This is a genomic window from Flavobacterium luteolum (assembly GCF_027111275.1).
In the GTDB taxonomy this organism is placed as follows: Bacteria; Bacteroidota; Bacteroidia; order Flavobacteriales; family Flavobacteriaceae; genus Flavobacterium; species Flavobacterium luteolum.
Window position 1 is genome coordinate 2,941,245 of sequence record NZ_CP114286.1, and the last position, 57,671, is coordinate 2,998,915.

Annotated in this window: 55 protein-coding genes and 2 tRNA genes (2 of these 57 cut by a window edge); 22 read left to right on the forward strand and 35 right to left on the reverse strand. The window is 33.4% G+C overall.

From position 1 onward, the window contains the following. The 6 genes from OZP10_RS12625 to OZP10_RS12650 all read right to left on the reverse strand — a co-directional run. Positions 1-146, reverse strand: the 5' end (the start) of a protein-coding gene (locus OZP10_RS12625; protein WP_281631215.1) for a YceI family protein. The gene continues 388 nt to the left of window position 1, outside the view; only the first 146 of its 534 coding nucleotides appear in the window; it begins with the start codon at positions 144-146; the stop codon falls past the left edge of the window. A gap of 300 nt (positions 147-446) precedes the next feature. Then, positions 447-677 carry a (4Fe-4S)-binding protein gene (locus OZP10_RS12630; protein WP_281631216.1) on the reverse strand — a complete coding sequence of 77 codons (231 nt, stop codon included), beginning with the start codon at positions 675-677 and terminating at the stop codon, positions 447-449. Between the two features lie 165 nt (positions 678-842). Next, on the reverse strand, positions 843-1,559 hold the full coding sequence (locus OZP10_RS12635) for a pirin family protein (protein WP_149208427.1): 717 nt from the start codon (positions 1,557-1,559) through the stop codon (positions 843-845). A gap of 231 nt (positions 1,560-1,790) precedes the next feature. Then, a complete protein-coding gene (locus OZP10_RS12640; RefSeq protein ID WP_281631217.1) occupies positions 1,791-2,201 on the reverse strand; it encodes a DMP19 family protein in 411 nt (136 codons plus the stop codon). A 127-nt stretch (positions 2,202-2,328) separates the two neighbouring features. Next, the gene (locus OZP10_RS12645) at positions 2,329-2,688 is read right to left on the reverse strand and encodes a hypothetical protein (protein WP_281631218.1); all 360 of its coding nucleotides are present in this window, start codon (positions 2,686-2,688) and stop codon (positions 2,329-2,331) included. A gap of 6 nt (positions 2,689-2,694) precedes the next feature. Next, positions 2,695-4,176 (reverse strand): helix-turn-helix domain-containing protein, encoded by a 1,482-nt coding sequence (locus tag OZP10_RS12650; protein ID WP_281631219.1) that lies wholly within the window; start codon positions 4,174-4,176, stop codon positions 2,695-2,697. Between the two features lie 196 nt (positions 4,177-4,372). Between OZP10_RS12650 and aceB the strand changes: the two genes are divergently transcribed. Together aceB and aceA are read left to right on the forward strand one after the other, a co-directional pair. Continuing rightward, entirely contained in the window at positions 4,373-5,974 is a 1,602-nt protein-coding gene (gene aceB / locus OZP10_RS12655; protein ID WP_281631220.1) for a malate synthase A, read from the forward strand. A gap of 157 nt (positions 5,975-6,131) precedes the next feature. Next, on the forward strand, positions 6,132-7,412 hold the full coding sequence (gene aceA / locus OZP10_RS12660) for an isocitrate lyase (RefSeq protein ID WP_281631221.1): 1,281 nt from the start codon (positions 6,132-6,134) through the stop codon (positions 7,410-7,412). Positions 7,413-7,604: 192 nt separating this feature from the next. Here aceA and OZP10_RS12665 read toward each other — a convergent pair whose 3' ends face one another. The 8 genes from OZP10_RS12665 to OZP10_RS12700 all read right to left on the reverse strand — a co-directional run bounded on the left by OZP10_RS12665 (position 7,605) and on the right by OZP10_RS12700 (position 15,955). Next, positions 7,605-8,180 carry a Crp/Fnr family transcriptional regulator gene (locus OZP10_RS12665; protein ID WP_281631222.1) on the reverse strand — a complete coding sequence of 192 codons (576 nt, stop codon included), beginning with the start codon at positions 8,178-8,180 and terminating at the stop codon, positions 7,605-7,607. Further along, positions 8,180-8,500 carry a DUF6370 family protein gene (locus OZP10_RS12670; protein ID WP_281631223.1) on the reverse strand — a complete coding sequence of 107 codons (321 nt, stop codon included), beginning with the start codon at positions 8,498-8,500 and terminating at the stop codon, positions 8,180-8,182. Before OZP10_RS12670 ends, OZP10_RS12665 begins: the two co-directional genes overlap by 1 nt. Before the next feature lie 2 nt (positions 8,501-8,502). Next, the gene (purT, locus tag OZP10_RS12675) at positions 8,503-9,663 is read right to left on the reverse strand and encodes a formate-dependent phosphoribosylglycinamide formyltransferase (protein WP_281631224.1); all 1,161 of its coding nucleotides are present in this window, start codon (positions 9,661-9,663) and stop codon (positions 8,503-8,505) included. 471 nt (positions 9,664-10,134) lie between these two features. Continuing rightward, complete coding sequence (locus tag OZP10_RS12680; protein WP_281631225.1) at positions 10,135-12,003, reverse strand: peptidase U32 family protein; 1,869 nt, start codon at positions 12,001-12,003, stop codon at positions 10,135-10,137. 141 nt (positions 12,004-12,144) lie between these two features. Continuing rightward, positions 12,145-12,612 carry a hypothetical protein gene (locus tag OZP10_RS12685; protein WP_281631226.1) on the reverse strand — a complete coding sequence of 156 codons (468 nt, stop codon included), beginning with the start codon at positions 12,610-12,612 and terminating at the stop codon, positions 12,145-12,147. Between the two features lie 149 nt (positions 12,613-12,761). Continuing rightward, entirely contained in the window at positions 12,762-13,217 is a 456-nt protein-coding gene (locus tag OZP10_RS12690) for a ferritin-like domain-containing protein (protein ID WP_281631227.1), read from the reverse strand. Positions 13,218-13,587: 370 nt separating this feature from the next. After that, the gene (locus tag OZP10_RS12695; protein ID WP_177210852.1) at positions 13,588-14,778 is read right to left on the reverse strand and encodes a pyridoxal phosphate-dependent aminotransferase; all 1,191 of its coding nucleotides are present in this window, start codon (positions 14,776-14,778) and stop codon (positions 13,588-13,590) included. Positions 14,779-14,857: 79 nt separating this feature from the next. Then, a complete protein-coding gene (locus OZP10_RS12700) occupies positions 14,858-15,955 on the reverse strand; it encodes a fatty acid desaturase family protein (protein WP_281631228.1) in 1,098 nt (365 codons plus the stop codon). A 107-nt stretch (positions 15,956-16,062) separates the two neighbouring features. Between OZP10_RS12700 and rsmG the strand changes: the two genes are divergently transcribed. Then, positions 16,063-16,692 (forward strand): 16S rRNA (guanine(527)-N(7))-methyltransferase RsmG, encoded by a 630-nt coding sequence (gene rsmG, locus OZP10_RS12705; RefSeq protein ID WP_177210850.1) that lies wholly within the window; start codon positions 16,063-16,065, stop codon positions 16,690-16,692. A gap of 56 nt (positions 16,693-16,748) precedes the next feature. On the opposite strand, the gene OZP10_RS12710 is transcribed toward rsmG, so the two are convergent. The 7 genes from OZP10_RS12710 to map all read right to left on the reverse strand — a co-directional run bounded on the left by OZP10_RS12710 (position 16,749) and on the right by map (position 25,999). Continuing rightward, positions 16,749-17,480, reverse strand: a complete 732-nt coding sequence (locus OZP10_RS12710) for a hypothetical protein (RefSeq protein ID WP_281631229.1) — start codon at positions 17,478-17,480, stop codon at positions 16,749-16,751. Between the two features lie 315 nt (positions 17,481-17,795). Then, positions 17,796-19,421: an L-glutamate gamma-semialdehyde dehydrogenase gene (pruA, locus tag OZP10_RS12715; protein ID WP_177210848.1), complete on the reverse strand. Its 1,626-nt coding sequence runs from the start codon at positions 19,419-19,421 to the stop codon at positions 17,796-17,798. Positions 19,422-19,575: 154 nt separating this feature from the next. Then, positions 19,576-19,962: a Co2+/Mg2+ efflux protein ApaG gene (apaG, locus tag OZP10_RS12720; protein WP_008467225.1), complete on the reverse strand. Its 387-nt coding sequence runs from the start codon at positions 19,960-19,962 to the stop codon at positions 19,576-19,578. A gap of 79 nt (positions 19,963-20,041) precedes the next feature. After that, complete coding sequence (locus tag OZP10_RS12725; RefSeq protein ID WP_281631230.1) at positions 20,042-21,295, reverse strand: type IX secretion system plug protein; 1,254 nt, start codon at positions 21,293-21,295, stop codon at positions 20,042-20,044. Positions 21,296-21,369: 74 nt separating this feature from the next. Then, a complete protein-coding gene (locus tag OZP10_RS12730) occupies positions 21,370-24,276 on the reverse strand; it encodes a DEAD/DEAH box helicase (protein WP_281631231.1) in 2,907 nt (968 codons plus the stop codon). Between the two features lie 111 nt (positions 24,277-24,387). Continuing rightward, positions 24,388-25,161, reverse strand: coding sequence for a class I SAM-dependent methyltransferase (locus tag OZP10_RS12735; RefSeq protein ID WP_111376726.1), 774 nt, complete (start codon positions 25,159-25,161; stop codon positions 24,388-24,390). A gap of 19 nt (positions 25,162-25,180) precedes the next feature. Continuing rightward, positions 25,181-25,999, reverse strand: a complete 819-nt coding sequence (gene map, locus OZP10_RS12740; protein WP_177210844.1) for a type I methionyl aminopeptidase — start codon at positions 25,997-25,999, stop codon at positions 25,181-25,183. Between the two features lie 219 nt (positions 26,000-26,218). Between map and OZP10_RS12745 the strand changes: the two genes are divergently transcribed. Next, positions 26,219-27,469 (forward strand): DUF445 domain-containing protein, encoded by a 1,251-nt coding sequence (locus tag OZP10_RS12745; RefSeq protein WP_281631232.1) that lies wholly within the window; start codon positions 26,219-26,221, stop codon positions 27,467-27,469. A 238-nt stretch (positions 27,470-27,707) separates the two neighbouring features. Here the strand turns inward: OZP10_RS12745 and gpmI are convergent, their stop codons facing one another. Then, positions 27,708-29,225: a 2,3-bisphosphoglycerate-independent phosphoglycerate mutase gene (gene gpmI / locus OZP10_RS12750; RefSeq protein WP_177210842.1), complete on the reverse strand. Its 1,518-nt coding sequence runs from the start codon at positions 29,223-29,225 to the stop codon at positions 27,708-27,710. A 523-nt stretch (positions 29,226-29,748) separates the two neighbouring features. Between gpmI and OZP10_RS12755 the strand changes: the two genes are divergently transcribed. Next, positions 29,749-30,474, forward strand: coding sequence for a murein L,D-transpeptidase catalytic domain family protein (locus tag OZP10_RS12755; protein WP_281631233.1), 726 nt, complete (start codon positions 29,749-29,751; stop codon positions 30,472-30,474). Here OZP10_RS12755 and OZP10_RS12760 read toward each other — a convergent pair. Together OZP10_RS12760 and OZP10_RS12765 are read right to left on the reverse strand one after the other, a co-directional pair. Then, entirely contained in the window at positions 30,463-32,046 is a 1,584-nt protein-coding gene (locus tag OZP10_RS12760) for a L,D-transpeptidase family protein (protein WP_281631234.1), read from the reverse strand. The two genes, OZP10_RS12755 and OZP10_RS12760, sit on opposite strands and share 12 nt — an antisense overlap. 1 nt (position 32,047) lies before the next feature. Continuing rightward, entirely contained in the window at positions 32,048-32,485 is a 438-nt protein-coding gene (locus OZP10_RS12765) for a GNAT family N-acetyltransferase (protein ID WP_281631235.1), read from the reverse strand. Between the two features lie 135 nt (positions 32,486-32,620). On the opposite strand from OZP10_RS12765, the gene OZP10_RS12770 reads away from it, so the two are divergent. After that, positions 32,621-32,693: transfer RNA gene (locus tag OZP10_RS12770), tRNA-Gly, on the forward strand. 94 nt (positions 32,694-32,787) lie between these two features. Beyond that, positions 32,788-32,860, forward strand: a tRNA-Gly gene (locus OZP10_RS12775). A gap of 133 nt (positions 32,861-32,993) precedes the next feature. Here the strand turns inward: OZP10_RS12775 and pepE are convergent. Then, complete coding sequence (gene pepE, locus OZP10_RS12780) at positions 32,994-33,701, reverse strand: dipeptidase PepE (RefSeq protein WP_281631236.1); 708 nt, start codon at positions 33,699-33,701, stop codon at positions 32,994-32,996. Between the two features lie 163 nt (positions 33,702-33,864). On the opposite strand from pepE, the gene OZP10_RS12785 reads away from it, so the two are divergent. From OZP10_RS12785 to OZP10_RS12815, 7 genes are all read left to right on the forward strand, one after another. Beyond that, positions 33,865-34,650: a carboxypeptidase-like regulatory domain-containing protein gene (locus tag OZP10_RS12785; protein WP_281631237.1), complete on the forward strand. Its 786-nt coding sequence runs from the start codon at positions 33,865-33,867 to the stop codon at positions 34,648-34,650. Next, complete coding sequence (locus OZP10_RS12790; protein WP_281631238.1) at positions 34,637-35,365, forward strand: carboxypeptidase-like regulatory domain-containing protein; 729 nt, start codon at positions 34,637-34,639, stop codon at positions 35,363-35,365. The genes OZP10_RS12785 and OZP10_RS12790 overlap by 14 nt, the downstream gene beginning before the upstream one ends. Further along, positions 35,355-36,110, forward strand: a complete 756-nt coding sequence (bamP, locus tag OZP10_RS12795; RefSeq protein WP_281631239.1) for a BamP family beta-barrel-assembly machinery protein — start codon at positions 35,355-35,357, stop codon at positions 36,108-36,110. Before OZP10_RS12790 ends, bamP begins: the two co-directional genes overlap by 11 nt. Then, on the forward strand, positions 36,107-36,613 hold the full coding sequence (locus OZP10_RS12800; protein ID WP_177210834.1) for a DUF6702 family protein: 507 nt from the start codon (positions 36,107-36,109) through the stop codon (positions 36,611-36,613). Before bamP ends, OZP10_RS12800 begins: the two co-directional genes overlap by 4 nt. Before the next feature lie 66 nt (positions 36,614-36,679). Then, the gene (locus OZP10_RS12805) at positions 36,680-38,923 is read left to right on the forward strand and encodes a M1 family metallopeptidase (protein WP_281631240.1); all 2,244 of its coding nucleotides are present in this window, start codon (positions 36,680-36,682) and stop codon (positions 38,921-38,923) included. A gap of 154 nt (positions 38,924-39,077) precedes the next feature. Further along, positions 39,078-39,425: a Sec-independent protein translocase subunit TatA/TatB gene (locus OZP10_RS12810; RefSeq protein ID WP_281631241.1), complete on the forward strand. Its 348-nt coding sequence runs from the start codon at positions 39,078-39,080 to the stop codon at positions 39,423-39,425. Then, complete coding sequence (locus tag OZP10_RS12815; protein ID WP_281631242.1) at positions 39,425-39,988, forward strand: phosphatase PAP2 family protein; 564 nt, start codon at positions 39,425-39,427, stop codon at positions 39,986-39,988. Before OZP10_RS12810 ends, OZP10_RS12815 begins: the two co-directional genes overlap by 1 nt. Positions 39,989-40,288: 300 nt before the next feature. Here OZP10_RS12815 and OZP10_RS12820 read toward each other — a convergent pair whose 3' ends face one another. From OZP10_RS12820 to OZP10_RS12845, 6 genes are all read right to left on the reverse strand, one after another. After that, positions 40,289-40,930 carry an O-methyltransferase gene (locus OZP10_RS12820; RefSeq protein ID WP_281631243.1) on the reverse strand — a complete coding sequence of 214 codons (642 nt, stop codon included), beginning with the start codon at positions 40,928-40,930 and terminating at the stop codon, positions 40,289-40,291. Positions 40,931-41,040: 110 nt separating this feature from the next. Then, positions 41,041-41,406, reverse strand: a complete 366-nt coding sequence (locus OZP10_RS12825; RefSeq protein ID WP_281631244.1) for a hypothetical protein — start codon at positions 41,404-41,406, stop codon at positions 41,041-41,043. A gap of 177 nt (positions 41,407-41,583) precedes the next feature. Next, positions 41,584-42,135: a hypothetical protein gene (locus OZP10_RS12830; protein ID WP_281631245.1), complete on the reverse strand. Its 552-nt coding sequence runs from the start codon at positions 42,133-42,135 to the stop codon at positions 41,584-41,586. A 10-nt stretch (positions 42,136-42,145) separates the two neighbouring features. Then, positions 42,146-43,597 carry a hypothetical protein gene (locus OZP10_RS12835; RefSeq protein WP_281631246.1) on the reverse strand — a complete coding sequence of 484 codons (1,452 nt, stop codon included), beginning with the start codon at positions 43,595-43,597 and terminating at the stop codon, positions 42,146-42,148. 5 nt (positions 43,598-43,602) lie between these two features. Next, entirely contained in the window at positions 43,603-44,172 is a 570-nt protein-coding gene (locus OZP10_RS12840) for a YceI family protein (RefSeq protein ID WP_281631247.1), read from the reverse strand. Positions 44,173-44,472: 300 nt separating this feature from the next. Next, positions 44,473-45,033: a YceI family protein gene (locus OZP10_RS12845; RefSeq protein ID WP_281631248.1), complete on the reverse strand. Its 561-nt coding sequence runs from the start codon at positions 45,031-45,033 to the stop codon at positions 44,473-44,475. A 446-nt stretch (positions 45,034-45,479) separates the two neighbouring features. Here OZP10_RS12845 and rlmN point away from each other — a divergent pair, with 446 nt between their 5' ends. Then, entirely contained in the window at positions 45,480-46,526 is a 1,047-nt protein-coding gene (gene rlmN, locus OZP10_RS12850; protein ID WP_177210825.1) for a dual-specificity RNA methyltransferase RlmN, read from the forward strand. A gap of 155 nt (positions 46,527-46,681) precedes the next feature. On the opposite strand, the gene OZP10_RS12855 is transcribed toward rlmN, so the two are convergent. Continuing rightward, entirely contained in the window at positions 46,682-47,545 is an 864-nt protein-coding gene (locus OZP10_RS12855; protein ID WP_281631249.1) for a hypothetical protein, read from the reverse strand. Between the two features lie 160 nt (positions 47,546-47,705). Here OZP10_RS12855 and OZP10_RS12860 point away from each other — a divergent pair, with 160 nt between their 5' ends. Then, the gene (locus OZP10_RS12860; RefSeq protein ID WP_281631250.1) at positions 47,706-48,683 is read left to right on the forward strand and encodes a polyprenyl synthetase family protein; all 978 of its coding nucleotides are present in this window, start codon (positions 47,706-47,708) and stop codon (positions 48,681-48,683) included. Positions 48,684-48,776: 93 nt separating this feature from the next. Here OZP10_RS12860 and OZP10_RS12865 read toward each other — a convergent pair whose 3' ends face one another. Next, positions 48,777-49,280, reverse strand: a complete 504-nt coding sequence (locus OZP10_RS12865) for a hypothetical protein (RefSeq protein ID WP_281631251.1) — start codon at positions 49,278-49,280, stop codon at positions 48,777-48,779. Positions 49,281-49,598: 318 nt separating this feature from the next. Between OZP10_RS12865 and OZP10_RS12870 the strand changes: the two genes are divergently transcribed. From OZP10_RS12870 to dnaG, 4 genes are all read left to right on the forward strand, one after another. After that, positions 49,599-50,159: an RNA polymerase sigma factor gene (locus OZP10_RS12870; RefSeq protein ID WP_111422758.1), complete on the forward strand. Its 561-nt coding sequence runs from the start codon at positions 49,599-49,601 to the stop codon at positions 50,157-50,159. Then, positions 50,146-50,877, forward strand: coding sequence for a hypothetical protein (locus OZP10_RS12875; RefSeq protein ID WP_281631252.1), 732 nt, complete (start codon positions 50,146-50,148; stop codon positions 50,875-50,877). Before OZP10_RS12870 ends, OZP10_RS12875 begins: the two co-directional genes overlap by 14 nt. 38 nt (positions 50,878-50,915) lie before the next feature. Beyond that, positions 50,916-52,511 (forward strand): hypothetical protein, encoded by a 1,596-nt coding sequence (locus OZP10_RS12880; protein ID WP_281631253.1) that lies wholly within the window; start codon positions 50,916-50,918, stop codon positions 52,509-52,511. Between the two features lie 128 nt (positions 52,512-52,639). Next, a complete protein-coding gene (gene dnaG, locus OZP10_RS12885) occupies positions 52,640-54,712 on the forward strand; it encodes a DNA primase (RefSeq protein ID WP_281631254.1) in 2,073 nt (690 codons plus the stop codon). 93 nt (positions 54,713-54,805) lie between these two features. Here the strand turns inward: dnaG and OZP10_RS12890 are convergent, their stop codons facing one another. Both OZP10_RS12890 and nadE read right to left on the reverse strand, forming a co-directional pair. Beyond that, the gene (locus OZP10_RS12890; protein ID WP_008467169.1) at positions 54,806-55,435 is read right to left on the reverse strand and encodes a response regulator transcription factor; all 630 of its coding nucleotides are present in this window, start codon (positions 55,433-55,435) and stop codon (positions 54,806-54,808) included. A gap of 92 nt (positions 55,436-55,527) precedes the next feature. After that, positions 55,528-56,334 carry an NAD(+) synthase gene (gene nadE, locus OZP10_RS12895; RefSeq protein ID WP_281631255.1) on the reverse strand — a complete coding sequence of 269 codons (807 nt, stop codon included), beginning with the start codon at positions 56,332-56,334 and terminating at the stop codon, positions 55,528-55,530. 99 nt (positions 56,335-56,433) lie between these two features. Between nadE and gldB the strand changes: the two genes are divergently transcribed. Both gldB and gldC read left to right on the forward strand, forming a co-directional pair. Continuing rightward, positions 56,434-57,390 (forward strand): gliding motility lipoprotein GldB, encoded by a 957-nt coding sequence (gldB, locus tag OZP10_RS12900; protein ID WP_177210816.1) that lies wholly within the window; start codon positions 56,434-56,436, stop codon positions 57,388-57,390. Beyond that, a protein-coding gene (gldC, locus tag OZP10_RS12905; RefSeq protein ID WP_167365406.1) for a gliding motility protein GldC crosses the window boundary here: on the forward strand, positions 57,390-57,671 show its 5' portion. Its footprint extends 54 nt past the window's final position; 282 of the gene's 336 nt are visible here — the first part of the coding sequence; the start codon lies at positions 57,390-57,392; the stop codon falls past the right edge of the window. Before gldB ends, gldC begins: the two co-directional genes overlap by 1 nt.

Here is a 57,671-nt window from a genome sequence, read left to right on the forward strand (position 1 = left end):
TCTGCATTATCAAAACTTTCGCCTTCTGTGATTGCAGAAGCTTCATAAGTTCCAAATTTTCCTGAAACATTTGTAAACATCATGTGTTTAACTTTAAAACCAATTTCTGAGTGAGTTGGGTCAATTGACCATTTTGTAGTTGCCATAATTTTATTTTTTAAATATTTTAAATAATTAATTTCATTTTGATAGGACAAAGTTACGGAGACAGTTGTCCTAGAGCACTTAATCTAGATTAAGAAATAAAAAAGGTGATGTGTTTTTGTCGCAGATTGCACGGAGTAAAAAAACGTGTTGCCACGAATTTCTCTAATTACCACGAAATAAATTGAATCAAAATTTGTGGAAATTCGAGCAATTGCTACGCCTATTCGCTATCGCTCGAGTCGTGGCGAAAAAATCAATTTAATCCTTCTAATCTGTGGCAAAAAAACTGTGCGAAAAGCTTAACTTTTATTATTCATGTAAAAGCTTAACGCTCCGGAAGGACACTTATTAACTGTCGAAATTATTTTCTCAGTTGTAGATTTTTCTGGAGTAATCCAAGGTTTTTCTTTTGGACGAAAGACATCCGGATTGTTTTTGACACAATTTGTCGAATGAATACATTTTCCAGATTGCCATACAATCGTAACTTCTCCGTTTGTATATTCTTTAATTAGGTTATTTGGATTCATGGTTTAAAATTTTAAGGATGAATTTAATTTTAAAGTCAGACCAATTTTCTTATTTATAAAGTTAGTCTTTCTTTTTTAAAATTGAACAAAAAAAGAAACGATAATGGTCTGATTTACAGATTTGTTATCGTTTCAAAGTACAGATATTAATTGTTTTTTTTTGAATTAATAATTCATCGGAATGTCCATTAATAAAAATTCAGCGTCTGTATTGGCTTTAATATTCAACGTATCAGTTCCTGAAATTCCAACTGCATCGCGAGTATTTAATTCCTGACCGTTGATGGTTACATTTCCTTTCAAAACGAAAGCATAAACTCCGTTTCCTTCTTTTTTGATTTTATATTCGGTTGCAGTTCCTGCATCAAAATTCCCCATGTTGAACCAAGCGTCTTGGTGAATCCAAACTCCTTCATCATCAGCATTTGGAGATAAAACTTGTGCTAATTTATTATGTCTGTCAGCAACATTTAAAGTAATTTGCTGGTAACGTGGAGTAACGTTTCTTTTGTTTGGAAACAACCAAATCTGCAATAATTTAGTCTGCTGATCTGCATTTGGGTTAAACTCACTATGCTGAATTCCAGTTCCAGCACTCATTACCTGAATGTCACCATTTTTGATTACTTCAGTATTTCCCATGCTGTCTTTGTGAGCCAAATCACCTTCTAGCGGAATTGTAATAATTTCCATATTATCATGAGGGTGAGTTCCAAATCCCATTCCAGCAGCAATCGTATCGTCATTCAAAACACGAAGTGCTCCAAACTGAATTCTATCTGGATTGTACCAGCTCGCAAAACTAAAACTATGATAAGCGTTTAACCATCCGTGATTTGCATTTCCTCTTGTGTCTGCTTTGTGCAATACTATATTTTCCATGATTTTGTCTTTTATTGATTTTGATAGTACAAAGATACAGCCGATGTAAAGGAAAAGCACTTAACCTAGATTAAGTTCTTTGAGGTGCTAAGTTTTGGAGGTTCTGAGGAACTAAGATTTTAGGAACAAAGGTGTAGAGGTTCAAAGGTTTTGCCTTAAAGTAACCACACGGTTTGTCATTTCGACGAAGGAGAAATCTTCGCAAGTAACTCTACAAAGATTTGGTATAGATTATTCTTGTAAATTTCCATCAGCATATTTATAAAACTCTAAATCCAAGAGTTCTAATTTGGCATTTATTTTTTCATTGTTAAGTTCTTCAACTTCCTGATTTCGTAGTTTTTTAACCAAATCTTCATTAGATAATTTTTTCGGATTAATTAAATTAATTGCCGAGTCAAGAATTTTCGCGGTTTTAAACTTTTTGTTTTTCTTCAATGCTTTTAATGTCTCGAAACAATTTTGTCCGCTAGAATTGAAAAAGTATTGATTAAATCCTCCGTTATTTATTTCCATTTCTAATTCTTCAATATTCGCTACAGGCTTTGAAATATTGGTTTTCTCTTTATCTGATGCAACTTGGCTTAAACAACTTGAAAATGTCATTAGTAATAAGGATAAAAAGAAGTTGAATAATTTCATTGTTTTTCGTTGTAAATTTTACTTTGTTGAGATGCTCGCGGAGATCTCTCCTTCGTCGAGATGACAAGATTGTGTTAAAAAATAATCTTTGCGCCTTCGCGTCTTCGCGAGATTATTAAAAGCTTTATTACTTAATCCGAACCAATTTTCCTTTCCCAATCACTTCATCAAGATAATTAGCGGAAGAACTTTTCTTGTCATGCATAAAAAAAGGAATAGTATCTTTTTCGATTTGATCTTTTGAAATACTTATAACTAAATCCGTATTAATGAAATTATCCAATACTATTTTGTTGCCATAAGAAACTTTTCCTTTTGGCAGATATTTGTTATCGAAGGCAAAAATGCTGTCCTTAAAAGTAATTTTATCTTTTTGGATATAAGTATTGTCCTCTTCAATCAAGTAATTGTAACGGCCAATAAGTTTGTCTGTTTTCTGAGTAAAACTAATTAAAAACAGTGTCGTTATTAAGGCAAAATATTTCATGGCATTCTAACTATATTGATTCATAAATTGCTGTACAACAGCATCGGTATTCTCATGGCGTTTTTTTCTTTCTAAAACAATTGGCGGAGCTGCTCTTTCTAGACAATCCTGAACAGCACAGGTTTCGCAAGTTACACCAACAATTCGTTTCACCAAAGGTTTTCCGTCAATGACCTTGAATTTCTTTTTCATTGTTGGATTAATCAAAATTCCAACAGAAATACTTCGAATAAAATTCTCGGCAAAAGGATCTTTTGTAGCCGAAGAAAAAACCAAATATTCATTTCCACTATTCGCATAGCTCGAAATCTGGGCATCAAAAAAATGAGATTTATTTTGTTTGATTGCTTCATCAATCGTTTTTACCGAAACCCATCTTCTGCAATAATGTTCGTTGGTTTCGTTGGCGTGCGGTTCTTGCTGATGTGTAATATGTAATTCTTTATTTATCTGATAAAAGTCGGAGCCTATTTTGTGTGATAATCTTAAGAAGAAAAGGTTTTTCAACTGAAAATCTTTCGGTAATAAATTCGTTAATCGCTGATAAAATGATTCTGGCGAGACTTCAAAACTTTCTATTAAAGAAACAAATTCTTCTGGTTTCGGATTTTCATTTTCCAAAAAAGAATTGATTTTATCTACAACTAATTTTCTTGGCAATAATAAAGCGCCAGCAAAGTAAGAAGCGTAAAAATTATTTAAAACCTGGTCGAAATTTTCAAACTTAATCCAGCTGAATGTTAGCAAACGGTCAGAAATCTTCATGTAATTATAGGCAATTTCTTTAGCTAAAATAAACGCTTTCTGCGGAGCATCAAGTTCTGTTGAAAGCAATAAAGTTTTGCTTTTCGGAACATAAATCGAACGCAAATCGTCTAAAGCTTCCTGATCTGCGAATGCAATTTCCTTTATGTTGTATTCGTATTCTTCTTTCAGAATCGCTTCTGATTCTTCAACAGTAATTTTAGAATCCAGATTAATCTGAAACGACTTCGAAAACGCAATTACCTTCTCTTCTAAATCTTCAAAATAATTGCTGTGCGCTTCCTGATATGAACGTAAAGCTGCTAAAAAGAAACTTTCACGGCTTAAATTATAATGCTGTGCAATTTCGATAATCGTACTAATAAAAGCATTGACTTTTGCCGGAGCATTGGCAATAATATCAATTAAATCGGCTTCTTGAATGCCAAAAAGCTCTAATGGAATCTCTTTTAAAATTCCAGATTTTAAAATTTCGCCAATAGGAGCGAGGTTATTATCGAGTTTTAAAGACACCATTTGGTCATAAGTCACGTCCAAATGTTCGCAGAGCAATAAAATTTTATCTGTTTTTGGATATTTTTTTCCCTTTTCAATCTCGTTTAAATACGATTTTGAAAGATTTGTCAATTTAGCCAAGCCAAAAAGAGACAGATTTTTTTGCGTTCTGACTTGCTTCAATTTTAATCCGAAGATCAGTTTTATATAGTCTTTTTCGATATCCATGAACCAAATATAGGTATTCTAAAAATAAACGCCAAAAAATTATTTTTCATTTTTAGCGAACGTTCGCTTGTTTTGTAAAAAACTTTTTTCTAATATTGTGGTGTAGAAAATATTAATTATCAGTTTGTTATGTATTTGTGTTTTGAAAAACATATAAACGATTCAATTGCTGGTAATGAAATTAAAAACCACAGCTATGAAAAACCAATTAGAAATTACCGAAACGGCAATGGAATTTTTAGCCGAAAAGAAGCTTCGTTATCCAAAGATCTGGACAGAAGAAGCAATTGTTTTTATAACTGAATTGCATAGAAAATTCGAATCACAGCGAAAACTATTGCTTTTACAGCGTGAACAGAAACAAGTCACTTTTGATCAGGGGATTATGCCGGTTTTTATTCCGGAAACCAAAAGCATCAGAGAAGGTAATTGGAAAGCTGGAGAAATTCCGAAAGATTTACTGGATCGAAGAGTAGAAATTACTGGACCAGTTGATCGCAAAATGATCATCAATGCTTTGAATTCAGGAGCGAAAACATTTATGGCCGATTTTGAAGATAGCACTTCGCCAACTTGGCAAAACCTGATGGACGGTCAAGTAAATTTAATCGATGCGGTAAACAAAACAATTACGTATACTGATTTGGTGAAACAGAAATCATATCATTTAAATGAAAAAATCGCAACGCTAATTGTACGTCCGAGAGGTTTGCATTTGCCAGAAAAACATGTTTTAGTTGAAGGAAATGAAGTTTCGGGGTCTTTGATAGATTTTGGATTGTATGTTTTTCATAATCATAAACGACTTTTAGAAAACAATTCTGGGCCGTATTTCTACATTCCGAAATTGGAACATTATCTCGAAGCGCGTTGGTGGAATAACGCAATCGATTTTACGGAGGATTATTTGAAACTGAACAAAGGAACAATAAAAGTGACAGTTTTAATTGAAACCATAACGGCAAGTTTTCAGCTAGATGAAATTATTTACGAATTGAAAGAGCATATCGTTGGTTTGAATTGCGGACGCTGGGATTATATTTTCTCATACATTAAAAAGTTTAGAAAAAATCCAAAATTCATTGTTCCAGATCGTGATCAGGTAACTATGACTTCGCCTTTTATGAATGCCTATTCAAATCTGGTAATTCAAAGATGTCATAAAAGAGGGATTCATGCGATTGGCGGAATGGCAGCACAGATTCCGATTCGAAATAATGAAGAAGCCAATGCTGTCGCTTTCGCGAAAGTAAAAACGGATAAAGAACGTGAAGTTCGAAATGGTCATGATGGAACTTGGGTTGCGCATCCAGATTTAGTTTCGCTGGCTAAAGAAATTTTTGATAAAGGAATGCCAACTCCAAATCAGATTCACATTAAAAGGGAACATCGAAAAATTACAGAAGCTGATTTGATTGAACCGCCAATTGGACTGATAACCGAAAACGGTGTTCGAAAAAATATCAATGTTGGAGTTCTATATCTGGCTTCATGGCTAAATGGACAAGGCGCAGCTGCATTGCATAATTTGATGGAAGATGCTGCAACGGCAGAAATTTCGAGATCACAATTGTGGCAATGGCTTCAGAATAAAGTGATTTTGGATAATGGACGAAAATTAGATTTGGCTTATTATCATGAATTGGCTTTAGATGAATTCAGAAAAATCAAGGAAGAACTAGGAGAAGAAAATTATGAAAAACAACAATTTCCATTAGCAGAAAAAATGCTGGAAAGATTAGTAGTAAACCTGCACTTTGTGGATTTCTTGACGATACCGTGTTACAAATATCTATAAACTTTTAAAATCTGCTCAATCTGCCAGATCTGCGAGCGAATAAGTTTTTCTCGCAGATTTAGCAGATAAAATGAGAGAAAAGATCAGTCTGGTTAAACTGAACACTTAAAACTGTGACTGAACACTAAAAAACGAACCACTTTAACTAAACTATATTATGAAAACAACAGAAGACAGAATTCAGGAATTGATTAACGATTGGATTACGAACCCGAGATGGAAAGGAGTTGAGCGTCCTTATACTGCGAGTGAAGTAGTAACACTTCAGGGGTCTTATAAAATTGAGCATTCTATTGCCAAAATGGGTGCAGAGAAATTATGGAGAAAGTTAAAAAGTCAGGATTATGTTGCGGGTTTGGGAGCGTTAACTGGAAATCAGGCGATTCAGGAAGTTGATGCGGGTTTAGAAGCAATTTACTTAAGCGGATGGCAGGTTGCTGCTGATGCAAACCTGGCGGGAGAAATGTATCCTGACCAATCGCTTTATCCAGTAAACAGCGTTCCGATGGTGGTAAAAAAGATCAATAACGCTTTATTGCGAGCTGATCAGATTCAGACTGTAAATAATATTGAAGATAGAAAAGATTATTTAGTTCCAATTGTGGCTGATGCAGAAGCTGGTTTTGGTGGAAACCTAAATGCTTTCGAATTAATGAAATCCATGATTGAAGCCGGAGCTTCTGGAGTGCATTTTGAAGACCAATTGAGTTCTGCTAAAAAGTGCGGACATCTGGGCGGAAAAGTTCTGGTGCCAACTCAGGAAGCTATTAACAAGCTAATTGCAGCACGTCTGGCTTCAGATGTTATGGGCGTTTCAACTTTGATTGTTGCGAGAACAGATGCAGAAGCAGCAAATTTATTAACGAGCGACGCAGACCCAAGAGACAGGAAATTTTTAACCGGAGAAAAAACGGCAGAAGGTTTCTTCTATGTAAAAAACGGAATCGAGCAAGGAATTGCAAGAGGCTTGAGCTACGCACCTTACGCCGATTTAATCTGGATGGAAACCAGTAATCCGGATTTGGAATTTGCGAGAAAGTTTGCAACAGCAATGAAAAAAGAATTTCCAGACAAAATGCTGGCTTACAATTGTTCGCCTTCTTTTAACTGGGCAGCAAAATTAACGGTTGCTGAAATGGAAACATTTAGAGAAGATTTGGCTGCAATGGGTTATAAATTCCAGTTTATTACTTTGGCAGGATTCCATGCTTTGAACACTAGTATGTTTGAATTGTCAAGAGCGTATAAAGAACGCGGAATGGCTGGATATTCTGAACTTCAGGAACGTGAATTCGCATTACAAAAAAACGGATTCAGAGCTGTAAAACATCAAGCTTTTGTAGGGACTTCTTATTTTGATGCCGTTCAAAATACGGTAATGTTAGGAAAATCAGCAATAACCGCAATGGAACATTCTACAGAGGTTGAGCAATTTTAATTCAAAAGAAAAGCCAGTTCAATGAACTGGCTTTTTTATAGCCACAGATTGCACAGATTAAAGGGATTTTTTTTCGCCACGAATTACACAAATTTTCACGAATTTCATTTCAATTTAATTTGTGAAAATTTGTGTAATTCGTGGCAACATTTTTTTAATCCTTTTAATCTGTGAAATCTGTGGCTAAACCTTTTATTTCTTCAAAAGCCTAGCTTTCATTTTGCTGAAGAATTCGGGTGTTACACCAATGAAAGAAGCGATTTGTTTTTGAGGAACTTTGTGAACCAATGTTCCATATTTCTTAGTGAATTTGTCGAAACGTTCTTCTGCAGGTAAACTCAAATTATCCATTAATCGCTGTTGATTCGCAACTAAAGAGTTTTCAATTAAAATCCTGAAAAAGCGTTCCAGTTTTGGAATTTCAAGATACAATTGTTCCTGATTTTCTTTAGATAAAGAAACAACTTCAGCTTCTTCTAAAACTTCTATGAAAAGCTGTCCGGGTTTCTGCGAAAAATAACTGTACATGTCACTCATCCACCAGCCTTCGCAGGCAAAAGAAAGTACGTGTTCTACAATATTATCGTTGATGTTGAAACTTCTTAAAATACCTGAATTTACGAAATAGGAATGTTTGCAGACTTCGCCAGCATTTAATAAAACAGTTTTGGCTTTATAAGTTTTGGTTTCTAGTTTGGATAAAAAAAGTGCCTGTTCTTCTGGTGTCAGAGAAACGTGTTTGGCAATATTTTCGAGAATTAATGCCATTATTTTTTATCGTCGATTAAAGTAAATGAAGTCGCTTTGAATCTGTCTCCTTTAATTTCTCCTGTAACTAAAGCTTTGCTTATTGCATTACAAAACCCTTTTTCAGCGTGAGCGTCTCCATGATCATGAATTGTCGTTCCGTCAACGAAATAAGATTTTCCATCAATACGAACTGCTAAATCACAGCTTTTGCCTTTCATTCCGAATTGACATTCTCCGCATGAAGCCTCAACAACTGTTGGTTTGTTAAATTTCTTCTTGTCCTGTGCCTGCATTACGATTCCAATAAAAAGGAAAGTCGCTAATAATATATTTTTCATAGTTAAGAATTTACAGTTATTAATTTCGCTGTTTCTTTTGCGCGTTCAGTTACTTCGTTAATTGGAGTTGAAAGTGAATCGTGGCTTAAAACAACTCCCATTCTTCGGTAAGGTCTAGAAGTTGGTTTTCCGAAAATTCTGAAATCGGTTTTAGGTAAAGCGGCTACTTTTTCAATTCCGGTAAAAGTTGGATTCGTTGAATCTTCTGATGCTAAAATTACAGCGCTTGCTCCAGCTTTTTCTAAAGTAATTTCGAAAATAGGAAGACTTAAAATCGCTCTTAAATGCAATTCAAATTCATTAAAATTCTGAGTTCCGGCCAAAGTTACCATTCCTGTATCATGCGGACGCGGAGAAAGTTCAGAGAAATAAACGCCTTCTTTGGTTAAGAAAAATTCAACGCCAAAAAGTCCGGCACCGCCAAGCGCTTCCGTAATTTTTTCAGCCATATCCTGAGCTTCATACAAATCTTTTTCTGAAACTAAAGCGGGTTGCCAGCTTTCCTGATAATCACCTCTTTCTTGTCTATGACCAATTGGAGCGCAGAATAAAGTCGGGTTATTATTTTGAGTAATCGTTAAAAGCGTAATTTCTGAATCAAAATTTACAAAAGCCTCTACAATAACTTCAATAACATCGCCACGCGAACCTGCAACAGCATATTGCCAAGCTTTTTCGATATCGCTTTCTGTTTTAATAGTCGATTGCCCTTTTCCAGACGAAGACATTAAAGGTTTTACAACACAAGGAATTCCAACTTCCTGAACGGCTTTTTGTAGTTCTTCCGCTGAAGTTGCGTATTCATATTTCGCTGTTCTCAAACCAAGTTCTTTTGCTGCTAAATCACGAATGGCTTTACGATTCATGGTAAAGTTTGCCGCTTTCGCTGAAGGAACAACTGTGATTCCTTGCTTTTCGTAATCGTAAAAACGTTCGGTACGAATGGCTTCTATTTCAGGAACTATAAAATCGGGTTGGTGTTTGGCTACGATTCGGTCAAGGGCCTCGCCGTCAAGCATGTTGATGACTTCAAATCCGTGCGCAACCTGCATGGCTGGTGCGTTTTCGTAACTGTCAACTGCAATTATGGTTTGTCCAATTCGTTGTGCTGCAATGACAAATTCTTTGCCTAATTCGCCTGAACCTAGGAGTAGTATTTTCATTTTGGAGTAGTGTATTGTTTGAGTAGTAAAAGTAGGGAAAAAGCTTTTTTTAACCGCAAAGTTCGCAAAGAATTACGCAAAGAGTGCTACGTTTTTGTTTTTAAGTTAAAAAAAGCTCGCAAAGAATTTCTCACGCAGATTTTGGAGATTCAGCAGATTTTAATTTAATTATTGGATTAGGTAGCCATATAGTTTGTCATTTCGATGAACGAGAAATCTCCACGAGAAGCTCTACAAAGATTGGCTTATTGGAACGGAGTTACTTGCGAAGATTTCTCGTTCCTCGAAATGACAAGATTTTGGAAATAATATATTATTTAACCGCAAAGTTCACAAGGAATTACTCAAAGAACGCAAGGTTGTATTTTTATATAAAAGAAAAAGGTTCGCAAAGATTGTTTTAAAATCTTTGCGAACCTTGCGTATTCCTTTGCGTTCTTTGCGGTTAAAAAACGTTGCGGTTAAACTTTTTTAATGAAAATGATCTTCTTCAATCTCAAATTCAGCATCTTTTTCCCAGATTTCCATTTCGCAGGGTTTGCAGTTGAATTTTAGTTTGTATTCCAATTCTCCCTGTTTTAAAACCAATGGTTCTTTTACTTTAACACCTACAATGTCTTTTTGGTGTATCGGACATTTTTTCAATTCGTATTTGATGCAATATTTGGTTGTCATTACACGAGATTTTCCTGGATCCCATTGTAATTCGAATGCTTTTTCGATTTCGGTAACACCGTGACGTTCGTAGAATTTACGAGCTGTTTTGTTCGAAACGTTGTACATAAAATCCAATTTGGTTTCAGGATACGGATGTGAAGTTTTAACCAATTGGTGTTCTTCGCGAACGTAATTTGCCAAACGAATTTCTGATAACTGATCGAAAACATTTCTTCTCATTTCATTGATTTTTGAAATAGGAAGGAACCAGTTTTCGGTGAACATTACATTGATTTCATCGGCGCTGTAAGGTGTAAAACCTGTTTTAGCCAATTGAACTTTGATGTTTTCTTCGATTGATTCGCCAGTTTTCGTTTGTTCTTTTGGATGATCTAATTTTACTGTACTTACGTTTCCGTCTTCATCGGTTGCGATTAATTCAAAACCGTTTTCGTTTTCGGTAAGTAATAAAGTAGTTCCGATTTTACGGATTGCACTGTCTTCTCTTTCAACAATTTTAATGAAAGCCGCATCGTTGTTTCTATAAATGAAAGTACCGTCTTTGATTTCTTTTAAAACGTTTGGATATACTTTTCCATTTTCGGCTTTGTTTACGTAGATTCCGTCAGCTTCATTATTTTCGTTGATGAAACAAAGTCCGTCACCGTTGTTTAATAATTCCCCGTTTTCAATTTCGTAAGCGTTTCCAACAGTTCTAATTAATTTACCAATATATTGTCCTTTTGATTTTGGACTTTCCCAAGAACCAATTGAGCTGTGTCTTTCGTTTACGAAATAATCGGTATAGCCACGGTTGAAAGTTCTGCTCAATGTAGAATCAAAAGTATACGTACATTTTCCAGAAGAAGCTTTGATGTATTTGTCACTTCCTTCAAGATAACTGTCTAATTTTTGACGCAAATAAGATACGTTGTTTTTAACATAAGCAACGTCTTTTAATCTTCCTTCAATTTTGAAAGAAACAATTCCAGCTTCAATTAAATTCGGAATCTGATCTGAAACATCTAAATCTTTTATCGAAAGCAAGTGACTGTTTCTAATCAAAGTATCTCCGTTTCCGTCGATTAAGTTGTAAGGTAAACGACAGTTTTGAGCGCAAGAACCACGGTTTGCACTTCTTTCTCCGTTAGCCACACTCATATAGCAGTTTCCACTAAAAGAAACACATAAAGCTCCAGTTACGAAAAACTCTAGTTCAACATCAGCGTGGTCGTATATTGTTTTAATTTGATGCAGGTTTAATTCACGTGCTAAAACAACACGTTTGATTCCTGCATCTTTAAGAAATTTAATTTTATCTGCATCACGATTATTGGCTTGTGTGCTGGCGTGAAGTACGATAGGAGGCAAGTCCATTTCCATAATCGCCATATCTTGAATAATCAAGGCATCAACACCAATATCGTATAATTCCCAAATCATGGCACGACACGTTTCTAATTCGTTGTCGTACAAAATGGTATTCATTACCACAAAAACCTGTGCGTTAAATAAGTGGGCGTATTTGACTAGTTCAGCAACATCTTCAATAGAGTTGTTGGCGTTAGAACGTGCACCAAATTGCGGCGCACCAATATATACAGCATCGGCACCACTATTTATGGCTGCGATTCCTCCAATTAAATCTCTAGCAGGAGCTAATATTTCGATTTTCTTCTTCATTTCTAAAACTTTAGACTTTTGTGGTATTCCCGAAAAAAAGTGTGCAAAGGTCTAATAAATTATTCGAGTTTGCTAGTGATGAAGCGATTTTTTTGAAATTGTTAACTTAATATGGAATGCTTAAAGAAAAGTTCGTTGTTTTTATTCAATAACAAATTCATATTCAGATTTAGGAAAAAGTGTTGAGAATTTCAACATTTCATTAAAAGATTCTTTAAATACTGAACCTCTCATTCCTCTATTAATTATTTTTTCATATGAACTTTCAGAGGTAATTCCTCCCAAATTTATTGAAATATTCAATTTTGACATTCCAGTTAAAATTATTAAGCTGTCTTTAATCACAAAATTTAAGTAATAAATAGCATTTAGTTTTTCTAAGTTTTTTGGAGATGTTTGTATTGATAAAAAGTCATTGTCTTTTTTCTCAATTTGAAAATCATTTTCCAAGATTGTTCTTCCAACCAATGTAAAATTTTCCTCTGCAGATTTATCATTTTTAATTAATATTTTCCAAGTTTTCTTAGGAGGGTTATCAATAGAATTATTTTGACTAAAAGAGATTTGAGTTATAAATAAAAATACAATTGCTAAATTTTTTACAGTCATTAAGATTTGTTTTTCTTTAAATTAAAAGAAATAAGATTTTTAAGTTAGGGATTGATTGTAACGCTAATGTAAGATTTGTTTTCTATTTATATAAAAAAAAACCGCCCAATCCGAAGACTGAGCAGTTTTCAAAAAAAAGCATGAATCGTTTAGCTTGCTTTCATTTTAATTTGCGATAAAGTATTTTGAATGCTATTTAATTGTTTAGAAACAATGTAAATCTGATCGTGTTCTAAATTATTTTCTTCGAGTGCTTTTTTGTATTTTTCAATTGCAGCTTCTTCACCTGTAATACAAGCATTTATAATGGCTTCGGTGCCACCTCCTGTAAATGCAGATTTAATATCGATCCATACGCGGTGTAAAGCTCCAAGTGGGCCTCCACCTGAATTGTGTGTTGATTTTCCCAGTTTATTGATTTGGTCCTGTAGTTCTACAATAAATAAGGCTCTTTCGCGGGCATATTCCAAGAAATCAGTTTTCATTGCTGGATTTTCTACATGTTCTGCAGCATCTGTATATCCTAGTTTTCCATCCTCAAGAATTGAAATTAATCCTTCTAAAGTTTTAACGGTTTCCTGTGTAGTTTCATCTGTATGTATCATGATTATAGCTTTTAAATTAATACATTACAAAGTTGACGATTTATAAAGAGTTATGTTTTACAGGATTACATTTGAGGTTTTATAATATTGTAGAATGGGAATTTTGAAACTGTTTTTTTGTTCGCCACGAATTTCACCAATTTTAAATGCTCAAAAATTTAGTTTTGAAAATGATATTTCTTGTATGCTGTTTGCGTGAGGGATAGAAGTGGAAAGCCCGCAGCCTGACGAAGGAAGTGCGAGGACTTGTAACGGATAGCCCGACCCGAAGGGACACGCCCAAAAAAAACTCATAAAAAAAACAGCTTAAAGTATAAAAGTGATGAAACTTTTGAACCTTAAGCCGTTTTTAATAAAACTTAGAATATTGTTATGCAGTCAAAGCTTCTTTGATTCTGCGTAATGCTTCTTTTAAAATATCGTTGCTCGTTGCATAAGAGAAACGAATACAGTTTGGATTTCCGAACGCGTCTCCAGTTACTGTTGCAACGTTTGCCTCAGCTAAAAGATACATCGAAACATCGTTTGCGTCTTTAATTTCGTGTCCTTTTAATGTTTTTCCGAAGAAAGAAGAAACGTCTGGGAACACATAAAATGCACCTTCTGGAACGTTAATTTTTACTCCTGGAATTTCTTTTAATAATCCAACTACTAAATCTCTGCGACCGTGGAAAGCTTCAACCATGTGGTTTAAAACGCTTGGATCAGCATCTACTGCAGTGATTGTAGCGCGTTGAGCTACAGAATTTGCACCAGAAGTTACTTGTCCTTGAATTTTTGTACACGCTTTTGCGATGAATTCAGGTGCTCCAATATAACCAATTCTGTATCCTGTCATTGCAAATGCTTTTGCAACTCCGTTTACAGTGATTGTTCTATCTAACATTCCAGGGATAGATCCGATGCTACAGAAAGTTCCTGAGAAATTGATGTGCTCATAAATTTCGTCTGAAACTACATAGATATTTGGGTGTTTTTCTAAAACTTTTGCCAATGCTGTTAATTCTTCTCTGCTATAAACAGAACCTGAAGGATTACAAGGAGAAGAGAACCACATCATTTTTGTTTTTGGTGTAATTGCTGCTTCTAATTGCTCTGGAGTCATTTTGAAATCGGTTTCAACAGAAGTTGGAACTTCAACAGGAACTCCGCCAGAAAGTTTTACGATTTCGAAGTAAGAAACCCAGTAAGGTGCTGGTAAAATAACTTCGTCACCATCGTTTAACATTACTTGTGCAATGTTGTATAAAGATTGTTTTGCACCTGTAGAAACTACAATTTGAGTTGGTTTATAATCTAATCCGTTGTCTCTTTTGAATTTTCTGCAAATTGCTTCTCTCAATTCAAGGTAACCTTCTACTGGAGAATAAGTGCTATAATTTTCGTTTACTGCTTTTATTACTGCTTCTTTAATAAAGTCTGGTGTGTTGAAATCTGGTTCACCTAAACTTAAGCTGATAATGTCTTTTCCTTGTGCTTTTAATTCTCTTGCCAAAGCGGCCATTGCTAATGTCTGCGAAGTCGCAAGATTGTTGATTCTGTCCGAAAGAATATGATTCATTATAAAATTTTTGAATGTCCTTAATTTGCTGCGCCTGTTAAGGAAGGTTAATTATTAATAGATTTTTTTTTTTTAGTTATTAGACTGATAATTCTGGTTTCATTCCCAATTCGCGTAAATGCTTAAAGTGAGCAACAACAGCACTTCGCATTGTCTTATACTCGTAATAAGGCAAGTTGCACTCTTTTGCTGTTTCTTTTACGATTTTTGCAATTTTACCATAGTGAATATGGCTGATATTTGGGAAAATATGATGTTCGATCTGATGGTTTAATCCGCCAGTGTACCAGTTTACGATTGCATTTTTTGGTGCAAAATTAGTTGTAGTATACAATTGGTGAATTGCCCAAGTATTATCCATTTCTCCTAAATCGTTTGGAGTTGGGTTTGTGGTATGATCAACTACGTGAGCTAATTGAAATACAATGCTTAAGATTAATCCAGCTGTATAGTGCATTGCGAAAAAGCCAAGAAGAACTTTCCACCAAGTAATTCCAATTACAATTGGTAAAACAATCCAGATAGACACATAAATCATTTTAGTGATAATAAGCGTTGTCCACAAAATTTTCGGGCTTTTTGGTTCACCATAAGATAGTTTTCTTTTCAGGTAATTTCTCATTTGCTTAAAATCAGTTGTTAATGCCCAATTGAAAGTTAATAAACCGTATAAGAAAACAGAATAATAATGCTGAAAACGGTGGAAACGATGCCATTCTGCATGTTCTGTAAAACGAATAATTCTTCCGGCATCTAAATCTTCATCATGTCCCGGAATATTAGTATAAGTGTGGTGCAATACATTGTGCTGTACTTGCCAGTTGTAAACATTTCCAGCTAAAACATAAATTGTTCCGCCCATAAATTTGTTGATCCAGCTTTTATTTGAATAAGAACCATGATTTCCGTCATGCATAACGTTCATTCCAACACCAGCCATTCCTACACCCATTACAATAGAAAGTAATAGCATTAACCAAAAAGGCATATCGAGAGTAAGAATTAAAAAATAGGGTGTTAGAAAAACAGCAAATAGAATAACAGCTTTTAAGTGTAGCTTCCAGTTTCCAGTTTTCTGGATGTTGTTCTCCTTGAAGTAATTGTTTACCCGAGAGTTAAGTGTTCTGAAAAACTTCAGATTGTCTTGCCTTGCAAAAGTAGGAGCCGTGTTATTCATAATTGTTTTAAATAGGTTTCAAAGGTAATTATTATAAATTCTCAATTTGCAAAATTGAGTTAAATATTTCAATCGTAAAGTAGTACTTTTGTTAAAAATTTACAGCAATGGATGAGATATTGAAATATTTTCCCAATTTGACCGATCTTCAAATCGAGCAATTTCAAAAATTAGACTTTTTATACCACGATTGGAACGAAAAAATTAATGTTATTTCGCGCAAAGACATTGATTCATTATATACAAAACACATTTTACATTCCTTAGGAATTGCTAAAATCATGAAATTTGAACCCGGAGCAACTGTTCTGGATGTTGGAACGGGAGGAGGTTTTCCTGGAATTCCGTTAGCGATTCTTTTTCCTGAAACTCGTTTTTATTTGATTGATGTTATCGCTAAAAAAATAAAAGTAGTTCAGGGTGTTGTAGATGCATTAGAATTGAAGAACGTAAAAGCAGAACAAAAACGTGCTGAATTAGTAAAAGGTGACTTCGATTTTATTGTGAGCCGCGCCGTAACCAATATGCCTGATTTTGTCTCTTGGATAAAAGATAAGATTAAAAAGCAGCATAAACACAAATTAAAGAATGGTATTCTGTATTTAAAAGGCGGTGATTTAGCTGAAGAACTAAAAGATTTTCCAAATGCTACTTTGTATGACTTGGCTGAAATTTTTGATGATGAATTTTTTGAAACTAAAAAAGTGGTTCATCTTCCTTTAAAGTTTAAACCTTAAATAAAGAAACAAACCCGATTAGCGTTTTCTAATCGGGTTTGTTTTTTGAATTAATATTAAGAGGCTTTCTTTGAAAAATTAAGAAAAGTATTTGCTTTAAGATCTAAATTGTCGATAAAATTGTGAATTGCATTTTCTGATGCTTCGATAGTATATTTAAATTCTGGATCAAAGAAAAATTCTCGAGAAATTAAAGGTTCATTAGAAGAATCATAAACAGCTTCATCACTTTCATCCAATGCATCTGTTTTATAGGTGTTAGGATGAGAATTTGTCAAATTGTTAATAGTTTGGCTAAACCAGTTGTCAAAATTTTTCTTTTTTGGCGTAATATGTCGTACTAAGAGAGCCAATCCAACAAGGTCATTTTGTAAAAAATAAGAGCCTTTTCTATATCGGGCATCTATCATTCTAACATTCATTAAAGCAATCCAAAGCACGCCGTCAACTGGGCCATTTGCAGGTATTTCAAAATCGGTATCAAATAATAATGGATTTGTCTGTTCACGATTATTGATAGAGCACCAAAGTGCTTCGATACGTTTTTTTGTATCGTGAGTGGCTTGACTATATCCAGTAAAGCGCCAGTAAATCCATTCTAGTAAGGCTGCTGTAAGTCCAATAGAGCCTTTATGGTTAATCTGCATTAACGTATTTTCAAGTTCCATATTTCCTTCTACGCAATCCAAAAGCTTGTTTATTCTCTTTTTTGTCCACTTATAATTAATAGGATGTCCTATACTTTTTGATTCCATAATAACTTGTGGAACATTGCTTAAGTTTCTCATTCTTTACTATTTATTTTGTTATATCTTTTAATGTTATCTAATATTGAAACAAATTTAAGAGGATGGTTTTTTTTTGAGCGACACAAAAAGTTTTTAAAATACCAAAATAAGGTATTTAAGTTTTTTAAAGTGCTGATTTTTAAATAAATAAGAAAAGTATTACAAAAGAATGTTCTTGCAAATAAGAAATGTAGGGTGAAAATCTAGACGTTTTGGAGAAGTTACTATTTTCCAAAATTTTAATCATGTAAAAAGCAAAAGCAGGAATTTCAATTGAAATTCCTGCTTTTTATAATTTAACTCTTTAAAATCAGATTATCCTAAGAAAGGGTATCTGTAATCTTCTGGAGTTACAAAAGTTTCTTTAATAGTTCTTGGAGAAGCCCAACGTAATAGGTTTAATGCAGAACCTGCTTTATCATTAGTTCCAGATGCTCTTGCTCCACCAAAAGGTTGCATTCCTACAACAGCTCCAGTTGGTTTGTCGTTAATATAGAAGTTACCAGCAGCGTTTTGTAATTTAGTTGTAGCTACTTCAATAGCATAACGATCTTGGCTGAAAACTGCTCCAGTTAAAGCATACTCAGAAGTAGTATCTACTAGTTCTAAAGTTTCTTCCCATTTAGCATCTTCATAAACATAAATCGTGATAACTGGTCCAAAAAGTTCAGTTTCCATTGTAGTATATTTTGGATTTGTAGTTACAATAACCGTTGGCTCAATAAAGTATCCAACAGATTTATCGTAATTTCCTCCAACGATGATTTCTGCATCAGCATCTTTTTTAGCTTGGTCAATATAACTAGCTAATTTGTCAAAAGAACCTTCGTGGATTACTGCTGTAATGAAGTTTCCGAAGTCTTCTGGAGAACCCATTTTCATAGATTTTACATCAGCAACTAATTGCTCTTTTACAGCAGGCCATAAACTTTGAGGAATATAAGCTCTAGAAGCTGCAGAACATTTTTGCCCTTGGAATTCGAAAGCTCCACGAGTAATTCCTGTAACTACTTGTTTTACATTTGCACTTGGGTGAGCAATGATAAAATCTTTACCTCCAGTTTCACCAACAATTCTTGGGTATGTTTTGTAATTGTGAATGTTTGCTCCAATTTTAGCCCAAATATCTTTAAATACATGAGTTGATCCTGTAAAGTGAATACCAGCAAAATCACGGCTCGCTAAAACAGTATCTGTGATCATTAAAGCGTCTCCAAAAACTACGTTGATAACGCCATCTGGAACTCCAGCTTCTTTGAAAACTTCTAAAATGATTTTTGTAGAAAATACTTGGCTATCACTTGGTTTCCAAACCACAACGTTACCCATCATTGCAGCACTTGCAGGAAGGTTTGCAGCGATTGCAGTAAAGTTGAAAGGAGTAATAGCGTAAACAAAACCTTCTAATGGTCTGTACTCTACACGATTCCAAACAGAAGAATCAGATTTTGGCTGATCGTTGTAGATTTGAGTCATAAACTCAACATTGTAACGTAAGAAGTCGATTAATTCGCAAGAAGCATCAATTTCTGCTTGGTGAATATTTTTAGACTGACCAATCATTGTAGCAGCGTTGATACGAGCTCTGTATGGTCCTGCGATAAGTTCAGCAGCTTTTAAGAAAATAGCAGCACGCTGTTCCCATGCTAAATTTGCCCATGCTTTTCTTGATTCAAGCGCATTTGCAATGGCTTTTTCGATATGTTGTTTTTCAGCTAAATGATATTTTCCAACAACGTGTTTGTGATCATGAGGTGCTGTAATGTTTCTTGTATTTCCAGTTCTAATTTCTTCGTTTCCAATATACAAAGGAACGTCAATTTGAGAATTCCACATTGTGGTATAAGCAGCCTGAACAGCCGCTTTTTCTGGTGAATTTGGTGCGTAGCTTTTTACAGGCTCGTTTACCGCTTTTGGTACATGAAAAAATCCTTTAAGCATGTTATTTAAAATTTTGTGAATTAGACAATTTAAAGTTAGACGATTTGTTTTGTTACGAATAATCTAACGCTGCACAAAAGTACAAAGGATAAATTAATAAATTGACAATTTTATGATTAAGATAACGATAAAAGCTATAGATGTAGACTATATCTTAATTTAATGCAAAAGGAGCACACATTCTAAAAGTAGGAACAATTACTTTGAATGTTTTTGTAGTAGTAAAATTGATCATGTTAAAATGACCTTTCATTGCGCCATAAGGAGACGATAATAAACAGCCAGAACTGTAAGTGTGGTTTTCACCAGGTTTTAAAACTGGTTTTTTACCGATAACGCCTTCGCCATCTACAACTTCTAGATCATTTAAAGAATCAAAAATTTCCCAGTGGCGAGAAGTTAATTGAACAGAATCTTTACTATGATTTTCGATGGTAACTACGTAGCTAAAAGCAAAATGAATCTTGTAGTTTTTGAAATATGTACCTTCAAAACTAGTCAAAACAGATATTTTTATGCCTCGTGTAATTTGAGAAACCATACTAACGCCGTATATATGTGAGTGTTATAAAGGCAAAGCTACGAAAAAAAATCATTTAATCTAAAACCTTAACATTGTTTTAATTGACTATATTGATAGAGTTTGCATTTCCTTTCCCAATAACGCGCTGATAACGATCTGTTGCTTCTTTATAATAGACTAAGATGGTGTACTCGTTTTCAGTCTGATAAAAGTTTCCGTCAATAGCATTTTCAAAATCGATTACTCCTTTTTTGTCTGCAACAGTATATTGAAAATTAGTAAAACCTTGTTTGATCATAATGGCTTTTTCAAAAACTCCTTTGTCTGTATTATAATCCATTTTGTATTCTGGCGAAAGACTGTAGTTGTTAAACATTCCAGTAATATAGATGTCTTTGTTCATTCTAAAAGCAGGAGCAGAAAGAGTAAAATAAACCCAAGCATAATCAGCTTCAATGTCATTATTAGAACCGTTGATATTCTTAACTACAAAATTTCCATTTACGTCTTCATAATTGGTGTAAATCTGATTTCCTCTTGCTGCATTGGTATATAAAAATGCATTGTAAATATCATTGTTTGAACCTATTTTGGCAACATTATTACTGGCAGCTCGAATGTCTTTGTTTTCAAAATATAAAAACTCATTTCCGCCCCAAAATTGGGTTTCTTTGTCATATTTATAAACCAGCTGATTGCCTATTGTGTATTGGGGAACAATATTTTTTATTTCGGTATGAAAGTTTCCGTTTTGCAGTAAAAGAACTTTTACATTTTGCAATGGGGTTTGAAAAACAATATCATTAGATAAGATGGCAAAATCAAGATTCTGTTTGTAATCAATATTACTCAGGTTACGGGTTCTTTTTACTTGAACACCAACTGTACAATGATTTTCATGCAAAATAAATTTTCTTGAGAAAACGACTTCTCTGTCTTCATTAAAAATTCGCAGCATGTAATTGCCAGAAAGTTTTAATAATTGCGTAAACTGATTTGGAAAAGAAAGTCTATAATGTGTATACACCTGAAGTGTGTTGAACGAATTCGAAAAATCGGTAATTCTCTGATTGTCCATGCCAAGAATATAATCTGTTTTTGGAATGTCTGTCGGAAACCAGTTGTAGTCGCAATGAATAACTTCAAAATAATAATTAGCTTCATTACCAAATAAATCATCAAATTGAAAGGTAAATGGAGAACCTAATTCGAAAATTGGCGGAACATTACTGCCATTCTGGATAAAAGAGACAGTTTTAATATTATAAGGAGGATCGATTTCTTTTTCTTGAGCTTTCGCTAAAGTAATAATGAAAAGAAAAATAAAGCTTGTATATAAAAATTTTGGCATCTTAAAACATTGTAAGATTGTAAATATAACAATTTTATATAACGAAAAAGATGCCATTCTATTGGATTTAACGATTATGAACCCAAAATATATTCTAAGTTACCTTCAATTTCATCATTAATATAACTTTCTTCTAAAAGAGAATCTGACAATAATTTTTTGTTTTCCTGCAATTTGATGATTTTCTCTTCAACTGTATTTTTCGAGATAAAACGAATCACGTTTACTTTATTCAATTGACCAATTCGATGTGCTCGGCCAATACCTTGTTTTTCCGCAAAAGGATTCCACCAAGGATCTAAGAATAAAACGTAAGAAGCTTTTGTGATATTCAAACCAACACCTCCCGCTTTAAGCGAAATAAAAAACAGTAATGAATTTTCCTTTTCCTGAAACATTTTAACCTGCTGTTCTCTTTTGTCTGATGGAGTTTCGCCTGTAATTTCACAGAAAGCTATTTTGTTTTCTTTACACCAATCAGTATAAAAATTTAAATTGGTAACAAACGAACTGAAAATGATTACTTTCTGTTTTGCTTTTACTAAATTTTCTAAATAATTGGTTACGGCTATATATTTTCCCGAATCAACTTCAGATTCCTGATCGACCATTTTTGGGTGATTACTCAGCTGTCGTAACTTCATCAAAGTATTGATGATGTTTATTTTATCTGGACTCGATCCGTCGGTTTTAAGCAAGAAATTACGGGCTTTAGATTTTTCTTTTTCGTATAATTTTTCCTGTTCAGGATCCATGTCGCAATAATAAATCTGCTCTGTCAATTCAGGAAGATCTTTTAAAACCTGTTCTTTTGTTCTTCTTAGGATATAAGGCTGGATAAGATTTTTTAATTCAGCGAGAACTTCTTCATTTTGTTTTTTTTCAATCGGATTTTTGAAATTCTCCATAAAGAAAGCATAACTGCCTAAAATATCTGGATTGATAAATTGCATTTGCGACCATAAATCGTCAAGCGAATTTTCGATCGGCGTTCCGCTCAAAGCAATTTTATGTCCAGTACTTATTTTATTTATGGCTTTAAAAATCTTAGAATTTTTGTTTTTGATGTACTGACTTTCATCTAAAATTAAATAACGGAAATCGTATTTTTCTAAAATAGAAATATCTCGATGAACGATGCTGTAGCTTGTGAAAATCAAATCGGTTGAATTGATGCCGCTTGCTAACATTTTTCGATCATTTCCGACATATTGCATTTTAGAAAAGTGAGGTGTAAACTTTCCAGCTTCGTTAAACCAGTTAAAAACCAATGAGGAAGGCAGAACGATTAAAGCCTTAAGCGGTTCTCTTTCAATTGTGGTTTCGTTAGCAAACAAATCAAAATTGGTGGTTTTAGTGGTAAAACCTAATTGTTCCTGCACAGAAACCAAAACGGATAACGTTTGCAAGGTTTTTCCAAGTCCCATATCATCGGCCAGACATGCGCCCATATTGGAATTGAAATGACCTAAAAGCCATTTTACGCCATCAACTTGATAAGGTCTTAAAGTTGCTTTTATTAACTCTGAAGCTGTAAATTCGGCTTGATGAATCTGATCCAAATCATTGTCGATTTCCGAAATTCCGTCAAGAGCAGTAAAGTTGCTTTTACGTAAAAGCAAAACGCCGTTTTCTGTTTTGGCTAATTTCGCTAAAGAACCATATTTGCTAAACCATTCCAACGGAATCAAAAAGTAGTTTCCGTCGGGCAATGCAAAAAGTCTTTCTTTGCTTTTTATATTCGGAATTATTTCACTGAAATTGATTTTATAATTTCCAACCGTAATGATTATCTTAATGTCAAACCAATCGCCTGTAGTTTCTTTTGAAGCAGAAATAGTATGGTTTTCTGTAATGATTTCTTTGCTTTCCAGTTTTAGATTTTCGATGGTAAAACCTAAACTTTTTAGCTCTTCTTTATGGTCAATAATCAACTGAATATTGATAAAAGGATCTGTATTTTCCGCTTCTGAATTTAGTCCAAATAATTCGTTTTTGATTTTAGATAAACCAATTTCATTTAATTTATCAGTATATAAATTCTCGACTGGATTTCTTTTAAATTGAATTATTTTAGGTTCATTAGCAACACTAAAATCTACAAAAGAATGTGTTTTTTTAGTTTTGCTTGCATCAAATGAATATCCGTTATAATCAAAATAAAGATTAAGATAATAACAGTTTTTGAAGAAATCGTGAATAGGCTGAATCGTACAGGAAATGATTTTGTCTCGAAGCTCAATCTCAAAACCAGTAGCTTCAATATCTATTTTTTTTGCTATTTGCGGAATAAAGCTTTTAAAGTAATCATCAACTAATTTTGATGGTATTTCAATTGACTTTTTCTTTAAAAAGGGCATTAGTTTTTTCGAGTTTAACTCCTTTAATTGTCCTAATTTTTTATTGATAATCAGCCAGCCTGGTTCGTCCAAAAGAATTTCTGCTTTGCTGTCCATTGGAGAAAAAGTGGTTTCATTTTCTTTTAAAGAAAGGGTGTAAGTAATTCCTTCGGCATGTTTGTCAAATTGAATTTGAGGTTCAAAATCAAGTGGATCAATGCTAACTCTCGAACGATAAAAATCTTTTTCAGGTCCGAGGTTTAAAGACAAAGGAAATTGTTCTTTTACAATTAAATCGTAAAACGAACTTAAATTGAATTTTAAATGCTGACGAATCGCAAATTCAATTTTTGAATCTTTCTGCAAATCAGCAATTGTTTTGGCTGATTTAATTTTAGCACCAAATTTTTTAAAAATAAATTCAGGTTTTAAAGAATCGCAAACAGTTAGTATTCTTTTCGAGTTAGAATCTAAATTGTCAAAAGTGATTCCGAAACTTTCAAGTACATCGGGACTTGCTTTTTTGTCTAAATATTTGATTTCGCTAATATTCTCGACAATGTATGCAGTTGGAATATAGGTATTCAGATTTTTATCCAAACTGATGTCAAAACAGAACTGAAATGATTTTGTAGGTTCCAAGGTTTAGGGATTTGGTTAGGCTTATATTTTGGGAATTAGGCAAAAAAATAAAGAGTTTTCAAATCTGATATTTTGAAAACTCTTTATTAAATGAACTTATATGGTGAAAAATTAGTTTTCCTGTTTAAAGCAAAGCGGAATAATCTCGCCTTTTGCTAAACAGTATTTTTCAACCAATTCTGGTGCAATTTTGTTAGTGTAGTCTTCTTCGATAACAATAAATCCAATACTTCTTAATTTATCGAAATAATCGCGTCCGTAAACACGAACGTGATCGTATTGGCCGAAGATTTTAGCGCGTTCCTTTTGGTCTGTAATCGAATCATCGGCAAAAGTAACTTCGCGAGATAAATCCTGAGGAATCTGCAAAATTGCCATTCCGCCTGGTTTTAAAACTCTGAATAATTCCTGCATTGCTTTTGTGTCGTCAGGAATATGCTCTAAAACGTGATTACATAAAATAACGTCATATTCATTGTCTTTGAAGGGTAAATTACAGATATCTGCTTTTACATCGGCCAATGGCGAAAGTAAGTCAGTTGTTGTGTAATCTAAATTTTTCTGCTTGCGAAATCTTTTATAAAAAGCTTGTTCTGGAGCAAAATGCAATACTTTTTTCGGTGCTGTAAAAAAATCAGTTTGATCGTTTAAATACAACCAAAGCAAACGGTGTCTCTCTAAAGAAAGTGTACTTGGTGAAAGCACATTATTACGCTGTTTTCCGTATCCGTAAGGCAAAAACGATTTAAAGCTTTTTCCGTCAATTGGATCTGTAAATTTATCTCCTTTTAAAGAGAAAGCTAAAATTGGACGCGCCACATAACTCAAACGAATTAATATTGGACGCGGGATTGTATTTAAAACTAATTTGAAAAGTTTTTTCACAGGGCTGATTCGGGTTGTATTATAGTACTAATGGAACTTGTCTAAATTCGTCTTCTTCGTTGCTTTCGATTCCTAAAGCTTTGTAGATATATTGGAAAGTCGATAATAATTCAGGTTTTCCATCAATTAAAGCTACGTCGTGCTCGAAATGCGCGCTAGGTTTTCCGTCAGCAGTCAAGATTGTCCAGCCGTCTTTAAGTTGTTTGATGTTTCTAGTTCCCATGTTGATCATTGGTTCGATTGCTACAACCATTCCTTCAACAAAAAGTTTTCCTCGACCACGTTTTCCGTAATTTGGCATTTCTGGTTCTTCGTGCATTTTTTGCCCAACACCATGTCCAACCAATTCACGAACAACTCCGTAACCGTGAGCTTCAGTATATTTTTGAATCGCATTTCCAACATCTTCAACGCGATTTCCAGCTTTAAATTCTCTAATTCCAACGTAAAGAGATTCTTTAGTTACGCGTAAAAGTTTTTTAACTTCAGGTGCAACTTCTCCAATTTCAAAGCTGTAAGCGTGGTCTCCGTGAAAACCATTTTTAAAAGCTCCGCAGTCAACCGAAATTACATCACCGCTTTTTAGAGGTGTATTATTAGGAATACCATGAACAACCTGAGCATTTGGACTCATGCAAAGTGAATTTGGGAAATCATACAATCCAAGGAAACTTGGAACTGCTCCGTGATCACGAATAAATTCTTCGGCTAATTTGTCAAGATATAATGTAGTAACTCCTTCTTTAATTTCAGAAGCAATCATTCCTAATGTTTTTGATACGATTAAAGCACTTTCGCGCATTAATTCGATTTCCTCTCTAGTTTTTTGGATAATCATATTTTTTCCATTTTCAGTTGGCAAAAATACAACTTTTAATTAAAATTTTTCGCCACGAATTCACGAATTATCTCAAAACAAAATTTTTAAAAATGTATTGCACTAATGAATTGGTTAATTTTAAAAGAATATATATGAATTTGTGGCTATCAAAATGATCAATAGAGTTAAACCCTTTCAGAAAAAAGCCATAAATTAGTAGTACAAATGTTTATAATTATGGAAACTATTATAGATCGAGATATTGCCAAAGTAAAAGCTCTCAAGAAAATGAAGCAAAATGCTTTGGGGCTTTTAGGAGTTGCTGTGCTGCTGTTTGTAATTGCAATTTATTTCAAAATTCCAATACTTCAAGCTTTTAGCGAGGCGGCTATGGTTGGAGGAATCGCCGATTGGTTTGCTGTTGTGGCGCTTTTTCGTCACCCTATGGGAATTCCGATTTGGCATACAGCGATTATTCCGACCAAGAAAAATGAAATAGGAGAGAACCTTGGAAATTTTGTTTCTGAGGAGTTTTTAGACCGAGAAAAATTGGAAATAAAACTTGACGAATTCAATTTTGCCACCAAAGCTTCAGATTGGCTTTCTAAGCAAGAAAACGCCAATAAAATTGCCAATGCAGTTGCGATAAATATTATTCCTGGAATTTTAAGAACTATAAAAGATGAAGATGTCAGAAGATTTATTCAGGTTCAGTTTAAGGAAAAAATAGAAGGAATTAATTTTGGCGATTGGGTAGCGTTGGCATTAGAACCTTTGCAAAAAGGAAATTTAAAAAATCAGATGCTGACAAATCTTTTGGAAGTAATGAGTGCTGAATTGACTAACAACAAGGATTTAATTAGGCAAAAAGTTAAAGCTTCAACCCCGCTTTTAAGTTTCGGATTGGCTGATAAAAGCATTACAGAGGGTGTTTTTAATGGTTTGCAGGATTTTCTAAATGAAGCTAAAAAACCTGAAAGCGCAGTACGCGTAAAAATAGACGAATACATTTTTAATTTCTTAGAAAAAGTAAAAAACTCAGAAGAAATGAGAGCCAAAATCAACGATATGATTTTGGGTTTTGTTGGGAAAAAAGAGGTTCAAGATTATATTAATAGCATTTGGGATGAAATTAAATTGTCCATTACAAGCGATTTAAATAAAGGTGATAATTCTTCAATAAAAAATAGCATTTCAAATTTAATCCAGACTTTCGGAAACGGAATTAAAGAAGATCCTGTTATGATCAACAAGATAAACGGTTTCATTAAAAATGATTTGCTTTCAATGCTTTTGAATAACAAAAAAGTAATAGGGGATTTGATTTCGTCAACTGTAAAAAGTTGGGATGGAAAAGAGGTTTCCGAAAAATTAGAATTAGAAATTGGAAAAGATCTTCAATATATTCGAATTAACGGAACTTTGGTTGGAGGTGTTATTGGTCTTGTAATTTATGGAGTTGAGCAATTGTATCATTTTGTTTTTTAAACCATATAAGTTATATAGGTAAATATAAATTGAGGCTGTTTTCTTTCTGGAAATAGAAATCATATAAGGAATATAAGTTAGTTCAAACATTTTTTTTTGAAGCTTTACATTCTAGTGTAAAATAGTTCTCGCAAAGTCGCAGAGACGCAAAGTTTTATAAATTTCTTTGCGTCTCTGCGTCTTTGCGAGATTTTTTTTAGTTCGGTTTAATGAACTTATATAACTTATATGGTGAAAATTACAAAAGCGAATGACAAGTCATTGCATTTGGTTGCTGAATTCCCATTAATTCTAAAATAGTAGGAGCAATATCGCCTAAAACACCATTTTGAATGTTTTTCAATTCTTTGTCAACCAAAATAATCGGCACCGGGTTTGTAGTGTGAGCCGTATTTGGAGATCCATCAGGATTAATCATAGTTTCGCAGTTTCCGTGATCGGCAATTACGATTGTCGTATAATCATTTGCAAGAGCGGCTTCGATTACTTTTTTCGCGCAAGCGTCAACAGCTTCACAAGCTTTAATTGCAGCTTCCATAATTCCAGTGTGCCCAACCATATCTCCGTTTGCGAAGTTCAAGCAAACAAAATCAACTTCACCTTTGTTCAATTCAGGAACAAGAGCATCTGCCAACTCGTAAGCGCTCATTTCTGGTTTTAAATCGTAAGTAGCCACTTTTGGGGAGTTTCTTAAGATTCTCTCTTCACCTTCAAAAGGAGTTTCTCTTCCGCCAGAGAAGAAGAAAGTTACGTGAGGATATTTCTCAGTCTCCGCAATTCTGATTTGTTTTTTGCCAGCTTTTTCTAAAACCTCACCAAGAGTTTCAGTAATATTGTCTTTATTGTAAACTACCTTTACGTTTTGGTACGTTTCATCGTAGTTTGTCAATGTTACATAATATAGGTTTAGTTTGTGCATATTTTGCTCATGAAAATCTTGCTGAGAAAGCGCTTCAGTAAGCTCACGTCCTCTGTCCGTTCTAAAGTTAAAGAAGATTACAACATCACCTTCAACAATTGTAGCAAGAGGTTTTGCGTTATCATCAACAATAACAACAGGCTCGATAAATTCGTCTGTTACGTCTTTTTCATAGCTTGCAAGAACACTTGCAACAGCATTTGTTGATGGAGTTCCAACACCGTTAACAAGAAGATCGTAAGCCAATTTTACACGCTCCCAACGTTTGTCACGATCCATTGCATAGTAGCGGCCAACAATCGAAGCAATTTTTACAGGAGTATCTTTAATATAATCTTCAAGATCATGAATGTATTTTGCACCAGATTTTGGGTCAACGTCACGTCCGTCTGTAAAAGCGTGAACATATACCTGATCTAAACCATATTCTTGAGACGCATCGATTAATCCGCGAAGGTGTGAAGTATGTGAGTGAACACCACCATCTGAAACTAATCCTAAAAAGTGTACTTTTTTATTATTGTCTTTAGCATAATTAAAAGCATCAATTAAAACTTGCTCTTTTGCTAAAGTTTTGTGCTCTACAGCTAAATTTATTTTGGCTAAATCTTGGTATACAATTCTTCCTGCACCTAGATTCATGTGTCCAACCTCACTATTTCCCATTTGTCCTTCTGGAAGACCAACATTTAACCCGTCAGTTCTAAGCTGTGCACTTGGGTAATTTTTGTATAGACTGTTTATAAAAGGAACATTTGCATTGTCTATTGCAGATACTTTAGGGTCAGGAGATTTTCCCCAACCATCTAAAATCATAAGGATAACTTTTTTGTTCATTGCATTTTTGTTTTCTACAAATATAAGGCATTTCTAAAGTTTGAAACCTGATGAATGTTACATTTATGTTTAATAAAATGAACAATAAAAAAAAATATTGATTTAATTGAAGAAGCCTTTATTTTTTAAAATTAATTCACGCTAAGCTCTTTTTATGACTTTATTTTTGACAGCATTATAGTCAATAAAGTATTTTGATGCTGGTAGAAAAGGCTTGTTTTAAAGCATCATTGTTTAATAATCTGAAACATTATGCCTGAAATTATATTAATAACTTCTTTAAAATTAGCTGCATTGTATGTTTTGAATTCAAGATTTTCATTTTTGTTTCATTTTTTTTAAGAAACGGATAAAAATGTTATGATTTTTTCTGTAAGATTTTATCTTAAAGAAAAAACGTTTTTATGTTAATAATGTTAAAGTTTAAGCAAAAAAGCCTTGAAAATCAGGCTTGTATTTTGCACGGTATGATTTTTTTATATTTTTGCGATACCCAAATTTTTGTTTAACCTAAAGAAATTCAATGATTTACAAAATTTATCCGTTATTTGTGTTTTTGCTATTGTCTTTTGGAAAAGATTCAAAAAACACACCCGACCTTAAGAAAAATGCCACTGTAAAAGCGATTGCCAAAGTCGAAAAAGTCACAGTAGATTCTAAAATCGAGAGCGTTTATAATTCATTAAATTCTAACAACTTTAAAATGCCTGAGCTTAAAACTTTCTCGGAAGCTTTAAAAGGATTTTATTTGTTGAAAGAAAGAGGAGTAATTAAGAAAGATATCTTAACACTGATTGATTTCAGTTTGTCATCGAACACAAAACGTTTGTGGGTGATTGATTTGGCTAGCAATACCATTTTGTTTAATTCGCTTGTTGCTCACGGAAGAAATACTGGAGAAGAATTTGCTTCAACATTTTCAAATCTTAATTCGTCATTTAAAAGCAGTTTAGGGTTTTATTCAACAGGCGAAATATACCAAGGAAAACATGGCGCTTCTTTGCGTTTAGATGGTTTAGAAGATGGTGTCAATGACAATGCTCGCGAAAGAGGCGTTGTAATGCATGGTGCAGATTATGTATCTGAATCTTTCATCAGAAACCATAAAAGATTAGGCAGAAGCCAAGGCTGTCCAGCGGTTCCAGTTGAATTGACAAACGAAATTATTCAATTAATAAAAGATAAATCGTGTTTATATATTTATCACCCGTCGAGAAGTTTCGCGATGGAGGAGAGGCTAATTTCTTAATTGCGCATATAAATCCGAATCTAAATCATAAATATCAGCTCTAAAAAGGAGCTGATTTTTTTTGCTCCATGCTGTCCAATACCATTGGTAAAGAGCGTATTTTTTAGCGATTTTGAAGCTCATGGTTTTTTTGCTGGCAATAATGGTGTCAATTCTGTCTTGAGGCCAGTTTCCGTCAACATCCAAAATGTGTTGTGCAAGTTCTATCGGATTTTCAACGCGTACGCATCCAGAACTCATAGAGCGGTTGTTTCGTCCAAAAATATTACGATGATTCGTGTCGTGCAGATAAACGCTATGGTGATTTGGAAATAAAATTTTCATCAATCCTAATGAATTATCATAGCCAGGACTTTGTACATAACGATAATTGTTTGGCTTGTTTTCATTCCATGACATCGGATTTACTACATTTCCAGAAGTGTCATAAATTGTTATATTTTTATTAGCGAGATAATTTCTGTTTCTTTTCATTGCTGGAACTACATCTTCTTTCAAGATTGTTGGAGGAACGGTCCAAGTCGGATTAAAAACAACCGTTTTTAAAAACGAAGTAATAATAGGTGTTCTTCTTTTACTGGTTCCAACAACAACATTTCTAACTAAAGTTGTGTCTTGATTTTCGACAACATTCAAACTGTAATCTGGAATATTGATAATAAAATAGTTTTCGGCCAATTCTGACGGATACCATCTCCAACGCTCCAAATTAGCAATTATCTGTTTTTTTCTGCTTTCTTTTGAATAGTTTAAGGCACGAATGGTTCCTACTCCAATGACTCCATCCGAAGCCAAACCGTGTCTTTCCTGAAATCTTTTAACGGCTTCAAAAGTTTTCTGATTGTAAATCTGTGTCAGACTATCTTTTCCAGACATATCATTCCAATACAAAAGTCTTTTTTTAATATTTATTAAAGCAGGATTAGTATCATTTAAAACAATTTTATCGACAGACTCAATAGTTTTTACATTATCATCTGGAAAAGTATTGATGATTTCCAGTGCTTTTAATAGCTCTTTGTATGTTTGTGTTTTAGGCTGAATGTTTTCTACAATGCTATCTAATTTATTTTTATTGAAGCCTTTAATTAAAACAGAATTTACGTCAAATTCCTTTGCGTCTAAATCCCAATTAGTATACAGTTTTTTAGGGTCTAACTTTCCTTTGTATATATGATTAATATATTTTCCGAAATTATAAGTCAGTAAAATATCATACGTAGCCAAGTCTTTATCGCTAAGCGAAGCGACTTTGCTTTCGAATTTTTTTAGCTGAGATATCTTGTAATCTTCGGGTTCTAAACCTAATTCTTCTGATTTTTCTAATTGCGTTAAAACAAAAGTTCTTTTTTTAAGATTCCCCCATATAGTTTGATTTTCAGATGCAATGTAAAATTGCTTTAAGGTTTCGCTTTTAAAAGTTCCTATTAATGCGGTGTCTATTTCGACAGTTCTCTCGTCAGTAAGTATAATTGCCGGCGCCTTTTTTTTGATAATAGGTGCGGGTTCTGGGCTTTCTTTTTTGCAGCCCACTAAAAGGCAGATTACTACTAAAGAGTAAAATATTTTCATTTTATAATTTTTTAAACATCAAATAATGTTCGCCAACATCTTTTATCTCAAATGCTTCGCCTAGTGGTTGATAGCTCATTTTTTGATAAAATCCGACAGCGGCAGTTCTGGCATTGAACCAAATTAATTCTATTTGGTTTTCAGTACAATAAGCTTCACAATGCCTTACCAAAGCCTCTCCAAGTCCTTTTTTCTGATGTGTTTCTAAAACAGCCATCCCTCGAATCTGAGCTTGATTTTGAGCGGCAAATATAGGATTGATTTTTTCAAATAACGAAATAATTCCTGTTAAATTTTTATCTTCAAATAGACCAAAATGATGTGTTGATTCTAAATCATCGCCTTCAAAGACGCAACTTTCTATGGGTTTTCCTTTTCTTAAAACAGGTTGACGAACGACATAAGTTTCATTTGATGGAATTTCTTTAATTGTAATCATGATTTTTTGAAAAAATATTGCTTTTATAACTTTTTAATTTTAAATAAGTTATAAAAAAATGTTGATTTTTATTGATTTTTTTTGCCTAAAAGCTTGTTTTGAACTGAACTTTCTTTCTATATTTGCACAACCAATGCGAAAGTAGCTCAGTTGGTAGAGCTCCAGCCTTCCAAGCTGGTTGTCGCGAGTTCGAGCCTCGTCTTTCGCTCTAAAAGTAAACACGTTTTACTTATGTAAAAATAAATTTTTTGATTTTTATTTTGTTTTAAAAATTAAATTTTTTAAGTTTGCACCCGGTTAATGCGAAAGTAGCTCAGTTGGTAGAGCTCCAGCCTTCCAAGCTGGTTGTCGCGAGTTCGAGCCTCGTCTTTCGCTCTTCAAAAGCCTCAAACAATGTTTGAGGCTTTTTTGTTTTCTATTCTTTTTAAAACCGTATAAGTGATTTAAGTTGAGGTAAGTTTTTGAGCTTAGGTTTTAATAAACTTATATGACTTATATGGTTTTAAAATTATTTTAGATTGCTTAAGTCGCTTTCTGTTTCTAATTCCGTTGGAATCTCATTTTGTTTGAACAAACGGGCAGACAAATCTCCTTTTAAAGTGATTTTTTCACCTTTTACTTCTAGCCAGCTTCCTTCTCTTAAACCTAAAACAGGAATCGAATTAAATGCATGAAATTCTTTAATTCTTGTTTCGCGGGTCTCTCCCATGTGTTTAGATTGTAAATCGGCATCCAGATAATGCGGATTTAAGTTGAAAGGGATTAATCCCAATGTCTGAAAACTTGGGGGGTAAATAATAGGCATATCATTAGTGGTCTGCATTGATAAGCCGCAGATATTGCTTCCTGCGCTGGAACCTAGATAAGGAGTGCCTCTTTTTACAGTTTCAGATAGGAGCTGCATAATGTTGTTTTTATAAAGTTGAGTAACTAATAAAAAAGTGTTTCCTCCGCCTGTGAAGATTCCTTCCGCATTTTTTACAGCGTCTTGTGGATTTTCAAATTCATGAATTCCTTTAACATTGATATTGATTGTATTAAAAGCTTCTGCTGCTTTTTTTGTATACTCGTCATGCGAAATACCGCCAGGACGCGCATAGGGAATAAATAAGATTGTTTTACAATTTTTAAAATGTGTTTTTAAAGTAGGTAAAATATATCCTAAGTAGTTGCCTCCGTGTAAAGTAGAAGTGCTTGCAATGATAATGCTTTTCATGATTTTTAGAGTCAAAATTTGTTTGTTAAAGATATTAAAATCTCTGTTTTTGTGTGAATTATTAATGTTTTAATTAACAAATTTTTACCAAGTCATTAATATTAAATTTGGAATGACTTAGGATATTTTTACCGTTTTAAGAATGTTTTTAAATTATTTTATTTTGTTTCGGAAAATTACTTGTTTTTTAATTATTGTAGTAGGGCAGGCTTGCTGGTCACAAAGTCAGGATCGCTCTATTTTTAACGGTAAAGTGGTTTCAAATACTTCAGATTTAGAAGGGATTCATGTAATTAATGCGCAAACAGAAGAAACTGTGACAACAAATGCTTTGGGGTCTTTTTCGATTTCTGCAAAACCAGATGATGTTCTGGTTTTTTCTTCGATAAGTTTTAAAGAAAAAAGAGTTTTACTGAAACAAGAGGATTTTTCAAATCTGAATTTTTCTGTCAATCTTAGTATGATTATGTATCAATTGCAAGAAGTTGTGATTAAACGATATGATAATATTAATGCTGAAAATTTAGGTATAATTCCTTCTGGACAAAAGAAATATACTGCAGCAGAGCGTAAATTGCAGACCGCAACTGCATTAAATCCGACGGCAAATAGCGGGTCAACGGCCGAAGGTTCTCTTATGGCTGGAGGTTCTATTTCTGCAGATCCTTTGTTGAATTTTTTCTCGGGAAGAACAGCTATGCTTAAAAAGGAAGTTGCAGTAGAGAAAAAGGAGTTTTTTATGAGGCTTTTGGAGAATATGTTTAGTTTGGAGCACTTTGTTGACCGATTAAAGATTCCAGCAGATTATGTCAAAGGGTTTGAATATTATGCTATCGAAAATGAGAAGTTTACGGTTATTTTAAATTCTAAAAATAAAACTTCGACGGAATTCCTTTTAGGAGAATTAGCTGTGAAATATAAAGAAATGATTGCTAGTGAAAATAAATAAAATCATATTAATAAATATTCTTTTGCTTTTTGTTCAATTTACGTTTGGACAAAAAAATGATCTCAGACAATTGGTTGGAAAAGTGGTAGAGCACTCTACTCCGATTGAAGGGGTTAATATTATAAATAATACAACTCAAGCGGCAACAGTTTCTGATTCTGAAGGTAATTTTTTACTGATGGCTAAAGAAGGTGATGTTTTAGTTTTTTCTGCAGTAAATCTAGAACCGCAAAAGCGTAGAATTACAGCAGAAGATTTATATCCGAATACATTAGTCGTAAAAATGGAAGTCAAAGAGGTTGAGTTGAAAGAGGTTGTTGTAAATGAAAATGCGAATATAACTGCCGAAAATTTAGGAATTATTCCATACGGACAAAAAAAATACACACCAGCAGAACGAAAGGTTTATACAGCAACTTCAACATCAGTAGATAAGCTTTTAAATGCAATTTCGGGACGAACTGCAATGCTGAAAAAAGAAGTGAAAGTAGAGAAAAAAGAAATGCTTTTTAGAAAGCTTGAGTATCTTTTTGAAGAGAATTATTATACAGATAGATTGAAAATTCCTGTAGATTATATAAAAGGATTTCAATTATTTTGTGTAGATGATGCCGATTTTGCTGTATCTTTGAATACTAAAAACAAAACAATGAGTATGTTTTTAATTACAGAACTAGCAAGAAAATATCTAACAATTCTCGAAAATGAAAAATAAATTAGGAGTACTCGTTGTCTGCTTATTTTGTCAATTTGTAGTAGGACAAAACGGTTTTAGGAAACCATTACACGGTCAGGTTATCAATGATTTTTTAGCCATAGAAAGTGGTTATGTAATGAATATTAATGCTAATACTAGGACATTTATTGGTTCTGGTGGTTTGTTTGATATTGTTGCGCAGCCAAAAGATACTTTACTATTCTCTGGCTTGACATTTCAATCAAAAAAAGTTGTTTTAACAGAAAAAGATTGTGATGAGGTTCTTTTAAAGGTAAAGCTGGATTTGGTTAATAATCAGCTTAAAGAAGTTGTGGTTCATAAAGAATTAAAGGTAAAAGCGCTACAGGGCGGTTCTCAGAAATATGTGGACATGCAGTTTGAAGACGACAATCAGTCTGTTGCGAAAAATAATGCCATGCTTTCTGATCAGACCATAAAATATGGAACCGATTTTGTTCGAATCTTTAAAGACGTCAAAAAACTTTTAAGTAAAAAAGACGAAGTAAGAGAAGAAGAAATTACTGATATTGCTTTTGTAGAATATGCTAAAGATAATTTTACAAAAGATTTTTATTCTAAAACACTTAATCTTAAAGATGACGAAGTGGAGCTTTTCTTGATGTATTGCTCAAACGATCCACATTCTAAAGAAATGGTAGATCCAGATCAGAAGTTTCAGTTAATGGATTTTATGATTAATAAGAATAAAGAGTTTAAGAAAGCCGAGGCTAATCAAAAATGAAAAAAAAATTAGTTTTCCCTTTGCTGGGAGTTTTATTTGTATTGTCTTCAGCATTTGCTTTTCATAAATTTTATGTTGGTGTTTTTCAGGTAAATTATGCGGCAGAAAAGAAAATGCTGCAAATTACTTCCCGCATTTTTATTGATGATTTGAATAATGCAATGGAAAAAAAGTATCACAAAAAGACATTTGTTGGTACGAGCAAAGAAACTCCGGCAGATGTTGAATTATTGAAAAAATATTTATCAGAACACTTTCTGATTAAAGTAAATGGGCAATCAAAAGTGATAACTTTTTTATCTAAAGAAGTTGAAGCAGATGATGTTTTGGTTTGTTATTCCAGAATTAAGGATATAGATAAATTTAAAACGCTTGAGATTTCAAATACTATTTTAGTCGATTGGAATTCAGAGCAGCAAAACATTACACATATTTCAGCATTTGACACTAAAAGGAGTGTTCTTTTTACAGAATCTTCAAGGAAAGAATTGTTAAAATATTAATGTATTGGCAAAATTAATGTTTTAATTACTATTTTCACAGCCTAAAGAAATTACCATTAAAATTTTATGAAAAAACTTTCATTATTATTACTTTTTCCTGCAATATTAGTAGCACAGGACAAAGCAACAACCACACCTACTAAACAACAGGGAAAGTACGATACCAACAAGTTTAGCCAGATGTACGATTTGTTGGCAACTCCAAATATGTTTCGTACGGCTTCTGGAGCACCTGGGCCAGCTTACTATCAACAGCAAGCAGATTACAAAATTGATGTTGAATTAGATGATAAAAATTCAAAATTAAGCGGATCAGAAACCATTACCTATACAAATAATTCACCAGATAGTTTGGAGTATTTATGGGTTCAGTTAGATCAAAATCAGGCAAAAGCAAATACGCAGACTTCATTAGCAGAAAGTGATAAGATTAGTCAAGTTTTGCCACTTGATGGTTTTTCTTCTAAATATTTGAAAAAAGATTTAGAGCGCGGTTTTAATATTGAGCAAGTTAAAGATGCTAAAGGAAGCTCAATGTCTTATACAATCAACGAAACCATGATGCGTATTAATTTGACTTCACCATTAAAACCAGGAGAAAAAATTTCATTCTCTATTAAATGGTGGTACAATATCAATAATTATAGAAAAGAAGGCGGTCGTTCAGGATACGAATTATTTGAGAAAGACGGTAATAAATTATATGTAATTGCACAATTCTATCCAAGAATGGCGGTTTATAATGACGTTGAAGGATGGCAGAATATGCAATTCTGGGGAAGCGGAGAGTTTGCTCTTCCTTTCGGAAACTTTGATGTAAACATTACAGTTCCTGCAGATCACGTGATTGACGCGACTGGGGAATTAATGAATAGAAGCGAAGTATTTACAGCTGAACAGGTAAAAAGATACGAGCAAGCACAAAAATCATTTGATAAACCTGTAGTTATTGTAACGCAGGCAGAAGCAGAAGCTGCTGAAAAAGGTTTTTCTGACAAGAAAAAAACTTGGAAATTCAGTGCTAAAAATGTTCGTGATTTTGGAATTGCTTCTTCAAGAAAATTCATTTACGATGCAATGGCTGTAAAATTGAATAACAAAGTGGTAATGGCAGAATCTGTTTATCCAAAAGAAGCAAATCCGCTTTGGGGAGAAACTTCTACAATGACAGTTGCTCATACTTTAAAAAGCTATTCTGCGCATACTTTTGATTATCCTTATCCAAAAGCGGTTTCTGTTTCTGCAGAAGATCAAGGAATGGAATATCCAATGATTTGCTGGAATTACGGACGTCCTGACGAAAATGGAGTGACTAGCAAAGAAGTGAAAAATGGAATGATTGGTGTGGTTATTCACGAAGTAGGACACAACTTCTTTCCAATGATTGTAAATTCAGATGAGCGTCAATGGACTTGGATGGATGAAGGTTTAAATTCGTTTTTAGAATATTTAGCAGAGCAGGAATTAGATCCAAATTTCCCGTCAAGAAGAGGGCCAGCAAAAAATATTGTTCCTTACATGAGCGGAGATCAAAAGTTTTTAGAGCCAATTATGTCAAACTCTGAAACAATTCACCAGTTTGGAAACAATGCTTACGGAAAACCAGCTACAGGTCTTAATATTTTAAGAGAAGTAGTAATGGGAAGAGAATTATTTGATCACGCATTCAAAACTTACGCAAACAGATGGAAGTTTAAACATCCAACTCCAGAAGATTTCTTTAGAACTATGGAAGATGCTTCGGCTGTCGATTTAGACTGGTTCTGGAGAGGATGGTTTTATTCAACTGATTTTGTAGATATCGGAATTAAAGAGGTAAAACAATATTACGTTTCAGATACTCCAACTGCAGACATTAAAGATGTAAAAGTTAGAAAAGGACGTTTTGGATTCGAAAAAGGACCTTTTGTTTACTTAGTTTCTGGAGATAATGCAGAAGTAAGCGATTCTAAGAAAAAAGCTTTAAAAGTAGAAGATTTTAAACCTTTGGCAGATTATGTAGATCAGACTTTTACAGCTGAAGAAAAAGCGAGTATCAAATCTCCAAAGTATTTCTACGAAGTAGAATTCAACAAACCGGGCGGAATGATTATGCCTATTTTAGTTGAAATTACTTATGAAGATGGTTCTAAAGATAATTACAAATATCCTGCTCAAATCTGGAGAAAAAGTAACGAAACAGCTAAGAAAGTATACGCTACAACAAAAGCAATTAAGAGTATTCAAATTGATCCGCAATTGTTAACAGCAGATATTGATGTGACTAATAACTCTTGGCCAAAAGTAGAAACGAAGTCAAAATTTGACTAAATAAATTAAAAAATGAATAAAAAGCTCATCAGGTTCATAAAAGCTTGATGGGCTTTTTTCTTTTAATTAAATGTATTTTCAAGGACTTTTTAAGTTAATTTTAAAACTCTAAGCTGCAAAATTTAATATCTTTGCGACAACAAAAGTAAAAGTTATGTTTGGTATAGGAGGAGGAGAATTAGTTTTCATATTGTTTATAGTATTAATGCTTTTCGGCTCAGATAAAGTGCCGGAAATTGCGCGTACAATGGGAAAAGCTATGGCTCAGTTAAAAAATGCAACTAATGATATTAAAAGTGAAATTCAGAAAGGAGCAGAGGCTAATGGTCTTGATGCTAAATCTCTAACTGATATTACGGGCAATATCAATGCAGAAATTAATAACGCAAAATCGAATTTACTTGGAGATACAGGGAATCTTTTGGGAGATACTGCTACTGAAATCGAAAAAGTAAAAGAAGATATTGATACTCTTTCTGGACCTATTAAACGCCAAATGTAATGCTCGAAAAAATACAGGAATTAGATAAAGATCTTTTAATCTATCTTAACGGACTAGGTTCTGAAACATACGATAAATTATGGCTTATTATTACCAATCAATTGTATTGGACGCCATTTTTCTTGTTGCTATTCTATCTTATTTATAAAAAAATAGGAGGAAAACAAACCCTATATCTGTTGCTTTTTATAGCCGTTTTAATTGCTTTTACAGATCAAACCTGCAACTTATTCAAACATACTTTTCAGCGTTTGCGACCATGTAATGATCCTGAAGTAAACACTATTATTAGAGTTGTGCAAGTTAGACAATCCTATAGCTTTTTCTCTGGACATGCTGCCAACACAATGGCGGTAGCGACTTTCTTATTTTTGATTTTAAAACGCTATTTCAAATATTTCGGATTCTTATTTCTATGGCCTTTAATTTTTGCTTATAGCCGAATTTATTTAGGATTGCATTTTCCGGGTGATATTCTTACGGGCTATTTCTTTGGGGCACTTTTCGGATTTTTACTTTATTTAGTTTATAGAAAGTTAAAGCCACAGTATTTTCCAGGATAGTTCTTTTTAAAGGTGCTAAGGTTCTGAGATGCTAAGATACTAAGGTTTATATATCAATTGCCTCCAGTTTTAGCTGGAGGTTTTTTTTATGAGCAACAAATAAAAAGGCTTTAGCTAAATTAAGATTACTTAATTTGGCTAAAGCCTTTCATTTTAAATTATGTTCCTCTAGCTAAAGTTGGAGGAAACCTCATAGTATATTTTTAGTTTAAAAACTTAGAATCTCAGAACCTTAGCGTTTTAGCATCTTTAAAAAAAACTTAGAACCTTAGCATCTCAGAACCTTAGAGGCTCAAAAAATTACAATACCCTCGAAACCGTCAATCCATCGCGAATTGGTAATAAAACCGTCTCTACTCTCGGATCATCTTTCAAAAGTTGATTGTATTCTAAAAGGACTTTTGTGCTAATATCATTAGGATGAACTGGTTCAAGGATTTTTCCGCTCCATAGAACATTATCCGATAAAATGATTCCGCCCTTATTCATTTTAGGTACAATCATTTCCCAATATTTCAAGTAGTTTTCTTTATCAGCATCAATAAAAACTAAATCAAATTTTAAGTCTAAATCAGGAATAATGTTTACTGCTTCACCTAAATGCTGAAAAATTTGTGCTCCCCAAGGTGATGCATCAAAATATTTTCGCTGAAAATCAATTAATTCTTCTTTGATGTCAATTGTGTGCAGTTGTCCGTTTTCTTGCATTCCTTCGCATAAGCACAATGCGGCGTAGCCAGTGTAAGTCCCAATTTCAAGAATATTAACCGGACGAATCAATTTTGAGAGCATGCTTAAAACACGGCCTTGAAAGTGACCGCTGAGCATTCTTGGCAAAAGTATTTTTTGGTAAGTTTCTTTATTAAGTTTTGCTAACAATTCTGGTTCGTTTTCAGAATGCTGTTCGATGTAATCTTCTAGTTCTTGAGATATAAAATGCATGTTGTAGTATCTTGTAATTTGAAGACAAAAATACAAAAATATCTGCTTGCGACTGGGCATAAAAAAACCATTCGTTTTGCGAATGGTTTCTGTTAGGATTTAGATGAAGTTTATTTTTTCAAAGCCGCATCTACATCTTTTGCTGTTTTTACAGTTCCGTCTTTTGCAGCTTTCGCAGCATTTTCTACTTTTTCAGCTCCTTTTTTAGTAGCGTCTTTTACATCAGTCGCTGTTTTTTTTGCAGCGTTTTCAACATCATTTGCTGCATTTTCTGTAGCGTCTTTAGCTTTTGTAGCGGCACTTTCTGCTTTGCTTACAGCACTGTCTTTTACTTCTTTGATATCTGTTGTTAGAGAATCAACTTTGTTGCCTAGTGTTAATTCATCTTCTGCAGGTTTGTTTTCTTTTTTCTCGCATGACTGAACAGCAAATGCTAATAAGGCAACAATAGCTAAACTTAAAATTTGTTTTTTCATAATTACATTTTTTTAGGTTGATAAAACTTAAAGGTTAAATGGCTGAAAATAAAATTACAAATTTTAAAATGATTGAGCTCTTTGTAAGATTATTTTTCTTTTAAGAGCTAGACAATTCTTGTGCCAAAATTTTGAAATTATGCTGTTGGGCATTAATTTTTTTTAGATGAAAAAAAATTAGTTTTTATACAAACTGAAATTAATTACAATATCATCTTTTACTTTAATCAATCCGGCCATTTTTACTGGCGGTTCCATTTCAATATCAGAGAATTTTAAACTAAGTGTTCCTTGAATTTTATCATCAGTGTTGTATAGTATGAAATCTTTGTATTTAAGAGTTTTATCGGTTATGAAAAAGTTTAGTCTGCATTTGTAATTTTTCCCCATTGGTTTTATGTCGCTGATAGAGACAGTACTATTTGGGAATTGTTTGACTTTTACCGTTCCTTGCAAATCTTTCGTCATTATCTTATTGCCACAATCAAAGTTTGACATTTTAATGTCGGTATTAAAAGTGTTTTTTTTAACGGAGTTTACATAAACAGTATCCTTTGTAGCAAAGGTATTAGAGCAATTATATTTGCCAACTGTAGATATTCCTGTGATTTCTATTTTAATTTTATTAATTACCACAGTGTTATCTTCTGCGAAAAAAGTGGGTTTAGCACTTCCTAGAAAAAAGAACATTGCTAAACCCATTATTAATATTTGAAATCTCGTTTTCATTTTTTTTATATTAGAACGCAATTGTTGCTTCGAATACTATACCTTCAAACTTACCACCATAAAAGTTGTTTAGATTTCCTGTAGCAGGATCTCCTGTAAATTGTGAGTAATCTTTATATTTTTGATTAACGTAGTTTAGTTTAGCTAAAATGTTTTTAGTCATAAACCAACCAGCACTAGCTTCAAATTTATCTACGGTCACCTTTTTAGCATCGGCATTAGATAATTTTCCAGATACTGTATTGTATTTCCCTCCGATATAGAATTGTTCAGTTCCTCCAAATCTGTAAATAAGCTCTGAAGCATATTGATTAGCAGTACGTTTATCGTCAGTACCAGCTTTATCTCCTCCTGAAGCTAATTCGATTGTTCCAAAGAATTCAAGTCCTTTATATTTTACAAAAGGGTTAATCATGTATGTAGTTGCCCAATTTTTGAAATTAGGATTGAACGTTGCCTCTGGAGTAGATGTTTTACTGAAACTAGTTGCAACATCGGTAGTAGTTGTAGAAATAACAGTACCACTAGCATCGGTCTTAGTAATCGTATTTTTATAAGGATTATTATTCAATATGCCCCAATAACCAAATCCTGATCTATTTGCAGAATATATGTTTGCGTTACCAAGATTAGCATTATGGTAATAAGAACCTGTTAATCTTACTCTCAAATCTTCATTAAGCTGTTTGTCATAACCAAGTTTCGCTAAGATTGAAGGGCTATGTGTTGTATTAGCATTAGGTCCAGTAGGGTAAAAAACTTCTTCATTACTTTGATTTAAGTTACCATTTGTAACACCTAACATGCTTACCAATCCATTTCTGTTGTAGTAAACCTCCATACCCATTTCTGTAGTGAAAGAATACATAATGTTGTTTCCAACAAATGCATTTTTGATTGTATTACCATTATCAGAACCTCTGAAGTGAGCATCACCAAAATTGTTCTCCATTTGTCCAATTTTAATTGTAGCATATTTCATTACATCAGCCAAGAAGTCTTTTTTGATGAAATCTAACTTGTCAATTTGTAAGTATCCACCTTTTACATAAGAATCATTGTGATGTCTTGAAGCTAAATAAACATCTAAATTCACTCTTACTCCATCAAACAATTGAGCACCAATATACATATCAGCAGCAGGAAGAGTAAAATTGTTCTCAGTATTCATTAAACGATATCCTGAAATTGTTCTGGTGGTAGTTCCTGTAGCTGTAGTAGTTGTAGTTGTAATGTTAGCAGGTTGGTTGTTGAATGAATTTGTTGCTTGAAAATCCATGTTGAAAGCACCACCAAGATCAATACTAAGGCCTTTAAATTCTCTATTATCTTTTTGAACGTCGAAAACGTTGATACCGTCTTTTCCTCTAGAGATTTGATTTTGCATGTTTCCAAAACTGACTTGTGCCTGAACAGCAAATGTGCTGATTAATGTGACGAATAGAATATAAATTTTCTTCATGGCGTTTATAAATTAAAGTTTAAATTGAATTTTATAGTAAGGTCTTGACCTGTTTTTATTGTTCCTAACATTGCTGTTGGAGACTTCATTCCGAAATCTGTAAAGGTGATTTTGTTGCTTCCCTGAAGATTTAATCCATCTTTTGTAACAGTTGTTTTTACAGAAGTTTTGTAAACTTTGCTAACTCCTGCGATGGTGTAAGTCCCAGTTAATTCCCAAGTTGTTTCATTTACTTTTTCAGCAGATTTAAGAACATATTTAATGTTTTTGTTTTTGTCTGTTTTTAAAGTTTCGTAAGCCACCTTATCCATGCTTTTTTTCTCACTTTTAACGCTTTCTGCCAAAAGAGTTACGTTCAAAGTTTCGATATCGGTTAATTTTCCGTTAGCAATGTTTAAAGTTGCCGTTCCAGTTCCAGAAGCCGATTTCATTTCCCAATCATGAAGGGTAGAAGTGCCAGCAACAGAAAAAGTTGATTTACTATCTAAAGTGTATGATTTTTGCGCTGTTGCGAATGAGCTGATTCCTAAAAATGCTGTTATAGCGACGAAAAGTTTTAATGTATTTGTTTTCATTTTGTCATGTTTATATTGTGAAAAAATAAGTTAATAGTCGGCCAGTTTCTATTTAGTACTAAGAATGTTGTTTTAACTTGTATCAAAGATCTTTCTATAAATCAGCTTTGGATATGATAAAAATCATTGTTAAAATTTTATTAAATAGGTATTTAATAACTACAACGTTTTCTTTTTTAAGAGAATCGATTACTAAAGCAAAAAATGGGTTTTGATTTTATTAAATTGATATTTTTTAACATTTACTTTGAATTACTAAAAAGTTAAAAAAGAGGCATTCTTTAACATTAGCAATAAGATTTAGCTCAGAATAATATTGAAGATTACAGTCAGATCTTTTCCTGCTTTTACAACTCCAAGAGCCGCTTTCGGAGGTGTCATTTCAAAATCGCCAAAAGTTATCTGATTAGAACCTTGCAGAACGAAACTTCCTTTATTCACGGTTACTTTTACCTGAGTTTTATATTCTTTGCTTACGCCGGCAATAGTATAAACTCCTGTTAGGTTCCAAGTTGTATCATCAATTTTTTCGGCAGATTTTAAAACATATTCAATGTTTTTATGTGTTTCAGTATCCATCGCCTCATAAGCGACTTTATCCATGCTCGCTTTGTAGCTTTTTAAACTTTCTGCCAATAAGGAAACAGTTAGACTGTTTATGCCAGCAAGTTTAGAATCTTTAATTATTAAGCTGGCACTTCCTGTTCCTTCGGTAGATTTCATTACCCAATCGTGTACTGTAGATGTTCCTGCTACTTCAAAAGTGGAATTTGCATTTACAGTATATATTCTTTGTGCATTTGAATGCAATGAAAATGTTGTAAAAATTACTGTCAGTAAAATGGATTGAATTGTTTTCATGTTGATAAAGTATAGGTTAATCATTTAAACAAGGAAGTCTTAAAAATTCAGTTAGTGGTTCATGAATAAAAAGCTATCCTTATTTCTTAGACCAAAATTATCGCGCGCGAGAAGAAGACGAAATGATAAAAATCATGGCAAGATTTTTATTAAAGTGGTATAGTAAAGACTGTAAAGCCTTATTGCTGCTGGGATTGTAAAATTTTAAAAAGAATGTATGTTTGTAAATGATTGTTTTTTAGTTTGTTGTGTTTTTTCAGATGAAATGCCAGATTCTTTTTTTAGACTCAACTTTTTTAGGGAAAATCAAGAAAAAAAGAAGCGTAAGAATGTAACTATTAGAAAACATTGGAAATAAAAGTGGTTTTCAGGCTGTTTTTTTGAGGTTTAACCAAGAATGAATGTAAAAACCAAAAAAAAATGACAAAAGTGATTAACTTTGCAGCATGCAAATGGAGAAAAAAGACATACGAGCCTTATCAAAAGAACAGCTTCGCGATTTTTTTGTTGAAAATGGAGATAAAGCTTTTCGTGGAAATCAGGTTTATGAATGGTTGTGGAGCAAAGGTGCACACAGTTTTGAAGATATGACAAATGTAGCTAAAGCTACAAGATCTATGCTTGAGAACAATTTTGTGATCAATCATATTAAGGTTGACACAATGCAGAAAAGTAGTGATGGAACTGTAAAAAATGCTGTGCGACTTCACGATGGACTTGTAGTTGAATCTGTTTTAATTCCGACAGAAACTAGAACAACCGCCTGCGTATCTAGCCAGGTTGGCTGTAGTTTAGACTGTAATTTCTGTGCAACGGCAAGATTAAAAAGAATGCGTAATCTTGAACCTGGAGAAATTTATGATCAAGTTCTGGCTATAGATAAAGAAAGCCGTCTGTATTACAATCATCCGCTTTCAAATATCGTTTTCATGGGAATGGGAGAACCTTTAATGAATTATAATAATGTCATTAAAGCAATTGACATGATTACTTCTGAAGAGGGATTAGGAATGTCTCCGAAACGAATTATGGTTTCGACATCAGGAATTCCGAAAATGATCAAAAAAATGGCAGATGACGATGTGAAGTTTAAATTGGCAGTTTCTTTACACTCGGCGATAGATGAGACACGTGCACGCATTATGCCTTTTAGTAAAAACTTTCCTTTAAAAGATCTACGAGAAGCATTAGAATATTGGTACAGAAAAACAAAAAGTAAAATATCTTACGAGTATGTAGTTTGGAAAGGAATTAACGATGATAAAGCTTCAGTTGATGCTTTGGTTAAATTCTGTAAATATGTGCCGTGTAAAGTCAATTTGATTGAATATAATCCGATTGATGATGGCGAATTCCAACAAGCTTCTGAAGAATCGATTATGGCTTACATAAAAGCTTTAGAAAATATCGGGGTAGTTGTAAAAGTGAGAAGAAGTCGAGGAAAAGACATCGACGCTGCTTGTGGACAATTGGCCAACAAAGAAGCAGAATAAATATTCCATTAGAAGTATCTGGTCGGTATAAAAAAAATATTGACAATGATGAATATGTCCCTTCGGGATATTTGAACATAAACAAAATAAAAAAAGCATTAAAAACGAGAAATAATTCTTGTTTTTAATGCTTTTTTCTTGGGCAAAAAGGATACTTATTTTTTCAAATCAACTTCTTCAGTAACACCATCTTTTGTTACTTTGGCAAGAGTATCGCATTCTCCATTTCCATAATCTATAGTTGCCGAAGCGCCATTTTTAGTAATAGAAACAATTCCTTTTACGGCAAAAGATTTTCTGCAAGATGCATCAAACTCTAATGGAGTTGTAATTTCGGCCGAGAAAGTATCGCCGTTAGGGAAAGTAGTAGAACCACTTCCAGTAACAACAAATACATTATCATCCCAATCAAACCATGTGTCATAGCCAGAAGTCATTTCTTTTATCAGAGTTCCTTTTCTAGCATAAACCTTTCCGTCATCAAAAGTAATCGTTAAATCTATAGCCGCTGTTGATACGGGGTGCGGCGTTACCAATAAATTGGTTTCTTTAATTGTTCTGACAATACTTTTGCTTCCCTGAATTTTTTTGCCATTATGATAAAATCCTTCAAAAGTGTAACTGATCGTTTGTGTGGAAGAAGTAAAATCATTCGAAAAAGAAACGACCATTTTTCCTTTTACTGTATTACCGTTATTCAAAGTACATCCTTCAGCACCAAAATCTACTGTTTTTGTCCAAGTATTATTGGTTAAAACAGTTGTAATTGTGGCACAGCTCGGAAGATAGTTTTTTATAGGTCCGCCTGGTTTTGAATTTACATTGAGCTGAGAGCTAAATTGATCTTCGGCAATATTAGTAACATCCTCTACAGAGGCATCGATTTTAGAATTAGCTATAATTTCGTCATTCGTAATCGTAGCTGATGATCCGTCATTTGTTTTTTCATCAGAATTACAGCTAATGAAAAAAGACAATGTAATTATACATGTTCCAATTAATAAAAATTTTGTTTTCATAAATAAATAGTTTTGGGTTTTCTTTTAAGTTAATGAATTCAAATCAGTATTAGTTAGAGCTATTTTTGGCGTTTTTTTTCAGGTTAAAACATAAAATATTTAAATCCTAACCTAAAATAAACAACGTATTTTTATTTAAAATAGTATATTTGGAATCTAAATGAATATTACGTCTCAAATAAAGCAGCCTATTTTTACCGAGATGGAACTTTTCGAGAAAAAGTTCCATGAATCGATGACTTCTAAGGTTGCGTTGCTTAACCGAATCACTTATTATATCGTAAACCGCAAAGGAAAACAAATGCGTCCGATGTTTGTTTTTCTTACTGCAAAAATGGTTTCTGGCGGTACAGTAAACGAAAGAACGTATCGTGGAGCTTCTGTAATTGAGCTTATTCACACCGCAACTTTAGTACATGATGACGTTGTTGATGATAGTAATCGACGTCGCGGATTTTTCTCAATCAATGCACTTTGGAAAAATAAAATTGCTGTTTTGGTCGGAGATTATTTATTGTCTAAAGGCCTACTGCTTTCTATCGATAATGGTGATTTTGATTTGTTAAGAATCATTTCTGTAGCCGTTCGTGAAATGAGCGAAGGAGAATTGCTTCAAATCGAAAAAGCACGTCGACTTGATATTACCGAAGATGTTTATTACGAAATCATCAGAAAGAAAACTGCAACGCTTATTGCCGCTTGTTGTGCGCTTGGCGCGAAAGCCGTAATAGAAGATGATATTCAGGTAGAAAACATGCGCAAGTTCGGCGAGTTAATAGGAATGGCCTTCCAGATCAAAGACGATTTATTTGATTATAGCGAAGAAGCCATCGGAAAACCAACCGGAATAGATATTAAAGAGCAAAAAATGACCTTGCCTTTAATTCACGTTTTAAATACTTGTACTCAACAAGAAAAAAAGTGGCTGATAAACTCCATCAAAAACCACAACAAAGACAAAAAACGCGTAAAAGAAGTAATTGCCTTTGTAAAAAATAATAATGGTTTGGCTTACGCCGAAAACAAAATGGTGCAATTCCAGCAAGAAGCGCTCTCTTTACTTCAAAACTTCGAAGATTCTGAGTACAAAGACGCTTTGACTTTGATGGTGAATTATGTTATTGAGAGGAAGAAATAATTTTTTAATTGAAAAATTGACTTTAAATATAAGATAAACAAAAACCTCTTTTAAAATTTTTAAAAGAGGTTTTTGTTTATAATGAAGTAAATTTTATTCTGCTGTTTCCATTTCTGTTTCGGCTTCCGGTTTTTTCTTAAATTCATTGATAACGCCAAATAATGCCATCAAGCTAAATATTCCCCAGCCAATCGCCCAATATAAGCTACTATTAGAAGAGTTTTTTTCTTTTTCCTTAGCTAATTCTGATTTTGGATTTGCAAGGTTAAAATTCGGATCACTTTTAAGATAGTAAACAGTCAATTTGTTTGATTTTGGAAGGTCAACATCAAAAGTATGTTCTCCTTCATAAGTGTTCCCATCCAAATCAAAATGATACCTAAATTTGTAAGTCTTCATTGGTATGCCAGCAATTTTAATCGTAGTCTCCTTATATTCATCATATAATTCCGCCTGGATTGTTGAATTATCGAAAAGCATTTTTTCATAATTGGAGATTGCTTTATTGTCTCCGCCTTTAATGTATTCGGTTGAGCAGTTTTTACAGCAAAAAACGGCAATAAAAAGAACGAGAATTGAGTAGAACTTGTCTTTCATTTAATTAGGTTTAGGTTTGTTTTTGGTAAATTTTTCGAAAGTAAATATAATAGATTTAATACGTAAATAAGTATTAATTAAAAAAACTTGTTTTTAATAACGTTTAAAGAAATTCCCAATGTATTTAAGAATGCTTAGATATTAGTATGTCTTATGCGAGAAGTTTACTTAAGTTTACATTAATGAGAACCAATAATCCAATCTAGTTTTTGGCATTAATTTTTTTGAAAATTTTTCATCCTCATGCAACCATTTCAAATCTACAATCGTCTATGCTAATAGAAGTCTGTTTCTAAAACCAAAACCGAAAGCTTATTAATGAAAATTATACCATTGCATCAAGAAGAAACCAAAATCATAAAGCTGGCTGTCGAGAACAATCGTCAGGCACAGCAGCAGATTTATGGTAAGTATTCTTCTAAAATGCTAAGTGTATGCCGTCAATATATAAAAGATATTCAGTTGGCAGAAGATGTAATGATAACAGCTTTCATGAAAGTATTTACGAATCTAAAAAACTTTGAGCATAAAGGAAGTTTTGAAGGCTGGATTCGCCGAATTATGGTTAACGAATGCATTTCGTATTTAAGAGTTCAGAAAAAAGTAAAATTTGCCGAAGATGAATTTTTTGTAGAAGAAAGCTTTAATGAAATCGACAGCCAATTTACCGTAGAACAGATTCAGTATTTAATTGATGCTTTACCCGACGGCTATAAAATGGTTTTCAATTTATATGCAATTGAAGGTTACAAACACAATGAAATTGCTAAGATGTTAGGAATTAATGAAGGAACATCGAAATCGCAATTATCGCACGCTAGAAAAATGCTGCAAACACAAATTACTATTTTAAAAAAACAAGATAATGGAACCGAATAATTTTGAAAAGGATTTTCGTGAAAAACTAAACCAACGCGAAATTGAACCAAGCAGCAAAGCCTGGGATCGATTAGATGCGATGTTGAGTGTGGTAGAAGAGAAAAAGCCAGAGAAAAAATCAAAAAGAAAATGGCTTTATATCGCAGCGAGTGTTGTGGGGTTTTTATTGGTTGGCACAATATATTTTAATCGTTCTGAAACTGCAGAAATAAAAAAGGAGACACCAATAGTTTTAGAACAAAAAATAAATAAAGATACTTCAGATGTAGTAGGAATAAATAAAGATGACACTATAAGTATCAATAATCATAATCTGAAACCAATAACGAAAAATACGCTAGCTGCTGTTGGCTTTCATAATCAAAACAAGAATTCAAAACAACTTGAGAATAATGCAGTGTTTTCAGTTAAAAATGATTTAAAAGAAGATAGTGCAATAGTTAATTCTTTTGAAAATGAGAATCACCAATCTGAAAATAAAAGCAAATACATTTCTGCAGAACAATTATTAGCAGAAGTCAATGGTAAAGTTGAAACAAAATCTGCTGATGAAGTAATTAAAAAAAGCAGAAAAGCTGTTTCGATAAATCCTAATGATTTGCTGTTAAATGCTGAAACAGAATTAAATCAATCTTATAGAGAGTCTGCGCTAGATAAATTTAATAAAAATTTGAAAGCTGTAAAAAGTGCTATAGCAAATAGGAATTACAAAGAATAAATAAAAAATCATCAATCATCAATCAAAAAACGAAAATCATGCAAAAAATTATATTAATTACTATGATGATAGTTGTCATGGCAACTAAATTATCAGCACAAGAGAGTGGCAGTTATAAAAAGGTTTTAGACTGGTCTTATTGGCAACATGACCCTGTAAAATATGAAATGAACTATGAGAAAGATCCTGAATCTGCAGATCAAAATATCTTTACCATAAAATCAGTTCAAAGTAAAATAAAAGGTTTTGGCAGTCTTGGAAAATCGGCAAAAACTGAATTGTATCAGGGTAAAACACTTAAAATGACTGCTTATGTAAAGACCGAAAACGTAAATTCTTGGGCTGGACTTTGGATGCGTATCGATTATTATTCTGCTCGTACACTTGCTTTTGATAATATGCAGAACAGACCTATAAAAGGCTCGACTAATTGGACAAAATATGAGGTTGTTTTATTTGTGCCAAAAGATGCAACATCAATTGTTTATGGAGCTTTATTGGATGGACCAGGGCAAATTTGGTTTAAAGATGTAAAACTTGAAGTGGTTGATGATGCTGTTCCAGAAACTGGGTCAGCTAAAGGACGAGAACATAAGGAAATTCCATTTGAAGTAAGGGCAAAAGCCATTGCTGATCAAATTAAAAAAATAACAGAGGATGAAAAAAATGCTTTAAAAGTCGAAGTAGACTCATTGGATAATGAAGTTTCAAAAGGAACAATTTCTAAAGAAAAAGCAGAAGAACTTAAATTAAATAAAGCTAAAGTTCGTGCCGCTAATATTGAAACAAATGTCGCGATCGAAGAAAATAAATTAAGTCAATTGGTTCAAGATAGAGTTGATGGTAAAATTGGGACAGAAAATGGAAATAAAGGCAGAGGGACAAAGTTTGTAATTGGCGATTGTGATGATTGTGATAAAGAGGATAAAACAATCATTAATCTTACTTCTATGAAAGTGTATCACGGACAAAAAGATGTTGATAAACGTCAGTCAAAAAGAACTACGACTCAATTTGTTTTTGCTTTTGGAGCAAATAATTTAGTGACAGATGGCCAAGTTGCCCATTCAGATTTTAAATACTTGCAGTCTCACTTTTATGAATGGGGAATAACCGGGAACACTAGAATTTTAAAAGAAGATAATTTGCTGCATTTTAAATACGGAATGTCTCTGATGTATAATAATCTACGAGCGACAGATGATCGTTATTTTGAAAAAAATGGCGCGCAAACCGATTTAGTGACAAGTCCAGTACATTTAGACGAATCTCGATTTAGAAATGTATATGTAATGGTGCCATTGCATTTGGAGTTTGATTTTACTAAGAAAGAAGTTCGAGATGGAGTTAATTATTTTAAATCACATAAAAGCGCCAGATTTGGCATAGGAGGTTATGCGGGATTTAGAGTAAAATCAAAACAAATTTTATGTTTTGACGACGCGGTTGGAAATGATGTGAAACAAAAAACAAAGGGTAATTTCAATGTAAATGATTTTAATTATGGACTAAGTACATATATCGGTTACAAAGCAACAAGTTTGTATTTGAAATATGATTTGCAACCTTTGTTTGAAAAAAACGCTGTCGATCAAAATAATATTTCCTTGGGATTGCGCTTCGATTTCAATTAAAAATAAAATTAAGTTTAGTTAGTAAAAGAGCATCTCGAGAGAGGTGCTTTTTTTGATTTAAAATGATTAAAAGTCCAACAAGATTTGCGTATTTTTGCTAGCTCTCAACTTTTAAAATTTAATACACTTTGATTTCACAAAGCACCATTGACTCTGTTTTTGAAACTGCTCGAGTAGAGGAGGTTATCGGCGATTTTGTCAATTTAAAACGCGCAGGAAGTAACTTTAAAGGTTTGAGTCCATTTTCAGATGAGCGTTCGCCATCGTTCATGGTTTCGCCAGCAAAAGGAATTTGGAAAGATTTTAGTACTGGAAAAGGAGGAAATTCTGTCAAGTTCTTAATGGAGCATTCACAATTTACCTATCCAGAAGCCATTCGATATTTAGCCAAAAAATACAATATCGAAATTGAAGAAACCGAACAGACAGAAGCAGAAAAAGCAAATACAGATATTCGAGAAAGTATGTATTTGGTTTCTGAATTCGCAGCCAAATATTTTCAGGATGTTTTGGTTAATTCTGAAGAAGGAAAAGCAATTGGTTTATCTTATTTTAAAGAAAGAGGATTTACCAATGAAACCATTAAAAAATTCAACCTAGGATATTCTCCAGAAACTTGGGATGCTTTAACTAAAGAAGCCTTAGGAAAAGGATACAAGTTAGAATTTCTAGAAAGTACAGGTTTAACAATTCCTAGAGAAGATCGCCCGTTTGACCGATTTAAAGGACGCGTAATGTTTCCAATTCAGAGTATGTCGGGCCGTGTTTTAGGTTTTGGAGGACGTATTTTAACCAATGATAAAAAAGCAGCAAAATATCTGAATTCACCTGAAAGCGATATCTACCATAAAAGTAAAGTTCTTTACGGAATCTATCACGCAAAACAATCTATAGCCAAACAAAATAATTGTTATTTGGTTGAAGGTTATACCGATGTGATTCAGTTCAGTCAAGCCGGAATAGAAAATGTGGTGGCTTCGTCTGGAACAGCTTTAACGCCAGATCAGATTCGTTTGATAAATCGTCTGACGCGAAATATCACCGTTCTTTTTGATGGAGATGCTGCCGGTTTGCGTGCTTCTATTCGAGGAATCGATTTAATTCTGGAAGAAGGAATGAACGTCCGAGTTTGTTCGTTTCCTGATGGAGAAGATCCCGACAGTTTTGCACGTAAAAATTCGCATGATGATTTAGTTGCTTACTTAGAAAATAACAGTAAAGATTTTATACAGTTTAAGGCTTCAATCTTAATGGGCGAAGCTAAAAACGACCCGATAAAAAAAGCAGATCTAATTCGTGACATGGTAGCGAGTATTTCTAAAATACCAGATCGTATTCAGCGAGAAGTATATATTCAGGAATGTGCTCGAATTATGGATATTTCTGAGCAGGTTTTGACAAGTACTTTGGCGCAGCTGATTCAGAAAGATATTGCCGAAGCCAATAAAAAACAAAAGCAGGAACAAAAGCCTTTTGAAGTAGTTAGAAACCAACCTCCGCAGGCAGGTACGTTTTCAGGAGGAGATCCTGATGATCCAAGAACAGGGCCACCAGAAGGTTACGATTATCCTGGAGATCCCGGATATTATCCGCCACAACAAACTCAAAAAGTTGATATTTTATATGGTTTTGAAAGGAAAGTCATTGAAGTTCTACTTTTGTATGGAAGTGTCGTTGAAGATTTTGAAGATGTATTCTTGAAAGCAGATGAAGAAGGAAATGTAAAAGAAGTTTCAGAAAAAAGACAATATAAAGTATTCGAAAAAATATATCTAAGTCTGCAGGAAGATGAGATAGAGCTATCGAATGTTTTATTTAAAAATATTTACACTAATATTATTGATTTTTATAATCAGAATGAAACTTTTAGTTTAGATAGATATTTGATGCATTTAGAGCCTGAATTTGCTCAAGAAGTTACCAATATTTTAATGGAAGACGAAAGGTTAACCATTCATAATTGGGAAGGGCAGAATATTTTTCCAAAACAAAAAAGTGAAACGATTGAGCAGAATGTTTCTGAGACCATATTTGCTATGCGATGGTATTTGGTGTCTGCAATCATTGCAGAATTAAAGAATTCTCTTCTAACGAATCCGCAAGAAGACAATTCAGAAGTTTTAAGTATGGTAATAGATTATTCTAAACTGCTGAATAATTTTTCGAAGAAACTTGGACGTGTAGTCGTACCTTATCACTAAAAAGAGAAAAACTCTATCTAATTTGATAAATCAAAAAAGATAGAGTTTTTATAAATTTTCGATTACTTAAATATTTAAGTTAGTCGATTTGAATTAAATAATTTCTAAAGTCTTCGCTTTGTTTACTAAGTCAACTAAATTAGTAACATTCAATTTAGTTAATAATCTCAGTTTGTAGGTACTGATCGTTTTTTCGTTCAGATTTAAGATTTTAGAGATTTCATTGTTTTTCTTACCATCACTTAAGTAGCGTAAAACCTCGATTTCGCGGTTAGAAAGTTTTCTGTACAAACGCTCACTTTTGCTTTGTTTAGCAATAAGTGCCATGTTTTTACGTACTGTTTCGTTGATGATGATTTTTCCTTCGTGTACTTTAATAATAGAATGACCTAATGTTTCAAGTTTTTCTGTTTTGTGTACATACCCAGAAACTCCTGCTTTAATTGCATTTGGAGCGTACATTTGCTCAGCAAGATCACTGAAAATAACAATTTTTGTTTTTGGGAAATTTTTCAGGATTGATTTGATTTCGAAGATACTAGAAAGACCTTCTAACTCTAAGTCTAAGATTAGAATGTCGATTTCCTTAGTTTGAAGGATATCTCTAACCATTGAAAAATTGCCTACGTTGGCAACAATTGAAATTTGATCGTGGTCTTTAAAATAAGACTTAACGCCAAAGTGCGTCACAGGATGATTGTCTGCTAGACATACTTTAATCATAATTTTTACCTTTTTTAGAATTGTTCATGTTTTTGGAACGGTAAAATTAATAAATAAATTCTGTAATAACTCGCAGAGAATGTTAAAATGTATTATTTTAACGTTTTTGGTATTAAACAAACCGGAATTGGATCCATTTTGTGCTTGTTGCTGGTGTTTAATCGTTTATAAATTTCAAAGACAGATTTTTCTCTCCCCTCAAAGTCAGATGCCGTCTTTCCTGACTCCGCGGCCAACATCGCCCATTCTAACTCGTCATAACTAGCGCCTAATTGGTCCTCATCGGTACGATTGTCTCCAAATAATCCATCAGTAGGAGCGGCTGTTAAAATGGATTGCGGAATTTGCAAAAATTCTCCTAAAGCGTATACGTCAGATTTCATTAAATCAGCAATCGGACTTAAATCTACGCCGCCATCTCCATATTTAGTATAAAAGCCTACGCCAAAATCTTCAACCTTGTTTCCAGTTCCTGCAACAAGTAAACCATGAATTCCTGCTAAATAATATAAAGAAGTCATTCTGATGCGCGCACGTGTGTTTGCTAAAGCTAAATTTACTTTTGCTTTATCCTCAATTGAAGGAACGGCACTTTTAAAAGATTCAAAAGTTTCTGTCAAATCAGTTTTAACATCAGAAACATTTGGGAAACGTTTTTTTAGTTGATCAATATGTTCTCTTCCTCTTGTTACTTGGCTTTCTGCCTGATGAATTGGCATTTCTACACATAAAACGTCCAGTCCAGTCTGTGCGCATAAAGTTGAAGTTACTGCAGAATCTACACCACCAGAGATTCCAATTACAAAACCATTTACTTTTGCATTAGTAGCATAATTTTTTAACCACTCTACAATGTGCGTATTTACTTTTTCTGTTTGAATTGTGCTTTTTTTAGCCATAATAGTTTAAGTTTTAAGATACAGGGATGTATATTTGCAGAATTATTTTGAGTATGCAACTGCTTAAAATTCTGATAACACAAATCTAATTAAAATAAAATGAAAATATATCGCTTTGCAGTGGTTCTATGCCTGTTTTTTTTGTCTTGCAATCAAAAAAGTAAGGTTGAAAAAGAAGTAGAAGAAATTCCTGTTGATATTAAAGTGGAAAGATTTGATAAGGTGTTTTTTGAGACTAAACCGCAAGATCTTCCGAAAATAAAAAAACAATACCCGTTTTTCTTTCCTGGCAACGATGATAATGTTTGGATTCAGAAAATGAATGATCCGATTTGGAGAGAAGTTTACGAAGAAGTTCAGAAAAAATACAGCAATTTTGAACCCGTTCGCAAAGAGTTTAATGAGCTTTTTCAGCACGTAAAATATTATTTTCCTAAAACTAAAATTCCTAAAGTAATTACGGTTATTGGAGAAATGGATTATAATGCAAAATCAATTTATGCAGATAGTCTAGTGGTTGTAGCTTTAGAATTGTATTTAGGGAAAAATCATAAATTTTATGAGTTTCCAAATTATTTAAAAGAGAACTTTGAAGAAAGACAAATTATGCCAGACGTAGTCTCTAGTTTTTCGTATAGAAATATTCCAAATTCAATAGATAAGAGTTTGGTTGCGCAAATGGTTTTTGAAGGGAAACAGCTTTATGCAAAAGATTTGCTGATTCCTGAATATACAGACGCAGAAAAAATGGGGTATACTCCAGAGCAAATAAAATGGTGTGAAGAAAACGAAGCCTATATGTGGCGTTATTTCATAGAAAATGAAATGCTTTATAGTGAAGACCCAAAGTTGAGAGCGCGATTTATAGCTCCAGCACCTTTTTCTAAATTCTTTTTAGAAATAGATAACGATTCTCCAGGACGAGTGGGGGCTTGGATTGGCTGGCAGATGGTACGTTCTTACATGAAAAATAATAGTGATGTTTCTTTGGCTGAATTGTTTAAGCTTGAGCCAAAAGAAATCTTCGAAAAATCAAAATATAAACCTAAGAAATAATGGCAAATATAAACTCAGAGATTAAATTTAATATAGAATTGGACGAAAACCGTGTTCCTGAAAAATTAACATGGAGTGCGCAAGACGGTGGAGTCCAAGCAGAAGAAGCAAAAGCAATTATGTTGTCTATTTGGGACAGCAAAGCAAAAGAAACCATGCGTATTGATTTGTGGACAAAAGACATGCCGGTAGACGAAATGAAAATTTTCTTCCACCAGACTTTAGTCGCTATGTCGGACACTTTTAAACGTGCAACAGATGACGAAAAAATGTCTGATACC

Coding starts and splice junctions, on each gene's coding strand:
- OZP10_RS12630 (WP_281631216.1), bottom strand. CDS start 677: ATGAATCCAAATAACCTAATTAAAGAATATACAAACGGAGAAGTTACG.
- OZP10_RS12635 (WP_149208427.1), bottom strand. CDS start 1,559: ATGGAAAATATAGTATTGCACAAAGCAGACACAAGAGGAAATGCAAAT.
- OZP10_RS12640 (WP_281631217.1), bottom strand. CDS start 2,201: ATGAAATTATTCAACTTCTTTTTATCCTTATTACTAATGACATTTTCA.
- OZP10_RS12645 (WP_281631218.1), bottom strand. CDS start 2,688: ATGAAATATTTTGCCTTAATAACGACACTGTTTTTAATTAGTTTTACT.
- OZP10_RS12650 (WP_281631219.1), bottom strand. CDS start 4,176: ATGGATATCGAAAAAGACTATATAAAACTGATCTTCGGATTAAAATTG.
- aceB (WP_281631220.1), top strand. CDS start 4,373: ATGAAAAACCAATTAGAAATTACCGAAACGGCAATGGAATTTTTAGCC.
- aceA (WP_281631221.1), top strand. CDS start 6,132: ATGAAAACAACAGAAGACAGAATTCAGGAATTGATTAACGATTGGATT.
- OZP10_RS12665 (WP_281631222.1), bottom strand. CDS start 8,180: ATGGCATTAATTCTCGAAAATATTGCCAAACACGTTTCTCTGACACCA.
- OZP10_RS12670 (WP_281631223.1), bottom strand. CDS start 8,500: ATGAAAAATATATTATTAGCGACTTTCCTTTTTATTGGAATCGTAATG.
- purT (WP_281631224.1), bottom strand. CDS start 9,663: ATGAAAATACTACTCCTAGGTTCAGGCGAATTAGGCAAAGAATTTGTC.
- OZP10_RS12680 (WP_281631225.1), bottom strand. CDS start 12,003: ATGAAGAAGAAAATCGAAATATTAGCTCCTGCTAGAGATTTAATTGGA.
- OZP10_RS12685 (WP_281631226.1), bottom strand. CDS start 12,612: ATGACTGTAAAAAATTTAGCAATTGTATTTTTATTTATAACTCAAATC.
- OZP10_RS12690 (WP_281631227.1), bottom strand. CDS start 13,217: ATGATACATACAGATGAAACTACACAGGAAACCGTTAAAACTTTAGAA.
- OZP10_RS12695 (WP_177210852.1), bottom strand. CDS start 14,778: ATGAATCATATTCTTTCGGACAGAATCAACAATCTTGCGACTTCGCAG.
- OZP10_RS12700 (WP_281631228.1), bottom strand. CDS start 15,955: ATGAATAACACGGCTCCTACTTTTGCAAGGCAAGACAATCTGAAGTTT.
- rsmG (WP_177210850.1), top strand. CDS start 16,063: ATGGATGAGATATTGAAATATTTTCCCAATTTGACCGATCTTCAAATC.
- OZP10_RS12710 (WP_281631229.1), bottom strand. CDS start 17,480: ATGAGAAACTTAAGCAATGTTCCACAAGTTATTATGGAATCAAAAAGT.
- pruA (WP_177210848.1), bottom strand. CDS start 19,421: ATGCTTAAAGGATTTTTTCATGTACCAAAAGCGGTAAACGAGCCTGTA.
- apaG (WP_008467225.1), bottom strand. CDS start 19,962: ATGGTTTCTCAAATTACACGAGGCATAAAAATATCTGTTTTGACTAGT.
- OZP10_RS12725 (WP_281631230.1), bottom strand. CDS start 21,295: ATGCCAAAATTTTTATATACAAGCTTTATTTTTCTTTTCATTATTACT.
- map (WP_177210844.1), bottom strand. CDS start 25,999: ATGATTATCCAAAAAACTAGAGAGGAAATCGAATTAATGCGCGAAAGT.
- OZP10_RS12745 (WP_281631232.1), top strand. CDS start 26,219: ATGGAAACTATTATAGATCGAGATATTGCCAAAGTAAAAGCTCTCAAG.
- gpmI (WP_177210842.1), bottom strand. CDS start 29,225: ATGAACAAAAAAGTTATCCTTATGATTTTAGATGGTTGGGGAAAATCT.
- OZP10_RS12755 (WP_281631233.1), top strand. CDS start 29,749: ATGATTTACAAAATTTATCCGTTATTTGTGTTTTTGCTATTGTCTTTT.
- OZP10_RS12760 (WP_281631234.1), bottom strand. CDS start 32,046: ATGAAAATATTTTACTCTTTAGTAGTAATCTGCCTTTTAGTGGGCTGC.
- OZP10_RS12765 (WP_281631235.1), bottom strand. CDS start 32,485: ATGATTACAATTAAAGAAATTCCATCAAATGAAACTTATGTCGTTCGT.
- pepE (WP_281631236.1), bottom strand. CDS start 33,701: ATGAAAAGCATTATCATTGCAAGCACTTCTACTTTACACGGAGGCAAC.
- bamP (WP_281631239.1), top strand. CDS start 35,355: ATGAAAAATAAATTAGGAGTACTCGTTGTCTGCTTATTTTGTCAATTT.
- OZP10_RS12800 (WP_177210834.1), top strand. CDS start 36,107: ATGAAAAAAAAATTAGTTTTCCCTTTGCTGGGAGTTTTATTTGTATTG.
- OZP10_RS12805 (WP_281631240.1), top strand. CDS start 36,680: ATGAAAAAACTTTCATTATTATTACTTTTTCCTGCAATATTAGTAGCA.
- OZP10_RS12810 (WP_281631241.1), top strand. CDS start 39,078: ATGTTTGGTATAGGAGGAGGAGAATTAGTTTTCATATTGTTTATAGTA.
- OZP10_RS12815 (WP_281631242.1), top strand. CDS start 39,425: ATGCTCGAAAAAATACAGGAATTAGATAAAGATCTTTTAATCTATCTT.
- OZP10_RS12820 (WP_281631243.1), bottom strand. CDS start 40,930: ATGCATTTTATATCTCAAGAACTAGAAGATTACATCGAACAGCATTCT.
- OZP10_RS12825 (WP_281631244.1), bottom strand. CDS start 41,406: ATGAAAAAACAAATTTTAAGTTTAGCTATTGTTGCCTTATTAGCATTT.
- OZP10_RS12830 (WP_281631245.1), bottom strand. CDS start 42,135: ATGAAAACGAGATTTCAAATATTAATAATGGGTTTAGCAATGTTCTTT.
- OZP10_RS12835 (WP_281631246.1), bottom strand. CDS start 43,597: ATGAAGAAAATTTATATTCTATTCGTCACATTAATCAGCACATTTGCT.
- OZP10_RS12840 (WP_281631247.1), bottom strand. CDS start 44,172: ATGAAAACAAATACATTAAAACTTTTCGTCGCTATAACAGCATTTTTA.
- OZP10_RS12845 (WP_281631248.1), bottom strand. CDS start 45,033: ATGAAAACAATTCAATCCATTTTACTGACAGTAATTTTTACAACATTT.
- rlmN (WP_177210825.1), top strand. CDS start 45,480: ATGCAAATGGAGAAAAAAGACATACGAGCCTTATCAAAAGAACAGCTT.
- OZP10_RS12855 (WP_281631249.1), bottom strand. CDS start 47,545: ATGAAAACAAAATTTTTATTAATTGGAACATGTATAATTACATTGTCT.
- OZP10_RS12860 (WP_281631250.1), top strand. CDS start 47,706: ATGAATATTACGTCTCAAATAAAGCAGCCTATTTTTACCGAGATGGAA.
- OZP10_RS12865 (WP_281631251.1), bottom strand. CDS start 49,280: ATGAAAGACAAGTTCTACTCAATTCTCGTTCTTTTTATTGCCGTTTTT.
- OZP10_RS12870 (WP_111422758.1), top strand. CDS start 49,599: ATGAAAATTATACCATTGCATCAAGAAGAAACCAAAATCATAAAGCTG.
- OZP10_RS12875 (WP_281631252.1), top strand. CDS start 50,146: ATGGAACCGAATAATTTTGAAAAGGATTTTCGTGAAAAACTAAACCAA.
- OZP10_RS12880 (WP_281631253.1), top strand. CDS start 50,916: ATGCAAAAAATTATATTAATTACTATGATGATAGTTGTCATGGCAACT.
- OZP10_RS12890 (WP_008467169.1), bottom strand. CDS start 55,435: ATGATTAAAGTATGTCTAGCAGACAATCATCCTGTGACGCACTTTGGC.
- nadE (WP_281631255.1), bottom strand. CDS start 56,334: ATGGCTAAAAAAAGCACAATTCAAACAGAAAAAGTAAATACGCACATT.
- gldB (WP_177210816.1), top strand. CDS start 56,434: ATGAAAATATATCGCTTTGCAGTGGTTCTATGCCTGTTTTTTTTGTCT.